Genomic DNA, 56,588 nt, shown 5'->3' on the forward strand with positions numbered 1-56,588 from the left:
TCTTGACAGATAAAAATATATATTTTAGTATATATATATGAATCGTGCTAAGATATTCAAAAACGGAGATAGCCAAGCCGTTCGGCTTCCCAAAGAATACAGATTTAAAGGAAAAGAAATCTATATTCGTAAGGAAGGGATAAACGTGATTTTAACCCCGGTCGAGGACGCCTTAGACGGACTCTGGAATACTTTGAGCGAATTCTCCGAAGATTTTAAAATGGGGAGAGACCAGCCGACCGAATATGACGGGCGCGATTCCATATGAGCAAGTATCTGCTGGATACGAACGTCTGTATCTATATCATAAACCAAAGGCCTGAATCCGTTTATAAAAAGTTTAAGAAAATAGAATTAGAAAATATTTATATATCCTCTATCACCGAATTCGAACTATATTTCGGAGTCCAAAAGAGTATTCAAAGAGAAAGGAACAAAAAGGTTCTATCGGATTTTATAGGCTATTTGAATGTATTGCCTTACGATAGCGACTCGGCGGAAATCGCCGCGAAAATTCGCTTCGATTTGGAAAAATCGGGTAAACCTATTGGGCCATTCGATCTTTTGATTGCTTCGCAAGCAGTCTCTAAGGGGTATACTCTGATAACTAATAACGAAAGAGAATTCAAACGAATCAAAGAACTAAAGCTAGATAATTGGATTTAACTGGCTAATTGGTCCAGCATGGAGAGCAAATTAGTATGATCCGTTTCCAAATATTCCAGAGTTCTTTCGACGGTATCGTCTAAGAAATAATTCGGATTGCGGTAATTCTCCAAAAAGGCTCGGACCTGTTCCTTCTTTTCTTCGGGAAGTCGGTTTTCCAGAACGATTTGCGCTAGTGCATAAACTCCGAACGCAGATTTAAAAGAGTCCGGTAGCGCTGCTATATTCAGAATTTCCTCTACATCTACTTCTGCGAATACCGGAATTAAATCACTGATAAGTTCTAAGGCTCCGATCGGAATAGTACGGTCCAAAGATTTCACATAATTTACGAGGAGCCGATAGGATTGGGAATCGCCGATTCTGGATAGAATGTGAAAGATCCCAGAGAGCAATTTTTTATGAAATCCCCAGGAAAGTCTTCCTGAGTCCGCTTCTCGTATGGCTTGGTAGAGAAAACTCCAAACCAATTTGTCTCCCGAGCTTGCTCTTTCCGCTAATTGATCCAGCCAGGAATCGAAACTAGGATGATCCGAGTCCTTTCTCAAAAAATCCAATAGTTCGCCGGGGGAAGAAAATGCAGGAAGAGCGGAAGCTTTTTTCGACATGGAGACACGATACTTGCTTTTCGGGCCTGTTTCCAGCCTTTTTCTGGAGCGTGAATTTTTCCTTTCCCTACTCCAGGAATAGTCGGTGGAATCGCGAATTATCCGTGCTCTACTTGACTCACGTCGCGGACGGCTCCGGTATGTGCCGAAGTCGTCATGGCGGCATAGGCCCTTAGAGCGGGCGAAACGGTTCTTTTGCGGGATTTGGGTTTCCAGGCCTCTTTGCCTTTGGCATCCATTGCATCTCTGCGATTTGCAAGTTCCGCATCCGTGATTTTCAGATGGATGGATCTATCGGGTATATCGATTTCTATGATGTCCCCTTCTTCTACCAGACCGATGGCTCCACCGGCTGCCGCTTCCGGAGAAACATGTCCGATGGAAAGTCCCGAAGTTCCGCCGGAGAATCTTCCGTCGGTAAGAAGAGCGCAGGCTTTTCCGAGCCCTTTGGATTTCAGATAGGAAGTCGGATACAGCATTTCCTGCATTCCGGGGCCGCCTTTGGGTCCTTCGTAACGGATGACTACGATGTCTCCTTCGACAATTTCGTTGCCTAGGATTTTAGCCACCGCTTCTTCTTGGCTTTCCATGACTCTGGCTCTTCCGGTGAATTTCCAAATGGATTCGTCCACCCCTGCCGTTTTTACGATACAACCTTCGGGTGCGATATTTCCGTATAGTACTGCGAGCCCGCCGTCTTGCGTATAAGCGTGCTCCACATCCCGGATGCAACCGTTAGTCCTGTCCAGATCCAATTCGGGCCAACGTCTTTCTTGCGAGAAGGCTTCGGTGGTAGGAATTCCTCCGGGGGCTGCGGAGAATAATGCGAACGCCTTTGAGCCCGTTTTTTGACGCACGATATCCCATTCTTCTAAAGCTTTTCCTAATGTACTTGAATGAACCGTGGGAACGTCTCTGTGAATCAGCCCGACTCTATCGAGTTCCGCTAGGATTCCGACCACTCCTCCCGCTCTATGCACGTCTTCCATATGGTACTTTTGAGTTGCAGGAGCGACTTTACAAATACAAGGAACTCTTCTGGATATCAAATCGATATCGTGCATCTTGAAATTGATTCCCGCTTCGTTCGCGGCCGCGAGAATATGAAGAACCGTATTCGTGGACCCTCCCATCGCGACATCCAAGCTCATCGCATTTTGGAAGGCCTCATAAGTGGCGATATTGCGCGGTAATACGGATTCGTCTTCCTGCTCGTAGTATCTTTTCGCTAGATCCACGACTAGTTTTCCGGCATTCAAGAAGAGTTGTCTTCTGTCGGCGTGAGTAGCGAGAGTGGATCCGTTACCCGGAAGAGAAAGCCCTAAAGCTTCCGTGAGGCAATTCATGGAATTCGCAGTGAACATACCGGAGCAGGAACCGCAAGTAGGACAAGCGGAGCGCTCTAAGGTTGCGACTTCCTCGTCGGAGACGTTAGGGTTCGCCGCTTCTATCATTGCGTCGATCAAATCCAATTTGCGTTCGTCTCCATGCCAATTGACTTTTCCGGCTTCCATCGGACCTCCGGAAACGAAGACTGTAGGAATATTCAAGCGGAGAGCGGCCATGAGCATTCCAGGAGTGATTTTATCGCAGTTAGAAATACAGAGTAACGCATCCGCGGTATGAGCGTTTACCATGTATTCCACCGAATCCGCAATTAGGTCCCTGCTAGGGAGAGAATATAACATTCCGCTATGTCCCATAGCGATCCCGTCGTCCACAGCGATGGTGTTGAATTCTTTGGCGACCCCTCCGGCTTTTTCGATCTCTCGAGCCACCATCTGGCCGAGATCTTTTAAGTGTACGTGTCCGGGAACGAATTGGGTAAATGAGTTCGCTATCGCGATGATGGGTTTACCAAAATCGCCGTCTTTCATACCGGTGGCTCGCCAAAGGGCTCTTGCTCCGGCCATATTTCTTCCGTGAGTCGAAGTGCGGGATCTATACTTGGGCATAATGAATGCTCCCTGGTACATTCTTAGACGTCGAGTTTTTTACTCTGTCAGTATAGAAGTTTGATCGACCAATCTCCACTCATAAATTGGGGATCTTTCCAATCCCAAGAACGTTCTTTTTCGTTTCCGACTTGATTCCAATACATGGGTCCGGGATCCACAGATGCTCGGATATGGATGATCGCGCTAAAAATGCATGCGATGACCCATGCGTTTCGGAGAAGCCTATCCTTCCATCCCCGGTCCGAAAGAGAAAGAAATCCTTGGATGGAAAACCAAAGGAAAAAGGGACTTAGTTCCGCCAATAGCCTAGGCCCGATAGAATGGCCTCCCCACCAAGTATGAAAACTCGCAATTACAAAGATATGCGTGATGATACAGTAGAGAAAAAGAATAGAGAGATTTTTTTCCCGATCTTGGCGAATTCGCAGTATTCCCAAGATTCCGAATAGAAAAAAGGGGGACCAAACGAAGATTCCCCTTCCTGGACTAAAGAGAATTCCTGCGAGTCCTTCCCCGAATCCGGAGAATTGGAAGATCTTTCGTATATGAGAATTGAAGTAAGAAGGGGTAAAGGTTCCGAAAAGAGTTAGATTATAAAGTATGTAAAGTCCTAAGGAGAATATCGCCGGAAGGATTACCCAAACGATTCCTTTTCGTAAGAGGAAAATCAAATATAGAAAAATGGGTCCGCTTACCACCACAGTGCTGGGTCGGACCCAAACCGAGAATCCCAATAAGAAACCTAGGAGAATGAGTTCATATTTTTTGAATGTATTTTTAGTAAGGAAAAATATAAAAACGCAGTTCAGTAGTAGACTTGCGCTTTGTTGCCACATTGCGCGACTTCCTGAGGAAAGAGCGGGGGTTGCGAATGAAAAAAGTAATGCCGCTAAGATTGCAGCCGAGTCTCCGAATTTTCTTCGAAATCCGAAAAAGATCAATAGTGCCGAGATTGCCATCCAACTGGATGCCACTAATTTACTCGCTTCGGAAGAATGACGAATTACCTCCTTAGTTCCGTTGATTTGGAGAAGTAGAAAAACTTGCGGCAAAGCGAGAAATGCTCCCCCTACCGGAAAATAATCGTAAGAATGCTCGCCTACCTTCAGGGTCATTTCAGGAAAGAATTGTCGGGTCTCGGGAAGCTGCATGTATTCGTCAAGATTCGTATTTCCTTCTCGAACGATACTGACTGCGGTAGGTAAAGCCCAGTTCGCATCGGCCTTAGGCATGACCGGAAATATTATGTGCGAGAAGAAAACGATGCAAAATAAAAGAAAACCCGTTCGTTTATGGTTTTCAAAAATGGAATTAAGGATCACAAAAGCTCGCTCTCAATTTTAGAAATCGTATTCGGTTCTAAGTAAAATCCGATTTTGATCCTTCTCGTCAAGAAATCTATATTGTAGGCCTTGCTGAAAAACGGGACGGATCCAGAAGAAAGGAATCGAATTTTAAAAGAATACGATTTTGAAATCATCCTACTTCGAGGCACGATACTTGCAAATCTCTAAGAGAATGGAACAGAAAGAAGAATTTAACAAGACTTTGGGCCCGTGGCTACTTTGGGGCCTAGGAGTGGGATACGTAATCTCAGGCATGTATTTCGGCTGGAATTTAGGACTTCCTGTGGGAGGAACTCTAGGGTTAGGACTTGCCACGATAGTAATCATTCTGCTGTATGTTTGCTTCTCTTTTAGTTACACCGAACTGGCCTGTATGATCCCGAAAGCGGGCGGTGCGTTCGATTACGGAAAAGAGGCCTTGGGAAATAAGTGGGCCTATCTCGTAGGAACGGCTCAGTTGATCGAATTCTTATTCGCACCTCCCGCTATTGCAGCCGCCATAGGAGCGTATTTTTCTCTTTTCATTCCGGCTTTGGATCCCTTATGGATCGCGATCTTTGCCTATTGCATCTTTACGATCTTGAATATTCTCGGAGTCAAATCCGCCGCCACTTTCGAGTTAGCGATCACCGTACTAGCCGTTTTCGAATTATTACTTTTTGCCGGATTGACTTTGCCTCATTTTTCTTGGGAAAAATTCTCCCACAATCCTTTACCTCAAGGATGGGTTGGAGCTTTGGGAGCTCTTCCCTTTGCGGTCTGGTTCTTTCTTGCTATCGAAGGAGTCGCGAATGTGGCGGAAGAAACTAGGAACCCTCAGAGAAATATTCTGATCGGATTCGGCTCTGCGCTGATCACGTTGGTTCTTCTTTGCGGGCTCGTATTTTTCTCTGCGATAGGAGTAGGCGGCTGGGAAATGATCGTATACCCGTCCGTTGGAGCTCCTGCATCGGACTATCCGCTCCCTCTTGCATTACGTAAGATTTACGGGGAAAGCGGTTGGGCATTTCATCTTTTGATTACGATAGGACTCTTTGGCTTGGTCGCTTCCTTTCATGGAATCATTCTCGCAGGCGGACGGGCGACCTTTGAATTCGGAAGAGCAGGATTCCTTCCTGAAATTTTGGGAAGAATCCAACCTAAGTTTAAAACACCGGCCAACGCGCTTTTCGCAAATACGATCTTCGGAATCGGGGCGCTTCTTACCGGGAAAACCGGAGAATTAATCACTCTATCCGCATTGGGAGCCTTGGTTTTGTATTTTTGTTCGATGATCAGCTTCTTTGTATTAAGGGTGCGAGAACCGGACCGGGAGCGTCCTTTTTCGACTCCGGGAGGTTTTTGGATGCCTTCCATAGCGATGATTTTATCCGCAATCGTGCTTGTCGTTACGGCTTGGCAGCATCCCCGAATGTTTCTCGTTTTTCTGCTGCTGATTTCGAGCGGACTTCTTTGGGCAAGGAAGATCTTCTTTTCTCGGTAAAGCCCGCTTTTCCAATCGATCGATTCGACAAAATTCTTGATCGGTTCGCTTTGGAACATATATTAAGGATGAGTTCGGGACTATCCCCGGGTTTGGTAGTGTCGGTTGGCATGATTACATTAGGAATATATAATGGGATATAGGACGATTCTTGGATCCAAAACTTATACGTTTTCGGATTTGAAAACATTGATGGCTAAGGCAAGTCCCTTGCGTTCCGGGGATGAGCTAGCTGGAATCGCAGCTTCCACGCAGGAGGAGAGAATCGCGGCCCAGATGGCACTTGCCGATTTACCGTTACGAGAATTCCTAAAGATAGAACTCGTTCCTGCGGAAACGGACGAGGTGAGTCGTTTGATTTTCGATTCGCATGAGGAAGAGAGTTTTTCCTCTATTTCCTCTCAAACCGTGGGGGAATTTAGGGATTTTCTTCTAAATGAAAACACGGACACTTCCGTGATCAATAGCATTCGAGACGGTATTACTCCCGAAATGGCTGCCGCTGTCTCCAAACTCATGTCCAACCAAGACCTTGTCTTAGTCGCAAAAAAGTCCCCTATAATATCCAAATTTCGTAATACGATCGGATTGCCTGGAAGACTTTCCACTCGGCTTCAACCGAATCATCCTACGGATGATCCGAAAGGAATCGCAGCTAGTATCTTGGACGGTTTGTATTTGGGAAGCGGGGACGCCGTGATAGGAATTAATCCGGCGACCGATAATGTTCCTACGGTAATTGCGCTTTTGGAGATGTTGGATTCGATCATTCAAAAGTATTCTATTCCCACTCAATCCTGCATTCTGAGTCATGTGACTACTTCGATAAAGGTAATGGAACAGGGCGCCCCGTTGGATCTGGTATTCCAATCCATAGGAGGCACCGAGGCATTAAATAGGAGTTTCGGTGTGGATCTATCCGTCTTAGCAGAATCCAGGCAGATGGCCTTGGAGCTCGGTAGAGGGACGGTAGGAAATAATGTTATGTATTTCGAAACCGGTCAGGGGAGCGCGCTTTCCGCGGGGGCTCACCACGGAGTGGATCAGCAGACTCTGGAAGCTCGGGCGTATGCGGTCGCAAAGAAGTTCGATCCTCTTCTTGTGAACACCGTCGTCGGTTTTATAGGACCGGAATATCTATATAATGGAAAACAAATATTGAGGGCCGGGTTGGAGGATCATTTCTGCGGTAAGCTATTGGGGCTTCCTATGGGAGTGGATATCTGCTATACCAATCATGCGGACGCGGACCAGGATGATATGGACGTTCTTTTAACGTTGCTTGGGGCCGCAGGCTGTAATTATATCATGGGAGTTCCGGGAGCCGACGATGTGATGCTTTCTTATCAGAGTACTTCTTTTCACGACGCATTGTATCTTAGGCAATTATTCGGCCTCAGGCCTTCTCCGGAATTCGAAGAATGGTTACTTTCAAAAGGAATCTTCAGCGAGGCTCGAGGGTTCTTACCGAACGAAGGAAAATCCTCTTTCCTATTGGAAGGTATCTTAGGAGAAAATTTTCGATGAAGTCCTGGGATTCTTGGAAGAAGTCGACTGCGGCTCGAATCGGTTTGGACCGATCCGGCGGTTCCGTATCCACCAAGGAAATACTCCGATTTCGTTTGGATCATGCGAGGGCAAGGGACGCGGTATTATTGGAGCCGAATTATGAAAGCTTAATGGTCGGATTGAACATATTTGCGGATAAGTCGAGCGACGGACCGATTCTTCTGGAAAGTTTGGCGAGAAATCGGGAAGAATATTTGCTTCGCCCCGATTTGGGTCGTCGCCTTTCCGGGCCTTCCCTAACGAAGCTCCGTTCTTATGCGAAAGAATTCGATTTGGCCTTGGTTGCGGTAGACGGTTTGTCCGCCAAGGCTCTCGACTCCAATCTATTGCCTTTTTTAGAAGTTCTTTTTCCTGCTCTGATCGGCGCGGGTTTGAAGTTGTCTCCTCCCATATTGGTAAAATTGGGAAGGGTCGCGATCGGAGATGAAATCGGAGAAATTCTAAAAAGCAAGGCTACAGTTCTACTTATAGGGGAGAGGCCGGGGCTCACTTCGGCGGATAGTTTGGGGATGTATCTGACCTTCGACCCAAGGCTGGGAAAGACAGACGAGTCCCGTAATTGCATTTCGAATATCAGGCCGGATGGGATGGATTTTAAAAGTGCGACGGAGAAGATCTTGTATCTGGTGAAAGAGTCTTTGCACAGAAAAATTTCCGGTGTTGATTTGAAAGACGAGATGCAGCCGTCCTTTTTGGAGAATCGAGTCGAAAAGAGGATAGAATGATATTGAACCCGTATTCTTCCCGTTCATTTTATAGCAAACAAACGGATGCCTAGCAGGAAACGAAAAGCCTGTTTCAAAAAAAGGATCTTTCCTTATTATTTTACTAAAATGGAGTTGAATCTTCTCTATAAATTTATTACTTTAGGAACATATAAAAAGCGTCCTTAGGGAAATGCGAAAACTGGAGATAGAATATGTACAAGTCCAATATAGAATTCATCATCAATTCTACGAACAAGGACGAGCCGATTTATGGGATCCTGGCTTTAGTCGGGGATACTTTGGAATCTATGAAAGCCGATGTCGCCTCTCATCGGATTGATGAGGAGCAGAGGAGAGCTTTTCGTTCCGCGATGAAGGATATGGTTTCCGGTTTGATTAAGTTGGATGGCCTTGTGGATCAGATTACTTCGAAGGTAAGATGAACTAAAATATTAGTATCAATTGCAATCATTCCCATCTCCAAAAAGAAAATCGTCGATTTCTTTCATACGATGGAAGTCGAAACCTTTTTGGAGTCCGTTGCCGCCCACGGATCGGTCTTTGAGTTTAAAAGTAGAATATTGCGTTTTTCGAAATTGCTTAGGATCACGTGGAACAGTTTGGGGCTTATCCGGAATTGCTATTTCCGTTTTCTTAATCTTTTCCTAAGAAAAGTCGGATGCCTTTAGCAATGGTTTGGAGTGTCCTTGCCATCAAACCTTCCAACTTGGTTTGTAAAAACAGTTCCATAATCAATTTTCGAAGCGCTAAATCGAAGGGAAGATTGAATTCGTTCCAATCCACTCCGAAGCGGAACGGATAAGTCTCCGAATCCGTTTCTTCTTCCGGATTGGTATGAACGAGTGTTCCTTCGAAATCGGTATGGTAGTCGTCGATATGGCGAAACTCTACGGTTAAATGCACTTGTTTCTTGAATAAGGGAAGGGGTATAATCTCTAATCCGGCTAATTCTCCCCAAGTGATTCCAGTAAGAGTCAAATAGCCTCTGTCTCCGGACTTCAAGGTTCCGGTGCGAAGTAAACCTTCTCTTCCTAAGCGACAGGAACCTAAACGACTTCTGAAAAGAATTTCCAAAGGGGATCCTGCGTCCAGAACGGACTGCTCCAGTCGAATATCACGTATTTGGATATTAAATACCGGAGTTAAGGTTCGATCTTCGATGTCTATGCTCGAATGCCCTACCTTATCCAATCGGAATTGGATTCTTCCTCGTTTGGGAAGAAACTCGATTTTCTTTCTAGATTCCACCCGATTGGTATAATCCATATGAAAGGACCGAATATTTACGTTTTTAAATATTAATCTTCCTTTGAATAGTTTAGAAAAAGAGATCCGAAAGTGGATGAAATTTCCTCTCGCGTGGACGATATCCGTTCCCAATTCTCCCGGAAAATGTAGGATGAAATGCTTGGTCCATACCCAGAGTCCGGGCAGAAGTATTCCGGGGGTAAGCCATCTGAATTTGAATAATCGGTAGGAAAATACGTTAACGATCAGTTGGATTGCAGGCCCGGAGAGTAAAAGCTGCAGGCCCAAATAGGCTATAAAGAAGAATACGATGAAAGAAGGCATGATTGGCCCGACGACCGAAGAGGTTTATTCCTCGGCGTCGGTATACTTATTATCTATATTCTTTTTATCCATCGGGGAGATATCCAATTCTCCCGCTAGGTCGTTCAAAAATTCCTTCTCTTTGTCCGTAAACCTTCCGTCGCTAGTGACGATACACACCGCGTCTTCGTAAAAGTTTACCGCAAGAACCGGATTACCTTCCGCAAAGTCGCTGATCATTTTGATGGGTAAGGGAGATTCGAAGACTTCGGAAAGTTCCTCGATGATTTCGGCCTTCCGATCTTGGTGGTGATCGAAGATGCAATCCGTATCGAACATGGCTTTTACCATTTGTCCGACCAAATTCCCTTCTTTCCGATGAAAAACACCGTCTGCATGACAAGAATAAGACCAAAGGCTTACGAGAACTTTGGCGTAGTTCATCTTGAGTTGGAAAATCTCGGTCTCCCTATCCAAACTCTTTTGGAACTTTTCGTAGAATTCGTGCCCAGGCAAAACCTTACTCGCCAAGGATGAAACCCTTTCCATTTTCTATGCCTTCCTTTCGTTCTCGTTCCGATTTTTCCGTTGTATTTTAACCCGACCTATCGTTTTGCAATGAAAATCCATGTTGCTTTTGCGGGAATTTTTCTCAATCTGACTCTGTGAGAAAAGAAACGAAACGTAGGATTCTCGTTACTTCGGCTTTGCCGTACGCGAATGGTCCCATCCATCTGGGACACGTTCTGGAAGCCATCCAAACGGATATTTATGTTCGTTACCAAAAATCCATCGGTAACGAATGCTATTTCTTTTGTGCCGACGATACTCACGGCACTCCCATTATGCTTGCCGCCAGAAAAGAAGGGATCAGTCCCGAGCAGCTAATCGATCGGGTAAGAACCGAACATTATAGGGACCTGTCCGGCTTTCTTGTCGAATACGATAATTATTATACTACTAATTCCGAGGAAAATCGAGTTCTTTCCGAGGAAATCTATCTTTCCTTAAAGGGAAAAGGACACATCGCAGAAAGGGAAATCGAACAGGCTTATTGCGATACCGATAAGATGTTCCTTCCCGATCGTTTTATTAAGGGAACCTGTCCTAATTGCGGCACTCCCGATCAGTACGGAGATAGCTGTGAAAATTGCGGCGCTACATATTCTCCCAAAGATCTGAAGGATTCCCATTGCGCATTATGTGGCACACCTCCCGTTAGTCGAAATTCAAAGCATATCTTCTTTAAACTGGGAGACTTCGAAAAATATCTTTCAGGCTGGGTGGAGTCCGACGGTCATGTGGCCGAAGGAGTCAAGAAGAAGCTGAAAGAATGGTTCCAATCCGGACTACAGGACTGGGACATATCCCGAGACGGGCCTTATTTCGGATTCAAGATCCCCGGAGAAGTCGAGAAATATTTCTATGTATGGTTGGACGCACCTATCGGATACATGGCTTCCAGTTTGAATTTCTTCCGAGGAGATCGGAAAAAATTCGATTCTTTCTGGAAGGATCCTTCTGCGGAGATTTCGCATTTTATCGGAAAGGATATCTTATATTTCCATACTCTATTCTGGCCTGCGACGCTGGAAGGAAGCGGGTATAGGTCTCCTTCCCAGGTACATGTCCACGGTTTCATTACCGTCAACGGGGAGAAGATGTCCAAGTCCCGAGGCACATTCATACGGGCCGAAGGCTATCTCAAGCATCTAGATCCGGAACATCTGCGCTTCTATCTATCCGGAAAACTAGGGGCCGGCATGGACGATCTGGATCTTTCCTTCGACGATTATACCGCCAAAGTGAACTCCGATCTGGTCGGAAATTTCGTGAATCTGGTTTCTAGAGTCTCCACTTCCATCCTGGACAAATTGGATCGTAAATTAGGAAAATTGAATCCGGAAGGAAAGAAGATTTTAGACGAATTGAGATCCGCCGAGCCTAAAATACGAGAATGGTACGAGGCGCGAAATTATACCCGCGTGATGAAGGAATGTTCCCGTTTAGGGGATATTGCCAATAAGTACGTAAACGATTTGGCTCCTTGGATCCAAATCAAGACGGACGCGGAGGCGGCTAGAGAAACCGTAACCGTCGCATTGAATGCGGCAAGGATTCTTGCCATTTATCTTTCTCCTGTGGTTCCCAAGGCCGCGGAAAAAATTTATCATCTATTAGGAAAGAAGAATAAACCTTCCTTCGAGGATCTAAGCGAGGATCTGGAGTCTATCTCCGTTTCTCCTTATGAAATGATCACCAAGCGAGTGGAAGAAAAGGCGATTCAAACCATGTTGGAAGAAAACGTAACGCAAGAAACCAAGCCCTCCGCTCCTCCGGCGACCAAGACCGAAGGTGTGGCCAATATATCCGAAATTTCCATCGAGGATCTCTCTAAGGTGGATCTGAGAGTAGGTAAAATCCTAGAGGCCGGCCCGGTCGAAGGTGCGGACAAGTTGGTTCAGGTAAAATTGGATCTGGGAGCTTTAGGAACCAAAAACGTATTCGCCGGCATAAAAGCAGCGTACAAACCCGAGGATTTGACCGGTCTAAAAATCGTAGCAGTAGCGAACCTGAAACCTAGAAAAATGAAGTTCGGACTTTCCGAGGCCATGCTGTTGGCTTCCGGTGAAGGAGACACTCTCAGCTTATTTGTTCCTCATCGCAATGCGGAGCCGGGGGATAAGCTGAAATAAGACAGGACCTCTTGTCGGATCGGACAGAATAGATTATGCCTCTAGAATTAGACATATCTTATAGCTTCCAAAGGCTTTTGGAAAAAAGCAGGTCCGTCTCCGGCAGATTGGTATCCAGACAACTTACGTTCATTGTGGATTCTTTTCTGAGAAGCCGATTCGAAAAGGCTTCCGGGATTTTAAAAAAAGGGGAAGAAGTGGCGCTCATCGCTCTCGGCGGCTATGGGCGGATGGAAATGGCTCCCCATTCCGACGTAGATATATTATATCTACATAATGGTGTTCCCGACGCCAAGCTTTCTCAGATTATCTCCTCGATAAACACCTACTTATACGACTCCGGGAAAGAAGTAGGCCATACTTGCCGAACGATCAAGGAGTCTTTCCGCTATCTGGACGATATGTCCAGTTATCACGCGATCCTGGATAGCAGGTTCCTGACAGGATCCAAAGAGCTTTTTCACAAATACCGGATCGAATTCTTGGAGAAGCTTCCGGTTAAATTTTCCGCCAGATACAACGAGGCCAAAGAAATCCAATTGTCCCAAAGATTCTTACGGGAAGATCGTCCGATTCTACTTTCCGAGCCGAATCTCAAAACGGATTTATGCGGCTTGAGGGATATCCAACATTTATATTGGAGAGAGAAATCCCTGAATCCCATTCTTTCTCTGAGCGGTCTCGCCTTATTGCCAGTATTTCAGAGAGGAGAGATCCAATTATTAGAAGAAGCTTACGATTTCCTTCTTAGAGTTCGGATCGCCTTGCATGTTTTGAGCGGGAGAAAAAACGATCGCTTGGATCTGAATCTACAACCGGAAGTTGCGGAGTATCTGGGCTTCGGAAGTAAGGATGAGCTCCAGACCGTGGAGAAGTTCATGAACATCCTCTACAGTCACCAAAAAAACGTTTTCTTTATCATTCGATTGTACCTGGATTCCGTATTGGAACGAGCCAAGTCAGGAGAGGCGCTGAGTTTTTCCTACGAAGGGCTGCCTTTTATGCGCGTAGGAAATTCGGTATTTCCTCCTGAAGAAGGGAATCTATTCGCGAATCCTCATACATTATATAAGGATATTTTACTCACTTTCCGGATGATACAGGAGACCGGGTTTCTGATCTCCGGAACTTTGCTCGGGGAGATTCGTTTCGCATCCCATTTCTTGGACGACGATTTCAGATACTCGGCAGAAGTGAACGGAGAGTTCCTGAATATTCTTAGAAACCCCAAGGATAGGGGAAGAATATTAAAAATAATGCATGAATGCCAGGTTTTGGGCGCATTGGTTCCGGAGTTCGGGGCCTGTACGAACTTTCCCCTATTCAGTTATCACCACGAATTTACGGTGGACGAGCATACTCTTCTCATTTTGCACGAGCTCGATCGTTTGGACCAAGGAGAATTCGAAGACAGGGAGATACTGGAAGTCTACCGAGAATGTTCCAAGACGGAGATACTCGCTTTGGCGATTCTTTTGCATGACGCGGGAAAAGTGAAAGAAGGCGATCATTCCGAGTACGGAGCGGAACTGGCAGTGTCCGTAGGAGATCGTCTCGGACTATCCGAGGAAGATACGGATCTATTCCGGTTTCTCGTGGAGAAGCATATTCTGATGTCGGAACTTTCCTCTAAGAGGGATATTTCGGATAAGATACTTATCCGAAATTTTGCAAGGACGGTCGCTTCTCCCGAGAGATTGAAGTTGCTTTATATTCTTACCGTAATCGATACCAAGTCCGTGGGAAGCAACGTTCTTACAAATTGGAAGAAGGCGATATTAAACGTTCTTTATAAGAATACGATAGATTTTTTCCGGAGCAAGCCGATAGAGGAATCGATAACGGTAGAAGAAGAGAGAATCGCCCTTTCCAAGGATCTGGTTTCTTATTTGACGGAAAAAGAAGGACAGGATCCTAAGATGGCCAAGACAATCGCGGCTTTCGCTTATTCCGCTATTCCGCAGAGTTTTCTTAAATCCGTCTCCAATCGAAAGATATTAAAATACTTTAAAGCTATTGCTTCTCTTAGTCAGAACGAATCCGAGGACCTCTTCTTCGATACTGAGCAGGATCCTGCGTTCTTTACTGTGGAGGCGGTAAGTAGGAACCTTCCCGAAATCCTATTGGATCTTTGTTGCTCCGTTTCTTCCGAGGGTTTGAATCTTGTGGGTATGCAAAGTTACGGATACGGAGATTTCCAAATTCATATACTCCAAGTGACTGATTCCCAAGGGAGCGGTAATATCTCTCCGGATAAACTTTCTCGAATGGAAGGTAAGTTGAGGCTGATGGCCAAAGGGAGATTGCAAAGGGATAGTATCGCCTTCGAAAGAACCGAATGGAATCCACGTAAGACGATACCCGAGAGCATCGTCAATCGCTCCGTAAAATTCACCAACGAGGACGGTCCGGATACTACGATTATGGAGGTCCGGATGCCGGATATGGTCGGGCTCGTTTATCGTATTTTAAGGAAAGTTTTCGAATACGGTTTAAAAGTTTCTTATTTAAAAGTTTCCACTTCGGCGGATTACGCCTATGATTCATTTTATTTACAGACTAAAGACGGAGAACAGGTCAAGGATCCCGAATTATTACGTAATTTAGAGACCAGGATCTTGGAAATCCAAGCCATGGAAAGGATGACAGGGGAACTCGTCTTTTAAAAATGGTCCAGGTATGGATTCAGATACCCGTTCCGTCGCCGTTTCCAGCCGGAAAAAAGATCTAAAATCTTCGGCGAGACCGATTCAGAAGCCAAGTCCAACCCGACGTACGAAAAAAATCGAGGCGGACTGGTGGAAAAACGCAGTCGTTTATCAGATTTATCCCAGAAGCTTTAGGGATGCCAACGGGGACGGGATCGGAGATCTGGAAGGAATCATCCAGAAGCTGGATTATCTGAACGACGGGACTCAGAATTCCCTGGGGATAGACGCGATTTGGTTATCTCCCATCTATCCTTCTCCGATGTTCGATTTCGGATACGATATTTCCGATTACGAGGATATCGATCCGGTATTCGGAAACATCGAAACTTTCAAACGTTTATTAAAAGAAGCTCATAAAAGAAAGATCCGTATCATTATGGATCTGGTAGCGAATCATACTTCCCATCTGCATCCTTGGTTCGTGGAGTCCCGGTCCTCCAAAGACAATCCTAAACGGGACTGGTATATCTGGAAGGATCCGGTTAACGGAGGTCCGCCCAATAATTGGATGGGTACTTTCGGGGGAAGAGCCTGGACCTACGATAAGGAAACCGAGCAATATTATTATCATTCCTTTCTTTCCGAACAGCCGGACCTGAATTGGAGAAATCCCGAGGTCAAGAAGGCTATTTTCCAAATGGTCAAGAATTGGCTGGATATGGGTGTGGACGGTTTCCGTTTGGACGTGGTAAATCTATTCGTTAAGGACGGAGAATTTAGAAGCAATCCTAGAAAGAGATGGTTGGCTCGTCCTTTCGACCGCCAGAATCACATCTACGATCGTAATCGTCCCGAACTTCATGATATTCTAAAGGACTTGAGAAAGCTTTTGGATTCCTACGGCGATCGAATGTCAGTGGGAGAAGTCATGATGGAACCTCCCGGCACGAGCGCGCTCCCTGCATCCTATTATGGTGCGAAAGGAGACGAACTGCATCTCGCTTTCAATTTCGCATTTTTCTATACTCCTTGGAGAGCGGAAAAATTCCGGGATGTTGTGAAAGAATGGGAGAAATGCCTGAGAGATAAGGGCTGGCCCAATTACACATTAAGCAATCACGATTTTCAAAGACATATCACCCGTTATTCTAAAGGTAGAGAAACGATCCATCGAGCGAAGATCGCCGCGATGATGCTCTTAACCCTGAGAGGAACTCCTTTCCTTTATTATGGAGAGGAAATCGGTATGATGGACGAAAGAGTCCCTAAGAATCGGATCCAGGATCCCGTCGGGAAACGTTATTGGCCCGTGTATCCTAGCCGAGATAATTGTAGACTTCCTATGTGCTGGTCGGCTCAGGCCAACGGCGGCTTTAGCTCTGCGGATCCTTGGTTGCCCGTATTTTCCCGTTTCGAGAATATCAACGTGGAAAGCGAATCCCGTTCCATAGATAGTCTTCTCAATTTTTATAAAAAGTTAATATGGATCCGAAAGGGAAACGACGTACTCAAGAAGGGAACCTTGGCTCTAGATTACGATTCTCCTCCGGGAGTGTTGCAATACACCCGCGAGTACGAGAAGAAGAAATGTCTGATTATTCTCAATTTCGAGAACGAACCTAAGAAGATTGTAGCGAATGCGAATCGTACCGCCCAGGTCCTGATTTCCACACATAGAAAGCCTGAAAAGATGGAAATCCCCGTAGTGTTCGAAATCGCTCCTTACGAGGGAATGGTTCTCGAATACTGATTCGGGACGATTCCTATTATCGAGCTTCGTTCGGTTCCTTGGGAAGCAAAACAAACGTCGTTCGATTCGAACGACTCCGTTCTTCGATCGGAAAAAATAGTCGCAGTTCGAATCCTTCGGCTTAATATAGTTTCATAAGAAGTATTCTTCTTTTAGGAACTGATATGAATCATCCATTACGATTGGCCGAGAATCCCGGTCTGGCCTCATACGACGTAAGCGATTATAAAGGGAATCGCGGTAAGAATTTCTACGATGAAGATAGAATCCTGCAGAGAATCGTGGATCGATACTCTGCGGATTACGATCCTTCCCATAAAAAAGCCATGGTCGAGCACCTTCAAGGCTACGGGCATCTAGTGGGAGGTACCTTGGACGAGTTGACCGAGGCCTGCCATAAGGAAGGCAAATACGGGGAAGTCGTAAAATACGACCGGACCGGAAATCGGATAGACGAGATCGTTTATTCCACCGAACAGAAACTCTCCAGAAAGATTTCCTACGATTACGGAATCGTAAATTTAGATTTTCATGATGAATGGAAGCATCCTTTTACCGATCTGCACAGACAGGCCTTGACTTATCTTGCCAACCAAAACGGAGAGGGCGGCGTTACCTGTCCTTTGGCGATGACCGAAGGAATGATCCGGGTTTTACAAGGAATCGGGACGGAAGAACAGAAGAAAAAATATCTCCCTCTCGTAGCAGGTAAGGGTTCCCATTCGCATTTTATGGCGGGCCAATATGTGACGGAAAGAGTGGGCGGAAGTAACGTTGGTGCCAATCGAACCGTAGCAAGAAAAGGCGAGGACGGGAAATGGATCCTAAACGGAGAAAAATGGTTTTGCTCCAATCCGGGGGATCTTTGGGTCACTACCGCTAAGGTGGAGGATACGGAGACCATAGGACTCTTTTTGGTTCCTAGAATCAAGGACGACGGTACTCTGAACGGCCATCATATATTAAGAAAAAAAGATATTATCGGTTCTAAGGGAAAACTTACCGTGGAAATCGTCTATGAGGACTTGGAAGCGGAGGCCTTGGGCAGACCCGCTCACGGGATCGCCAATTTGATTCGTTATGTGATCCGAACTTCTAGGGTTCACGTGGGACTAGCTGCAGCGGGTATGTCTCGCAGGGCCTTTATGGAAGCCAGGGAATATTCCCGGTTTAGAACCGCTTACGGAAAGAAGATCCAGGATTTTGCCGCTTACTCCAGAGAATTGGCCGAGATGCGGATCCTATACGCAGCTGTGGTCATGCCGATTTTCAGAGGCATCCATTGGGCGGAAAAGGGGATTCTTGCGGAACAGATTTCCACTCCTCTAATGAAGTATAAATCTTCCTCACTTTCTTCCCAGATCACTCATAGGGCGATCATGGCGTTAGGAGGTTCGGGAATCATCGGAGATTATACCTGCCTTCCTAGACTCCATAACGATTGTATCATCAATGAAACCTGGGAAGGAACCCATTTGATCATAACCGATCATGCCTTGGGCGCCATGAACCGTGCCAAGATTCGCGACTCTTATGTGAGCGAGTTGGGAAGAATTTTCCAAGCCGCATCGGAATACCGGGAACTCAAGGATTCCGCGAAATTAGGGGCGGATCTTCTCGCAGAATGGAATCGGAACATAGAAGAAAAGCCTAGGGAGTGGAAGGAAACTTACCGCGTGGATCTATCCGATCAGGCTTACGGCGCTTTGGCCCTTGCGGAATTTTTGGAGCAGTCCGTTCACGATCGTAAAGCCGGGAAGAAAAGATCCAAATTCGATTCCTTCGCCAAGGGTCTGGGAGCTTTTCTATTCCGTTCTTTGCCGAATGCTAAAGGGGATTACGAAGCCTTCCGTCTTTCTCAGGAAGAAGTGGACGAGATAGTAAATTGGTAAATCGATTTATAGGAATCGGATTCTAGGATTCGATTCCTATTTCCGCAATCGCGGCAGCGATATGTAGGGTGCGAAGCAGTCGGAACGACCGAAGCGTGAGCGGAGCCCGTAGTAGCGCGACCCGAGAGAATCTCGGGGGCCGCCCGAAAGAAAAAATTTCCGATAAAGAATATTTTCAAGTCCGGGATTCAGGATCCCGGACCGGAAGCTTTTTGGTTTAAGCTAATTTAGGAGCAAACACCTTTTCCATCTGAGCTTGCGGAATTGCGCCTACGACTTTCTCGGCGATCTGTCCGCCCTTGAAAAGCACAAGTGTAGGAATCGATTGGACTCCGTATTGTTGCGCCAATTCGGGTTTCTCGTCGATATTGACTTTTACGACGGTGACTTCGCCCTTATGAGCCTGTGCGAATTTTTCCAGCTCCGGGGCTACCATTTTGCAGGGACCGCACCATTCGGCCCAGAAATCCACTAGGATGGGTTTGTCATGAGTTTTGAGTAGGTCGTTAAAAGAACCAGGCATTGTGTTTTCCATACGAAGATTAGACTCGTTCTAAATCGACATGGACAATTCGTTTTCGATTTCAGTCCCTTTTTTTTGCCCCAATCCGAGGTGTTTTTGGCAGGAAATCGGATCAAGAATACGGGCGTTAGGAATCGGGCCCTTCGTAGGGTTAAAGTAATATATTCTTAATTTTGAATATACTTGCGATTATTACACGAAATGAGAAACCTGCGCCAACCATGGTATATAAAAAACTTATTTTCAGAGTTTGTCGATATTTAGGAATCCTACCGATCTTACTTTTGTCTGGACTTTCCGCCCAGGGACTTTCTCCAGACGCGACCGGGGTTTCCTCGGATCGGGACAGGACCCAAAACGCACCGATCCAAGAAGAGAAGAAGAAGTGGCCTTTCCACTCTTCGAACGATTCCTCGGGCTCAAAGAAGCCGGAGTATTTTTCCATTTATCCGGGAGTGAACGCGGAATTGGTTACCGTGGATATCACAGGTAACGGACATAACGCGACGATGACCAGAAAGGATCCGGCTAACGTTTCTTGGATGCTGGACCTTAAGTCCAAGGAGATCCAGCTCTCCCAATGGATGGGGATTCATTTTCTCATTCATAATTCCGAATTTTATCTGAACAATCAATTCGTCGAACCTCCTGTACAGTCCCAGAGCGGTTCCTCGGAAGGATCCGATTCCGGAAATAGCGGTGCATCCAAGCAGGACGTGGGAACCAGAATGAGGGGACAATATTCTATGTTTATTCCGATCCTATATTTCGGGAAGGATGAACCGGATTCTTTTCGCTTGGGAATCGGAGCGGGGCCTGCAAACGTAAGATTGACCGGGTCGGTGGATTTCATGGATCCTGGGCTAAGTCTTGCCTCCGTCGCCACCATGAGAACGGCTTCTAGGGCGGAATTTTTGGATAATATCTCGGCAATCCAATTCTTGAACGGAAACGTAAACTTCTCGAACGGGGATCCGATCATAAATTACCTTCTCGCGAATCTGAGCCAGGGAAACAATTTGGAACTCCTGGGGGCCTACTACGCCTACAAAGGATTATTGAGTGCGGATCCGTTATATTTATTGCTGGGAAATCAGGCCCAATACACTCCTTTAGAGCTTGCCACCATTAGCAGCCTGGCCCGGTCTCAGGTCAATGTCAGCGTTAAGAATGCGTTTTCGTTCATGATTTACTTCGAGACGGGTAAGATCGGACCTATGAAATTCCGATTGGCCTTCGGCGGGCCTTTGTTTAAGGAAAACGGATATACCTACGAATTTAGAACGTTTCAGTTATCCGCTTTTATGCCGATCGAATTTTAAAGAATTCGAATATTATCCCAAAAGGTTCTTTAAGGCAGTTTCCAGATTCGGGTAGCGAAATTTATAACCCATTTCCAGAAGTCTCTTGGGAACGACCCTTTGCCCGTGAGTGGCCACCATAGCTCCTTCTCCGAAGGCCAAGGAAAGAGCGAAGGAGGGAATTCTGGTGAATGCGGGACGGCCCAATACCTTGCCTAAAACTTTGCTGAATTGATCGTTGGATAACGGTTCGGGAGAAACTATATTATACGCTCCTCTAGACTCTTCTCTTTTGAGTAGGAAGAGTATGGAGGAAAGTTGGTCCTCAATATGCACCCAGGAGAGTATTTGGTTTCCGGAACCGATCGGTCCTCCCGCAAAAAGTCGAAACGCCGGAAGCATCGCCGCTAAGGCCCCGCCTTCCGTAGTCAGGACCACTCCGGTTCTGAGTAGAACGGTTCTGATCCCGGCTTTTTCGGCTTCGAGAGCTTCCTCTTCCCAGGATCTACAAAGTTCGCCTAACTCGTCTTCGGCGGCAGGGCTATCCTCGTCGAAGGGAGGAGTCGCAGTTTCGAAAGATCCGTAGATTCCGATTGCGGATGCGTTAAAAAGAGCCTTGGGACCGAATTCTCCCAGGGAGGAAAGTCTTCCTACAAGATCCCGGGTAAAATCGACCCTAGAACTTCTGATCCTTTGTTTGTATTCGGGAGTCCATCGCACTCCTGCAATGGGCTCTCCCGCTAGATTGATAAGAACGTCCACATTTTCGAGGTCGGCTCGGGTGGGTAGGGATCCGATACGCACATCCCATTCCGATATTCTTTGGAGTCTTTGAGGCAATTTTCCGCTACGACTGAAAAGTCTGACTTTATATCCTTCCGCTTTTAAACGAATGGCCAACATGGATCCTATGAGCCCGGTTCCGCCTGTGATTCCGATGAGCATTTATACTCGCTCCTTGCCGGTTGTTCCGAAAAGAATTAAAAACTTTTTGCCTAAGTCTCTTAGGGATCATGATCCAAGATCGGTTTCCATTCGACAAGAAGAAAGGAAATCAGAGTTGATTCTTCGCAAGGAAATCGGGACATTGAGTGGAGTGGAAATCCAAAAGTCTAACGCAGTTCCTAAAATTCTGGCCGTAATCTTCGTCGCCGGACTGATTCTTTCCAATTATTACCTAATCGTTACTTCGGATTCCAAATTGGAATTCTATCGATCCGAGCCTCCATTTTTACGTTTCGATTTCACGGACTCCTATCTGGAGGACAGATCCTCCCAGGCTCCTTATATCGCCGACGGAAACCTTTCCACGGAATGGAAAAAATTAAGACCGTCGTCGAGAGAATGGGATTTCGATGCCGAATTGAGACTTTCTCATCGATTGAAAGAGGGGGTTTATCAACCGACTCCTTGGAAAAGGATTCGAGTGATCGCATGCTCCCAATCCGCGCCTCCTTTATCTTTGCGAGTATTGGAGAGAGAAGCCATCAACGTGGATAAGGAGTCCCGCTTACCCGACGATACGGAATACCGAAGCGCCGTTCTGGATTTTTCCCGATCCGGCGAGGCGGAGATTCTTTTGCAGAAACAATTCTCACAGGTTCCTAAGTCGGAATATCCGAAAGGGATCGTGATTTGGGCGGTCCAAGGCAGTTTTTCCAAGATCGGAAAGGAATCCTGTATTAAGGATATAGAAATTTCGGAAGAATAAACTATTTGGAAAGAATATAAGAAATGGAATTTAAAGCAGAGAATCGAAAAGATCTCCCCGAGTATTCCTCCGGAAAATTGGAAAGCGTACTAATCCTAGTTTCCGTTTTCGTACTTTGTTTATCCGTACTGCCTTTTACTATTTCCCGTTTTCTTGCACCTACGATTCTATTCCCTTTCGTTTTTTTGGGGCTTTTCCTAAGATTTAAGGCCTTGCTTTATCTTACATTTCCTCTTCTGGTTCTGACTCTCTTATCCAGTTTTCCTTATGCGCAAAGATTATGGCCTTTAGGGGCCGGAGTCGCTTTAATCTTCTATTTTCTATCTTGGAAGTCCGTGAGAAAATCCGGATTGGCTAGATGGTTTCGACGAGGAAAGGTTTCCAAGTTCGAATGGCTTTCCGGATTCGGATTCATATTATCCGCATCCGTCGCGTTGCTTTTATGGTTCTATTTTTGGAACGATGATTTGGAGGATCTAAGAAGAAGATTTCCAGCAGGCGATTTATGGGTACTGCTGGGAGCGGCAATCGGCTTCTCCGTCATCAATGCGATCGTGGAAGAATTCCTGTTTCGAGGAATCATAATGGAAAGTCTGGAAACGATCTGGAAGAACGGGGCCTGGCCTCTTTGTATCCAAGCCATTGCGTTCGGCGCCATGCATCTAAACGGATTCCCTAGAGGTTGGTCCGGAATGGGATTGGCCGCAATCTACGGTCTCATGACGGGCCTCCTTAGGATTCGGACCGGAGGGATTTTATTTCCCGTATCCGTTCATTTCTTCGCCGATTTAACCATAGCGATGATCCTTCTTTTCTCGGTGCGTTAAATTTCTTCAGTCCCAAACGAATAGGAGTCGGATCCCTTTTCCTATCGCCCAGAAAACATATCCTAAGGGACCTAAGGTCTTTTTCTTTTCGATGCGGACTTGGACGGTCGAATATTTGGCCAAATGACTAAGACTTTCTATTTTACCCTTATAACTTTCGATTTCAGTATTCAATCTTTCTAATTCTCTTTCGACCTTCAATGTCGCTTCCACGTTCTCCGCTTTCTTTAAAAGCTCCAGATACCTGTCTCGCGCTTTGGTCTTGTTTTCCAAACGGATCTTGGTATCGGTGAATTCTTCGGTTACGTCCTTGCCGGATACTTCCTTGTCCGTTACTTCTCCCAGGGTTTCGATATCGGATATCGCCTTTTGGAAATACTTAGATAATACCCTGATTTTGGTATATCGATTGCCGGAAACCACCGTATAGCCTTCGTATTTTCCAGCTAAATCCGCGATCGCTTTGGACACCGTTTCCGGATCTTTGGTTTCCAATTCCAATCTGGCATCGTAGACGATGATTCTAGGTTCCGAATTTTTCCCGTCGTCGGTCGTCGACGCTTCTTTGAAAGAAGCGGCTCTATCATAGTTTGCCGTGGACGCGCAACCTAAGAAGAATAGGATAAATAAGGTAGAAATACGGAAATGCATATCGGAAAGAATTCTCTGTTTTCCGAATTTGTGCAAGAAATTTCAGGCTTCGCCCTGGGAAGAGGTATTGATTCGGAGCGGATAAGCGAGATCGAAATTCGTTTAGCTTTTCGTCGGAGGCAAAATATATGAGAACAATCATGCTGCTTTTTCTATTTCTTGTTAGGTTCCCGGATCTATTGCGTATACAATGCGTCCGAATATAGGACGGGAATATGACCAAATACGAAGATCTAGGCAAAGAAACCGTGCGAGAGTTGTTGAACGCGAATTGGATGACACATGACGCATTATGGTTCGCCAATTGCATTCAGGAATTCGGTATCGAGAAAGCGAATCTAGTCAATAAAGCGTCCGTTCGCATGATGGCGAAGGCGGAAGCGAAGCGTCTTCGTAGGGCGTTGCAAGTGCGTAAGGTACGGACATTCCAAGAATTGGAGGAATTTATCGATACAGGGTTTCGAGTCATTCGCGGGAATTTCATGGATTTCGAAATTCTCTTTGAACGTCCGTCCACGATAATATGGAAAGTTCCCAGATGCTTTGCCTACGAAGGAGTGAAAAGGCTCGGATATATCGAAAGCTATCACTGCGGTATTGTGGATCGCATGGCCGGTTGGCTAGACGAGTTAGGTATTTCCTATGAAATTGATCCCGTTTTCGGCGGGTGTTTGAAGCATACGGTAGGGCGTTGCGAGATGAGATTTTCTGTGAAATTTCCAAATGGTTAAAAAGTGGAAAAGTGGGGTGAACGACGGGGCTCGCCGTTACGCAGTCTCACTTCGTGTTCGACTGAGCTCCACGGCGTCTTTTGCACTCGCTTCGCCATCCTTGGCTCGCGGCGCATTTGCGACGCTCCCTATGGGTCGCTGCAAATGCTTACGTGCAAAAGCTTCGAGCCCCTCTGCTTTGTCGGGTTATTTGAATTGTTTTGTGATTTAAAGTGGAAAAGTGGGGTGAACGACGGGGCTCGAACCCGCGACAGCCAGAACCACAATCTGGAGCTCTACCAACTGAGCTACGCTCACCATGTTTGGTGACCCGAGAGGGATTCGAACCCCCGACCCACTGCTTAGAAGGCAGTTGCTCTATCCAACTGAGCTACCGAGTCTTTGAGAAAGAGGGATTCGGGATGACTGGATTTGAACCAGCGACCCTCTGTACCCAAAACAGATGCGCTACCACTGCGCTACATCCCGGATCGAAGTCCATAATTTCGCAGAAGGGCGAGGTGTCAAGTCGCTTGTGGATTGCTCGGAGAGAGATTTTTTAGGTGCTCTAAGATAATGTCCTCGGACGGGGCTTTCAGGAGAGCTTTTTCGAAGGCTTTTCTCGCTTCTTCTTTCTTGCCCAATTTGGATAAAAGGACTCCGAAAGAGTCCAGATAGGCGGCATTTTCCGGTTCCAATTGTAAGGCCAGCTTCAGGTTCTCCATTGCCGTCTTTAATTCTTCCGGTCCTGGCTCCTTGCCCTCCAGTAGAAGGTAAGCGACCGAATTTAGGCTGTTTTTATGCTCCGGACGAAGTCTCAGAATTCTCAAATGAGTTTCGATAGCTCCCTTTGTGTCCCCGGATTTTTCCAGAGCCGAGGCCTTGAGGGAAAGAAGCACTATATCGTCCAACGATAGCTTTAATCTTTCGTCCGCTTTTTGAATCGCTTCCTTGTGATTTCCGGTTTTAATCATGGAATAGATCATCATCCGAAACACATTATCTCTCTCCGAGAATTTTGGGAAGGTCTCCAGTAATTCCTGTAGTATGGAAACGCATTTTTTATGATTCCCGGTCCGGGAGCAGCATATCGCAAAATTATAAAGTAGCTCCGGATCCTTTCCCTTTTCGGTCATTTCCCTATCGATCAATGTGAGCGCGAAGGTATAATTTTCCTTTAGGATCTCGGTGAATATTCTTCTCTTTGGGGGAACTGTTCGGGAGGTCTTCTTATCCATTCTTATACTCTGATTTCGAGCGGATTTTTTTTCGGAAATTCTCCAATTCTGGCTCGTAAGTCTGGTTTAATCCCAAAGGAGTGAGCGCTACTTTTCCTCGGAAAAACGTATCGAAGTCCGTTCCGGGCTCTTCTACATGTCCTAATTCCGATCCTCCCAGATAGAAATCGGAGATCCCGCCTATGATCGGATTGGAATGATAGGTGTCGACATAGGTCCTTTTACCTAGGCTTACCGTTTCGATGGAAGATAGATCTCTTTCGAATCGAAGAGGAATATTTATATTATAAACGGTTCCCGACTGAAAATGGTCCGACCAGGCATCCAATATTTCGGATACGAGTTCGGCCTCGGAAAGAAAATCATAGGTCTTATCCACGTTGCCGGAACTGATCGCCAAACTGATCCTATTATGAATCGCTCCGTGTCTTGCGGCTCCTACAGTTCCGGAATAATGGACATCATGTCCCATATTGACTCCCCGATTGATTCCCGAAAGCACCACGTCTATTTTAGGAAAGATATTTCCGTGGAGACCTATGTTCACGCAATCCACAGGATACCCGTCTACGATATAATGGTTCTCGTTTACCTTCTCCACTCGGAGAGAATCGTAGATGCTCAATGCCATCGATGTGGCGGATCTTTCCTTCAAAGGTGCGATCAAGAACGTATTATGTTTTTTGCCTAAAACTTTTTCTAGAGCCAGGATTCCGTTCGAAGTGATTCCGTCGTCGTTGGTGATGAGTATGTTCATGCGAAGAAAGTCCGATTCTTCTCCTTATTGGGAACTTGCGGCGAAGGAAATTCCCAGGGTAAAATACATCGCAGGAGGAAAGAAGAAAGTGATCACGAAAGTGGTGATATTGAAGGATAAGGCGTCTCTGAATTTTAAATCGTAGAGATACATCGTCGCTCGTATTACGATTATGAAGAATAATCCGTAGTGGATCAGATATAAGAGTAAAACGCCGACCTTTCCGCCTAAGCCCAGTAAGGAAAGAAAAATCGCCCAAGCCCCGTAAGTGATGAATACGGAAATACCTATCCGGACCGTATGGAAAAGCGATTTAGCGTTCGCTTTTCTGTCCTTTTTCTGAGCGAGTCCGTCGATGATATATGCCAATGGATATGGTAGAAGAGAGAAGAACCCCAAGAATAGAATGAAGCTGGAGATGAGAAGTCCGATGCTGCGACTACTGAAAGGAGGGGAAATCAGAATATTTCCCGCCGCTACGCTCAGAGATGCCAATAGCAATACAAATATCTTAGCGATCTTTAGAGGAGAATCTCCCCAGGACGCGAACGTACTCTCCAAACGGAACGGCTCGAATAATACCGCGTCCAAAAGATCGATGAGTCGAAAGAATAAGTCCTTTAACACGGTACTCACCAAGCCATCGCGTGCGGATAAAGGACGAGAACCGGAGATCTCTTCAATTCTTGTAGGAGAATTTTTTCCCCTCCGAAGAAGGCTCCCGTTTTAGCCTGCAATAATTGTAAGAAGCGATCGAACGGATCCGTTTCTTCTTCATAAAGAGGAAGGATACCGTCGTAATTGCAAAGCTTGGATAATTCCGCGAGAGCTTCTCTTCTTCCCCCGATATCGTCCACTAACTTGTTACGAAACGCTTCTTGTCCGGAATACACTCTACCTTCCGCTAGGGACTGTACGAATTTAACGGTTTGGTTTCTGCCCTTGGCAACATCCTCGATGAATTCCTCGTAAGTATCCGAGAGCATTTTTTGTATCATCGCATCCTCTTCGGGAGTATTGTCCCGGAAAAGGGAAAGGGAATCCTTGTATTTGCCTTCCTTAAACGTGCGAACCTTGATCCCGTAACGATCCAGGAGTCCTTTGATATTCGGAGCGATTGCGATCACTCCTATGGAACCGGTCAAGGTTCCGCCTAATGCGAAGATCTTATCCGCTCCGGCGGCGATATAATAACCTCCCGAGGCGGCAATATCCTTCATGGAGACTACTACTTTCTTGTTCTTCTCTTTTCGGAGATACATGATCTCCTGGTAGATTTCCTGCGAAGCTCCGACGGAACCTCCCGGCGAATTGATCTCGATAAGAATTCCGACGATATTGGAATCGTCTTCCAAGGCGCGAAGTTGTTTGAGGATCGTATTTGCACCCGCCGTTTCGAAGCTGGAATTTCCCGAGTGGATTTCCCCTTCGATTTTGATGAGTGCCGCCCCTAATCTTTCGGTTCCGAAACCGCCGCCGCCTTCCACTTTGGCGAGTTTCGAAGGGGAAATAGTGGAGGCCAAATTGATAAGGCCTATGAATAGGGAGAGAATAGTTACTACAAATGTGACTGCTAAGGCGATGCGATTTCGATCCACAGATAGATGGGAACTCGGTACGGATCCGTTGTCAATGAAATAGCGGGCTTTCGCATTTTAATGCCATCTAAACTAGAGCCCTAGGTTTGTTGGTTGGAAGAATTTTCTCCGGTCCAAAAGCAATTTCTTGCATCGGAATATATTTCCCGAGAAATTTTGGCTCCATGAAAATCGATAGGTTTTGGAGAATCGGCGGTTTGGCCTTCGGTTCATTCTTCTTGTTTCTTGTTTGTAAACCCGGAGAACCGCTTCGCAGCAATCGAATCAAGGAGGATAAATTATATCTCTCTCCCCAGGAGTTAGGAGCCATGCTCGGGATCCAGGTCTCCGGAAACGGACTCTATTACGGATATCGTCATATTCTTTGGAAAGACGAGAAGGAGATGAAGGACGGGGTATTCGAATTCTATCTGGAACAACGAAAAATAAAAAAGACTGAAATAACGGGGGAACACTATCGTTATGCGGGAACGTTTCGATACGATCGTTTGCAAGGAGATCTACTGATCGAATTTTTTCGGAACATAGAACTACAGGATTTCGAAAATTACTCGATCCGATTGCATTATCGGAACGGCGCCTGCGTCGGTGCGGGCTTTGCCGGAAGAATCGGCAAAAAGATGACATCCGATTACAAATTGGAAACGGACGATACCGGCCTTTGCAATCCAAAACGTCTCGCGGAATATGCCTATAGGAAATGGGATCGGGAAAGAGTGGGGCGAGAGCCTTAGGTTTTCGAAATCGATGTATCTACGGAAAACTCATCCATTTTGCGAATGTCAAGGGAAAATCGTTAAGATCCGGGATTGATTTTTGCCCATCCTATCCGCATAACCCAATTGAGATATGCGGATTCGAAAAAGGTCTTTGCCGAGTTCCGTTGCCTTTCTTTTAAATAGGGTGCATTGAATCGTTTTACGTTGACGCATACATATGTCTTTTTTAATGTTCTAAATGTGTAAAGTACATCAGGAGTATTTCGGTGCTAAAAAAATCATTTTATTGGCTCGTTGTTTTGGGAATTATTGCTAACTGTTCCGGTCTGGGGGAAATTAAGATTTCCCATGATAGCTTTAGGAATGCGCATATCGTGACGGTCAAGCTGGGAAACCGGTCTCAGGAAAAAGTTGCGACTTCCTTTCAGGTCGCAAGTTTCCTTCTTCCTACCTACAACGGAACTTTCGAGTTTTCTAGAGAAATCAAAGCGGGAAAACCCAATGCTTCGGAAATACAATTGTCCATTATCGCTTCAAATGATAATCCTTTGCTGACTGCAAAAGGCGCGGTTCGTATCGGAGAGAAATCCTTCGACCTTGCGGTAACCGACATTTCCGGAGAAACGGTTACGAACATGAAGGCTGAAGCGAAGGAAAACTCGATAACCGGAAAAACCAGCGTTTCCACGAGCACACAAAGCTATAAGGTCTTACGCGGTAAGATAGTTCTAAACAAAGAAATAGAGGATTTGATACTGAAATCGAATGATTTTACTTTAAGACTCTATTCCGGAAATTATCCGATCACTTTCGTTATCGTAGGTGACGATTTCCTGAAATTAAAGGAATTCCTGACTACAAAACCCGACCCGAATCAGATCTGATTCGTTTAACAGAGGACTCGAAATCTCGGGTCCTCCACCTCTTACGAGGGAGTTCCTACCTTTGTCAGGAGTGGACCAACCCGATTGGTTTAGGGAGTTGATGCAAAACTATTGGGAATGAATTTATTTTACAAATGGAAAGAAGGACAGTTCGCATCCATTTTTAATTCCTATAGGAACGAGAAGAATCCGAAGAGGAAACAACCGGAAAACGAATTATATCAATACGTATATTAATTGACTCCCTCCGTTTCCGGCTTATATCTTTTGCCATGAAAGCTATCAATCGGGAAGAATTTTTAAAATTAGCCCTTTCCTCCGGTCTTATACTCACCGTTCCTGAATTGTTATGGGCCTCCTCCGATTCGGATCGGGAACCTTATGAAAGAGAGGATGCCCTCGGCGAGAAAGCGTTATCCGAATCCTTGGCTCCTATTTTGAAAGCGATTCGGATAGGTATCAGTGCTCCGAACCCTCATAATACCCAAGCCTGGAAGTTTAAAATCTTAAACGACACTTCCGCACTTCTATATGTGGATGCGAGTCGATTACTAAAGGATACGGATCCTCCTGCACGACAAATTCATATTGGGCAGGGAACCTTTCTGGAAACGCTTTCTATCGGAACTTCCCGTCTCGGGCATACAGCGGCGATTTCTCTTTTTCCGGAAGGCAAATATTCCGCTGCCGACTTCGGTAAGAAGCCGGTTGCCAAAATAATATTACAAAAATCAAATTCTACGACATTGGATCCGCTTGCTGATTTCATTTCCGAAAGGAGGACGGTTCGCTCCCTCTATTCCGGCGATGACCTTAGCCAGGAGGATTTTCATAAGATAGTAACGGACGCAGGAGCCCGTTACTCGGAATTTAAATTCTTACCTAAAGAAGGATCCGAAAAATTAAGAAAGCAATTGGTATCCGCAATGGCTGTGGAGACTTACGCATATAAACAATACGAAGAAAGCCGGATCTGGTTTCGTTATAGCGACAAGGAAATCGCAGAATTCAAAGACGGAATTTCCATGAGAGGATTCGGGCTATCCGGCATCAAATACTGGTTCGCAAGTAAATTTATTTTAACTCCAGGCAAGGAAGTTTGGCATTCCGAAGAAAATCAGAAATCGGGACTGGATATCTTTGCCGATCAGATCGAAAGTTCCAAGGGATTTATCTATCTCAAAACTAAGAAGAATGAGATCATAGACTGGATCCAAGCGGGACGGGATTATGCGCGTTTGCATTTGGCGGCGGTCAAGAACGGATTCGCTCTGCATCCTCTGAGCCAAATTCTACAGGAATTTCCTGAGATGGATTCGTTGAGAAAGGAATTGGATGCGGACCAAAAAGTTCTCCCCGGCGAGAAAATCCAAATGTTGGTTCGTTTGGGCCGTAGCGATTATCGTTATTTCAGTCCGAGAAGAAACCTGGATCGATTTATCTTAGCGGATAAAAAGTGAAGATCTCGACCAAAAGGGTTTATGATCCTCCCGATTCCCAGGATGGAAAAAGGATCTTGGTGGATAGACTTTGGCCAAGGGGAATCAGTAAGGAAGCGGGCAAGATCGATCTTTGGCTAAAGGAGATTTCCCCTAGCGATTCTCTTCGTAAATGGTACAATCACGATATCGAGCATTGGGAAGAATTTAAGACTCGGTATTTTCGGGAGTTGGACTCTAATCCGGACGGCGTCGCCAAATTGAAATCGGCCTTGGATCGGGCAAAGATCACTTTCCTCTATTCTTCCAAGAATACGACTCATAATAATGCGGTCGCTCTTTTGGAATATCTTTCTGTCTGAAAATCCTATTTTGGGAATATCTAACAGAGAATCCGGAAAATGTATCGTATCTTGAAATTCGTTCTACTCCTCGGCATTATCGTGAGCTGTTCTCCTAAAAAGGAGCCTCCGGCATATAATATTCCCACTTCTTTCGCCGTTTCCGGAGACAAGGTCCGTTTGAGAAAAATCCCTTCGGATAAAGGAGAAGTGATCGCTTTATTGCGTAAAGGCGAGCCTTTAGAAATATTAGAATATGATAATTCGTATCCAGTTACGGTGCCCGGCACGAACGGCAGCTACGCGTACGGAATCTGGGTAAAGGTTCGGGTGGAAGGAAAATCGGAAGGATATATTTTCAGTCCGTATATCGGAACCAATATGGGAAAGGAAAATTCTCCGTCTTACATAGCGGTTTCTTCCGGAGGAGCGCAGGATAATTTTGCCTTAATGGGAGTTTCTTCCGCGGGAGTATTGGAAAACCATTCCGCCTATTATAACGGTATCGCAACCTTTTCGGATTCCGACTTAAAAAAGGATCTTACTCTTTTCGATTCTACCGGAACGGAGATCGGAGCCTTAAAGAATCCTAGAAAAGCTAAAAATCAGGATGATTGCTGTTTTGAGATCCGCTTAGAGGGAACCTATATTCCGAAATCTCCTGAATTTTCAAAGTCGAAAGCGGTGATCGGAAGAACGGTAGGATCTTATTCTCCTTCCATACCTATCGTCATAGAAGAGGATGTCCCGGAATCTATTCGAAAGGAAATTTGGGAAGATACGAATCGTCGTATCAAGTCCAGCTCTTTCGATATCCCCCTCAATTTTAAAATCGCGACTTGCCAGACTGATTGCAAATACCGTAGATTTCGAACCGGAAGCGGATTCGAATATTTGATTACCGAAAAAGTCGGCAATTTAGGGTATCACCCCGAGCCGGATACTGTGGAACCTTCTCCCCATGTATATAGGATAGATAGGATCGAATCCGGCAAATTGATTCACTTGAGTTTAATGTTCCAGTTTTCTTACCAAGGCGATACCGGAAAAACTTTTGCGGTTACGGATCTAAACGGGGACGGTTTACCCGAAATTTGGACGTATTGGAGCGGATACGAGTGGTGGTATTATACGATCACGGTTTTGAAAAAAGATTGGGTGATCCGGACTTATTTTGGAGGAGGCGGAGGGGTATGATTCGGTTTTATCCGATTTTCCTTTTGGTTTTTCTTCCTTTCTTCGGGAACGCTTTCGGAGAAGAGAAAGATATGCGTAAAACATTCTACTCGAAGGCGTTCGAGGTTTTGGCGGATGGATTTGCGGACGATTCCAACTCGAATCTTCAGTTTGCCGGGATTCGATTCGAAACCCAAGAAAAAGAGACCAAGCGTTTAGGAGAATATACGTATTCTTTTTCCTATTTTAGGACCGCTTTCATCCATGCGATTTCCAAGATCGGCGGTCGGAACATCCCTAGTCTGGGCAAATGTGGGAATAATTTTTGTTATATTTATAACTCCCTGCATCTGGATCGCGAAGATATGAAGGTAATGGACTCCATTATTAAAGAGAAGTTTCAGATCGCTTTTATTCGGAAATTCGAAAAGACAAAGATGGATAATTCGTTTTTCACATATTACAACGTAGCAGGAATCCGATATTTATTCGATCGATTATATATCGGTCCGAAAGCGGAAATACTGGGATTCTCCGCAAAGGATTTATATCGCTTCTCTTTTCGAACTTATTTGAGAAACCGATTGGAGATACTACAAACGATGCTATCGGATCCGAAACGTTTGGACTCCTGGACAAAGGATTATAAGCTCCGGTCAAATTCGGATCCCATGTTTACCGGAACTCTATATACTCAAGACGTAGCGGTTTCCGTTTGCGGTTCGAAAAACTATTGCGATCATCGTTTTGTGGGAATGATCCTTCGTAGGAATATGGACGGGACCTTGCCTACGGTCAGAAATATATTAAGAAAAATTACTCTAGATTACGATCCGGAATTATTCGAGCAATTTTCGGGAGCTCTTTGATGCGTTTCTCGATATCGCTCATTATTTTCTTCCGAGTCTATTGATCCTTCTTTTCTCTTGCGATCTAGTTGCGGAAAGAAAAATGGATCTTTCCCGTTTGGAAACAGTTCTGGAAAATTAGGAAAAGGTTATCCGAATCGGAGCAGGAAAAATATTCTGGATCCAGACCGAATGTTATGAATATTCTAAAAAAAATCCTATTCTGGTTCGGAGCTTTTGTCTCCCTTTTGATTCCTATATCCATGATTCTCGCTGAATCAGGGACTTGCACCCAAGGGGATGATTCCGTCTTCTTTCTTTTTACCCAAGTCGCCTTCGCTGTTTCCCTTTTTTGTCTGGTATTGAGCTGGTACGGCGTTCCGTCGGGAGGTTCGGTAGGACTCGTTTTGATCAGTCTTCCTTTCTTTTTATCCCTATATTTTTATATCGCATTCGTCCCAGTGTACTTCGTATATTCCACGATTCATGGTCTCGAGCTCTGCGACGTAGTTCAGTTCGATTTGGTGATCGGTAGTCCGATTCCCCGAGACGACGGATACGGGCCTGGAACTTTCTTTGCGAGATCCTACGCGATTGCGTCTCTCATACCCGTGATAGCCACCTTCTACCCTGTATATCGGGTTTGGAAGAATAGCTCCTTCTCCAGGAGAAATAAGTCCTAAGGAATATTGCTTATTCTTGTCAAAATCCGCGTATTTTCGCGTAAAAATAGCGGCGGATTTCGGGATTTTTCTTCGTCAAACAACAATAATACTAATCCTCTATCGGAGAATAGAATGAATCGAATTCCCTTTTGGGTTCCGCTAGCGAGTCTGCTAGTCTCCAGCGCTATTTTAGCACAAACGCCGACTTCCACTCCGCCTAAAAGCGGTACGACCCAACCAAAGGCGGAGACCGCCAAGACCCAGCCTAGTGAAAGAGAAACGACTAGCGATAAACCGGATCTTTACATCAACTCTCAGTCCTCTTTCGAGTTCAATTCCAAGGACGAAGGTTCTAGTGTGGATTATATCGAATACAAGATAGGCTCCGGCGATTATACCAAATATGTTTCTTCCATCACTCTCGTAAAAGAGGGCCTGACTAAGATCACTTACCGCGCCGTGGATAAAGCGGGTAATAAGGAACCCGAAAAGCATCTCTCGGTACTCGTGGACAATACTCCTCCTACGACTAAGATCGCTCCGAATTCTCCTCTTGTGGTGAATGATAATACGAATTACGGAACCAAGGGAGTTACTTATTCCATTACCGCTCAGGATAACCTTGCGGGAATCCAAGAGATCCGAGTCTCCATCAACGGAGCGGAAGCGAAGGTATACGACGGAAAACCGATCCAATTGGAGAAGGCCGGAGTGAATACCATCAAATTTTCCGCCACCGACAAATCCGGAAACACTTCCACCGATTCCGTTCTCGCGGTAACCGTGGATCAGGAAAAACCGACTGTGGAACTTTTCGGCTCCGCTCTAGTTACCGTAAAAGATAAGATTTACGTAAAGAACGGAAACTCATTCACGATCAAGGCAGCGGACACTCTTTCCGGAGTGAAACAAATCCTTTATAAATTGGATGGGGCCGATTGGAAGAATTACTCCGAACCGGTTCCCGTAGAGGCGCAAGGAAATCATACCATAGAGGCTAAATCGATCGACTCGGTCGGAAACGAAAGCGAGATCAAGAAAATCGCATTTATCGTGGATACCACTCCTCCCGAAACCAAGATACAGAAAGTGGATAATAAGCCGGCTTCTCCTAGTAAGCCTACAGCTTCTCCCTCTCCCGCAGCTTCCGCGGAGAATTAAAAATCTATTAAGTTACGAACTTTAACCTGAGAGGGATCCGATCGGATCCCTTTTTTATTTTCCTTGGAGTTCGGATCCCGTTTTTTTCCAATCAGGTTTTAAGGCTGTGACCTTCAGCTTATATTCCGCACGGTTACCGACCAAATCCGAAACGGATACTGTCATGGTATGCGATCCGTTCGGAAATCCGACGGGGCCTGTGTAGGAACTTGCAGGTCCCGATCCGATTTTATATTGCAAGGAAGCGACTCCGGTTCCTGTGACAGGGTCTTCGCAGCGAATGGATATCTGTCCGTTTTCGCTCAGATAATAAATTCCGTCTTCTCTCAGCTTTCCTTCCGTAGGGGCGAACACACATTGAGGCGCTCTTGCATCCATTAGAATGGGGATTTCGGAGACGATCGTATTACCCGCCTTGTCGCTAGCTTCCCAGCGAAGTACGGAAAGACCGTCTATTCCTTCGGAAGAGATGCGTATCGGCTTCTTGGCTTCGTCTCCGATTTTGACTATGCTAGTTTCCTGTCCGCTTCCGTCCTTGGCGGTAAGATATACGGAGATTTCTTCCATGCCGGAGCCTTCTTCCGTTATTTCCAAGGTGAGTTCCTTGCCGGACTTGATTTCCAAGAGTCCGGACGGGCCCTTCTTCTCTCCGATCAAACGAACTTGGGGAGGAGTGGTGTCCTTTAGATAGCGGGTTTTTTTGGGAGTTTCCTTATTTCCTAATATATCTTCCGAGTAGAATTCCACCTCGTTCCAACCTTCGTTGATGAGAGAAATGGATCCTTCGTATTTCTGCCATTCTCCTCCGTTGACACGATAAAAGGTGGAAACGGGAACCTGTTTGCCTGTGGCGATTCCGGAAGATCCGGAAGAAGAGGCCGCCTTCGGATCGCCTAAGGAAATTCTCAATTCTTCGGAGGCCGCTACGACCGTGGACGGTCTTTCTGCCGCGACCTTGGGAGCAGCAGCGAATTTTTCCGCTAAGGAAAGAACGGGAGAGGATACTCCCCGAATTCCTTCCGCGGTGATTCCGACTACTCTAATGAAGAATTTGGAGTCCTGGGAGCCGAATTCGTAGCGGAAATTTTTGGTTTTGTAGAAATGATGCACGTGACTGAACTCTCTTTCTTCCGAGAGTTCTATCAGATATTCGGCGGCACCCGTGCTAGGTTTCCAACGGACGCTGACTCTTTGTTGAACGGACCAAAGGATGTTCGAACAGACAAAGAGAAGAATAAGCGGTAAAACGGTTTTGTATTTTCTAATATAAGAACGGCTAAGCGTCACTCTAACTCCACCTTTTCGGGTAGTTTTTCCGGTTTACTAGGGGCCTGGCCTTTCACAACCGTAGTTCCGAATCCTGCGGGAACGGCAACGGTCTTTCCTTGTGCGGAGACTTCCAATTCTCCTTTATAGCAACCTACGGAAGTATTTTCCTCGTCTGCCGAATTCACGTATAACTCGGTACCTCTGACTCCTACCACGGCTACAGGAGTCACGACCAGAAATTTACGGGTTTCGTCTCCGGCTTTCTTGGGAGGAACCTTGGCATCCAGGTATCCGGATTTCAATTCGATCACTCCGGAGTCCTTATTGATCTTATAATCGGAAAACGTTTCCAGATCCGCTTTACGGATTTTGGCTAAGGTCTTTTCCCTCAATTCCAAGATTGTTCCACTCTTTGCGAAAGTGATTTTTACGTAAGAATTGGCATCCGTTTTTACCCAGTCTTCCGCACTGAGCAACTGATCTTTCGCAAGTTTGGACCAGGACGCAGGCAGGCCGTTTGCGGCGAAGTCTTTGGAGAATTGTGTCTGTCCTTTTTGGAAATCAGTGATCGCTATGGGACCCGAGGCAGGTTCTATTCTTTCTCCGGTGGCGGAGATCGTATCTTTTCTGAGGAAGCCTGGGATGAGTAGGGTAGTACCTTCTCGGATCAGGGAGGGGTTCGGGATCTCATTATATTTTAATAATTCTTTCCAGTTTCTAGGGTCTTGTAGGAACTCTTTCGCGATTTTGGAGAGAGTATCGTTCTTCTTTACTTTGTATTCGAAAACGTCCTCTTTGACTCCCTTTTTAGGCTCGGCTCCCAAGTGGAAGGCCAGAAATCCCGCCAATAAGATCAGAAGAATCGAACTACGAAAACGAGAAAATACGGAATTCTGAGAATGCATGGAAAACCCCGGTCCTAACAAAATAGGAGTACCTACTATAAGATGAAATTTTCAAGGAAATTCCAACAGGAAAATGGAAAGGCGACTCGAATACGGAAATTAGGTGGAAAAGCGGAAAGAAATTCCTTCTATTAGAAGGAGGTCTATTCGAAAACGATTGCCTAATTTCGGCGATAGGCAAGAATTTGAGCCTCTTTTTGGATAGGGTATGCCGGGTAATCTTCCACCATTTGTCCCTTTGGTTTTCGGCTCTACGATCTTCGCGATCCTCGGGTATTTTTTCTCACTGATCATAAGCACACGCAAAAGCTGGACGAGTTCTCTGATCATCTTCCTTTTTTTGGCGGCTTGGTTGGTCTTCCAGGCTTTCTTGAGTGTAAACGGTTTTTATTTGATAACGGATTCGATTCCTCCTCGCTTCTTGGCGATGATTCTTCCTCCTTTACTTCTGATTCTTTTCCTATTCTTATCGCCAAGAGGGAGAAACTGGTTGGACCGAATTCCTTTGGAAGGATTGACCTATCTGCATTTGGTTCGGATCCCGATCGAATTGGTCCTCTATTGGCTTGCAATGTACGGATGGATTCCCGTGGGCATGACTTTTGCCGGATGGAATTTCGACATATTGGCCGGAATGACTTCCCCGATCGCCGCATATTTTCTGCTACGCAATTCCGGATCCGCCGATCTTAGGGTATTTGTCTGGAATTTACTGGGTTTGGCGCTTCTTCTGAATATCGTGACGATCGGATTTCTTTCCGCCCCCGGGCCGTTCCAAATTCTATCCTTCGAGAGACCGAATTTAGGAATATTCCAGTTTCCTTATGTTTGGTTGGTTTCGATCGCGGTACCTTCCGTTTTGTTCGCACATCTCGTATCCGTTCGCAGATACCTCGTCTCCCGGTGAAATTTTCGAATCTTATCCGAAAGATCCCTCTGATCATTCTCGCGATCTGCATCTGGAATTGCTTTCCGGACATGGAGCGCAGGAAGAAATTGGAAAACGATTGGTTCAAGATAGAAGAGTCCCGATATGAAGCGAAATCGAAACGTTTACGTTTCAATATGAAAGGTCTGGTCCGAAATCCGGATCTGAAAGAGATCCGAATATTCGAATCCGAAGAAGAAGGTTCCGAAAATCGAATTCTGGAAAAGAAAGGACCGTTTCCGGCCGGGAAATTTTTCGCCTGGGAAGATCGGGACCCTAAGAAGGATATAGGATGGATTCGTAAGATAGGCGTTTCGAAAAGATGGATTCGCATCGAACTTGTGAATCTGTCCGGTGCGGAAACCGAGCTAAGATCCGAGATGCTCGTTTCCGAAAACGAAAAGAAAATCCTTAGAAAAGAATTCTCTATCGAAGCGGAAGGCGAAATCATACGCTTGGACGGAAGAGAATGGAAGGTCTTCTCCGAATTGAATACCAAGGAGCAGGCCCTTCTACAGTATATTCCTAAAGAGGAGTTTCCTCTTTTCTGGACCGAGATGGTTTCGATTCATGTATACAAACTGAAAAATTCCCAACCGGATCGAATTTACTCCTTATTGGAATCCACGAAAAAGAAGGACTGCCCCTCGGTCGTTTGGACGAAAGAGTCCAAAGACGGAGATGCGATCCTGCGATATTATTGGGAACATTCCGGTTGTGGTAGGCAACCCGCCATGGGAGAAGTGGCCCGACTCTTCCAGGGAGAATATGGAATTTATAATATACGATACGATAAGAAGGGTAAGATATCCGAATCGGAACGAAGAGGTTGGACTTCGCTTTTGGAAAAGATTCCGGGGAATTGAACCCTATGTATCTTATCCGTTTTAGAAAAAAGATCCTGATCGATTTTTTTCTGTCTTAGTTGGATCGTTTTCGTGATTCTATACAATAAATTAATTCATTCTAGGGGTATTACATGCTCGGAAATCTTGGGTATGCGGAATTACTGATGTTATTCATCGTCGTTTGCCTTTTTTTCGGTTTTTATTTCTTACCAACCATCATCGGGTATTTTAGGGAAAAGAAGCTCTTACCTATATTTTTGATCAATTTATTTACGGGTTGGATCTGTATAGGTTGGTTTTTGGCGCTTTGGCTAGTTTTGCGCAAAGAATCCTAAGAAAGGGCGGGGTTTGCAATGAACTCATATACGCATTTGGAATCGATTTTTATTCGGTAAATCATTTCCACATAAATTTTCCGATATCTATACCATCTTTTTAGGCACCTCGGCGGGATGGTGTTTCGGAAAAGAAGCGATTATGAAAGGGATTTAGGATAAGGGTTTTTTATCTTTGTCGAAGAACTTCTTATGGATCAGGTCTTGGATCAGATCCTTATCTTCGTCCGAAAGATTGAGAAAGATGACGTTCGCCTTTTTACCGGAAACACGGATGACTTCGGATTCCAGATCCATATTCTTTCCGTTGATCGTTCCGAAAAGATGGATCCTATCCCCTTCGAAGACGGAAGTTCTGGTTTCTAGTCCCGCTCCGCCGGTCCCTATATCCACGATGAAGACCGGAAATCTCTGGGTCTTACCTTTGACAGCGAACTCTCCGTCGATCGTGATTTTGACGCGAGCATTCTTCCTCTTCTGTTGAGAAGGGTCCCGGTATTCGTATTTATCGTCGAAAAGGGAATTCGTGCCCGCCATAAGGCAATTATGCAGAAGTTCGAAATTCAGTCAAAGTGAAATTGTATTCTTCCTCCGGTCCCTCTTCACATGGTTGGGAATTCTTGTAGGAGAATCGAACTTTCTCTCCTTCCAATGAAATTACCGTCCTAGACACTGTGTGCGCGTCTCTACGGTGCATGCAAGCGGAGAGAGCGCCTTTTTCCGGTATATGAGAAGATAGAAAATTTTTGGCGATCGAGACGAATCCGTCCGAGTCCGGTAATTCCTTAGGAAGAAATTCGGCTTCGAAGACTTCTCTTCTTACTACCTGAGCTTTCGGGCCCTGAGTGAAGGAGCTTCCAAAGACGGTAAAGGTTTCCTGATTCTCTTCGATCTCGTAGGACTTACCATCCCATATGAAGGCACGAGTGGATTCCAAGGTAACATGAAAGAGTTTGAACGGATAATAATGCTCTAATTCGGATGCGGAATAGGATTCCGGCGTTCTTTCTCCTAGAAGAATGGAACGTACTAGTAGTCCTCGACTGACCGGGTTCCGTAACAATTTCAAAGTCGCCTCGTAATAATTTACTAGACAGAATATCTCTCCCGTTCCGGTGATCCCGATCCAGGTTCCTCCCGCGTCCGCATCCACGGGGGCTATGGCCTTTCCGGTGGGAGATTCTAGGAGTCTGGGAAGGAGCGCGGGTTTTCTCTTAACGGACTCGTCCCGATTGAATCCCACACCCAGAATTTTTCTCGTAGGGTTCCTGTAAAAAATCGCCGTACACATGTTATTTGCCTGAAGTAAAGAGGAAGTCGATTCTCTGGTTCCGATCCGCTTCGTAAGGACCGTTTCCTGGAATCAGAGGTTGGGTTTCTCCGTAGCCTCTGAATTTATATCTTCCGAATTCGTAATCCTTTCCGAATAAGGATTGGAAGATTTTACGGGACTTCTCTTCGGAGGAACGTAGATTGAATTCGTCGTCTCCTAAATGAGAGGTATGATACTGCAATTCTATCTTGTACCCAGGAAATTTGGATAAAACGGATTTGATAAGAGAAGGCAGTGTCCACCATCTATCCTCGTAAAGACGATTGGGAACGGAGAATCGAAAGCCTTCCTTTTCTCGGACTATCAGAGTTCCTGTTTTGATATCCCCAAGTTCCAGCTCCGCTTCTCCGTTGAACACATCCTTGTAGTAGAGTACGGCGCGTATCGGAGCCAAAGAGCCGATTCTTCTTCCCTGGTCGTCCAGACCGTACCAAAGCAATCTTTCCGGAACGTTTCCCAGTCCCGACCAACTTCGGATGATTCGTTCTTCGGCGGTTTCTCCGTCTCCGTAAGATTCCAATAGATTGATTTTCCAGGATGCCGTGGATAGGCCTTTGGATTTCAGTCGAATTTCCAAAACGTCTTTTTGCCAATCCCCGTCGGGAGTGAAACCGTTCGGGGAAACGTCGTAGGAGAATTTAGGACGATCTCCTGTCAGGGAGAATTTCTTGGCTAGACTCGTAAATTTATCGTACCGACTATGAATCGTTAGGCGATAGAAATACGTTCCGGTTCCTAAAGGCTTTCCTTCCTTGTTCTTAGGCTCCCAGGTCCATTCCGCCGTCGGTTCTCCCAATCCTTTTTGGGAATATACCAGATTGTCGTCTTTGACTTCTCCTTTGAAGATCTCCCATTCGTAGGAATCCGATTTGAGTTTCGAGGAAGTGAAGGAAAGGAATTTGATTCGATTCAAAGGATTGGAAGGGTCGACAGGAAAGTATTCTCCGTCCGTATTTAAATCCGCACCGACCGATTCGTTTCGTACGGAAATATTTTCGATCGTATCCGTTGCCTCGTTGTTTGCCGGGTCGCGTCCGGTCAATTTATACTTATACAATCCGGGGGCCACGGGTTTTCCGTTGGAGTCGGTTCCGTCCCAAACGAGTTGGAAAGGCAGATCTCTGGTTCTCCATGTATAAGCCTTGAGAGATCTTCCTTCTGAATCCAGGAATTCTCCCGTGAAAAGATCGGCGGATTCTCCCGAAACTTTTTGTTGGATGATTACCTTGGCGAGATTGCGGTCCTCGGTAAGAAGCAGTTTGGTTTTACAATTCGCTTCCACTTTGGGAGGTCTCGAATCCAAATAGAAGGTCGCTTCTTCGGATAGAATCTTTTCCTTGTTCACCGTAAGAAGAAGTAATTGGTAAGTATAATATCCGTCTCCGACCAGATCTCCGTTTTCGTTCTCTCCGTCCCATTCCAAAGTCGAAGGTAGATAGATCTCTTCGGGAGCGAATTCGTTCTCGTCCGAAAAGAGCGTGAATCCTTTTTTACGGAGTTTCCCCGCCTCGAATTTTCGGACGGTTTCTCCGGAAGCGCTTCGGATAGTAAGTTCCCAATCCTGGAGTTTGGGGAGAGAGGAAGTCTGGATATTGAATTTTAAATAATCCGAATTACCGTCCCAATTGGGAGAGAAGGTGGATGAGTCCGTGGTGATGAGGGAGTTTCCGAATAAGGAACCGGAGAGGAAGATTCCTAAAACGGGAAGGGCATAGCGGATTTTGCCGATCATGCTCCCAGAAAAAACGGGAGTGCAAAAAATGCACGGCATTTTCGGTTTTAGGATTTATCTTCCAGTTTTCTGGTCCGTATGGATCCTAGATGGATTCCAGTGTCCGGTATGTCCGCTTTTTCGGTGTACCTTTTCAAAGCGAATGTGACCGAAGCGAAAGCGATCTCGTCCCAGGGAATTTCATGCGGGTGAAAAAGTTTGACCTCTTCGGATTCCGGACTTGTAGAGAATGTTCCGTCGATCAGATTCGCAAGAAAGAACATATAGATCTGGCTGATATGAGGGATGCTATACACCGAATGCAGTCGCAGTATATCGATCTTAGCGTTCGCTTCCTCTTCCGTTTCTCTCGCCGCTCCTTCTTCTACAGTTTCCTTGTTTTCCAAAAACCCTGCCGGTAGAGTCCAATATCCCTTTCTGGGTTCTATGGCTCTCTTGCATAATAGGATCTTTCCTTCCCAAACAGGAATCGTTCCAACGATGACTTTAGGATTTTGGTAGTGAATCGTCCCGCAACTATCGCATACGTATCTGGGTAAACTGTCCCCTTCGGGGATTTTCAAAGATACGGAAGAGCCGCAGATGCTGCAGAATTTCATGATTTCGAAAACCTTCTCCAAGCCAATACCGCTTCCATTAATAACCAAACGGTGAGAATAATCAGGAAGCCTCCGACTCCGGCTAACAGATAGCTGGGCGAAGGAGAGAATAGGAAGTCGTAGAAGTTCACCACCATAGCCCAAAGGGTCGCCGACAAAACGAAGACCATGGGGATAAAGCTAATCCAGGTTTTCTTTTTAGAATATAAGAGATAAACGGTCACTACGAGTAAGGCAAGACCGGCTAGCAATTGGTTGGTCGTTCCGAATAATTTCCATAATGCAAGACCTGCGGTGGTCTTTTTACCTCCTTGGTCGATTTGCAAGAAGGCGAAGAATCCGATCGCCACGCAGGCGAGTATACTGGAAACGTATCTGTCTCCCATAACCTTTCGGATCCATTCGGATCGGAAGCTCTCCGCAATTTCTTCTATATTATATCTTAATAATCTGGTTGCGGAATCGAGGGAAGTGAGCGCAAAACTAACGACGATTAAGGCGATGAATCCTTGCGCGAAGGATTCGCCGAATCCTAGTTGGGAGATGAATCTTCCCGTTCCGTATATATAGGCGCCGACCGAGGGCGCGAGTCCCTGGATTCCCGCCCAGGATTTATAGAAGGCGGCCCATTCTCCTGCGGATGCGAATCCTATCGTACACGCCACCACGGAAGTGAGTCCTAGTAAGGATTCTCCGATCATTCCTCCGTAGCCTATCGCTCTTGCATCCACTTCTCTGTCCAATTGCTTGGCGGTGGTGCCCGAGCTGACTAACGCATGGAAACCCGAGACCGCTCCGCAGGCGATCGTGATGAACACGAAAGGAATGATGTCCATTCCGACACTTTCCGAACGGATAGCCTCTGCGTTGAAACTGGAAAATTCTCCGAAGATGCTTCCCTTGAAGAAACCCAGATAGATTGCGATGATTCCTATATACAATAAGAAAGAATTAATATAATCCCGGCTTTGTAATAGTAACCAAACAGGCGTAACGGAAGCTATGAAGGCGTAAGCTAAGAGTAGAATTTTCCATACGGGAATGCTAGGAGATCGGTTCGGATCGTTCAAACCGGTCCAAGTCAGAATCGAATCATCCATTCCCAGAACCATGACGACCAGCGTCAAAGCGACGGAGACGAAAGTCAGAGGTCCTAGGCTTGCTCCCTTTTTATAATGCAACCAACCTACGATCACTGCGAATAACATGATCCCGACTGTAGGAATCACAGCCTCCGGAAAATTACTTCTGAGTTTAATGGGAGAAGAAGGGGTTTCCACCCGGACTTCCGTTGGATGAGTATGATCTTTTAAATTCGGTGCGGATTCCTGAACCTGAGCGACGGGGGCGGTCGGAGCGGGTTTTGCCTTGGGAGCGGAAAACATATCCGCGAGAACGATCACAAATACTCCCATAGCAAGAGCCACTAAGAAGAATATGATCGCATGGAATAGACTTCTGGCCCTAGGTCCGAGTAGATCCTGCGCGACCTGTCCTATGGACTTTCCTTGGTTTCTTACGGAAACTACCAGGGCTCCGAAATCGTGAACGCAACCCACGAAGATTCCGCCCAAGACCACCCATGCCATTGCGGGTAGCCAACCCCAGATAACTGCGACCGCCGGTCCTAGAATGGGAGCGAGTCCCGCGATCGATGCATAATGGTGGCCGAAGAGAACCGCGGGTTTTGTAGGAAGATAATCGACTCCGTCGTTGAGTTTATGAGCCGGAGTATCCCCGCTCGTATTTTTTAATTCGAAGACCGATTTTGCTAAAAATCCGGAATAGAATTTATAACCTAGAAAATAGAGTAAGAAGCAAACAAGAACGGCGAGAAGGGGTAACATGGGGGAAAAGTCCTGTTTTAGCCGGTCCCGATCAAATCTTTTTTATCGGGAAAAGGAATGGACAAACTCGATCTAAGCGGGAGGGTCTAAAGAAAGGATCCACCTTTGAACGCTCGCAGTTACGACCAAGTCAGATCTTCTATCGAAGACGTAATTTTCGAAATACAATCCTCAAGTACGGATTGCGAGTGGTTTATCTCCGCGGAAAAGCTTATCGAAATTTTGCAGCTCCGAAGGGAGGATTATTTCAAGATTCTGTATTCTCTAAGAGGGGAAGCGGAATATAGTTCCAAGGGTTCCCACGGTTTCAGCCAAGACAGGGGTGATAAGCTCATCCTACTTTTGGAGAAAATCTTCAAAATCGAAGGAATAGAAGCGGAATTTGCGAGAGCGGGAGTTTATTTCGACGATATCTATCTGGACGAGTTACGTATTTTCTTACGAGAAATCATTCTCTCCAAGCTGGAAAAGCACGAGCTGGACAAGGATCTATTATTACTTCTCATTTCCTCCACGAAAAAATTCGAGGACGCGTTCGATTCCTATTTCGACGATAAATTCGATATCGCAAGACTGGCAGATAACGGTATCGCGGAATATCTGGAGTTAAAGTCCTTTTCTCCCGATTTCGGTGCGGACGTTTTCCTAAGAAACTATTTCTTCCAGATTCTGAATACGAAGCTTTTTCCTTTGCGGCAGATCACTTCCGAATACAGGGATCGGGCTTACTACGAGATTTTCGGAAAATTCCGCCAAGAAGAGAGGGAGAAATCGAAACGCAAGAAGGCCGGATTCGCCGGTAAGAAATTTCGATCCGGTGCGGTTTACTTCGAGGACCAGGAGACCAGGGAGCATCGGGAATTTCTGGGATTGTCGGAAGATTATAGCAAAGCTGACTTGAGGAACAAATACAAAGAACTTATCAAGAAATACCATCCCGACGTAAACAAGGAAGGCTTGGAGATGACCCAACGAATCATCGCTTCCTATAATTTTCTGGTCATGAAAGACGCTCGTTAAGACCTCTCGATCGGTCTATTCTTCTCAAGAAAAACTAACGCTGTATTTTGGGAAGATTCTTCCATTGTGCGTCCGCCTTGGAGATATTTCCCGGGATATCCCTTTCCCAAAAACCGTTTACTTTTTCGTTATAGTTTAGATAGAGTTTTCCGTTCACGATTTTCCAAGCCTTTGGATCGATTTCGTACGTTTCTCCGTCTCTCATCGCGTATGCGCAGTACCCTCCGTACTGCGGGGCAAATCCTTCGGGGTTCTTACGGAAAGCTTCCAGATTTTTCTTCGAGGAGAATTTCCAGTCCGCTCCTTTCCAATGCAGTTTGAAATCCTCTTTACCGGCTTTCGGCGCCGAATCCAAAAAATACGCCACCGGATCGTATCCTCGGATGGCGGTTCTACCGTCGTCTTTAAATACCGGATCCGCTAATTGTCGTCCGGAGCAATCGATTACGAATAAAACGAAAAGAAAGAAGAAAAAATACGACTTGTTCATGTATCCAAATTCGTATTCCATCGAAATTAGTTACAGGTTCGGGAAACGGAAATACATTGTCTAAGATCGGGATCGGACTACGAAGAGAACATTACGCCTATTTGAGAGAAGGCGGAAAAGTGCGCGCAGGCTGGTTCGAGGCGATCACCGAAAATTATATGGATAGCAAGGGAAAGCCTTTGGAGATGCTCGAATTTATTCGAGCCGACCATCCGATCGCATTGCACGGAGTTTCCCTTTCCGTATTGGGAGAAAAATTTCCCGACGACAAATACCTTAAAAACTGGAAAGAATTGATCGAAAGGATCCAGCCGTTTCTAGTTTCCGATCATCTGTGTTGGACGGAAAGCGGAGATGCGCATTTGCACGATCTACTCCCTTTTCCTTTTACCCGGGAATTTTTGGATTTTGCCTCGGATCGCGTAGACAGGATACAGAATATCCTGGGGCGACAGATACTATTGGAGAACGTATCCACATATTTGAGATTCAAGAACGATAGCATGTCAGAATGGGACTTTCTGGGAGAATTGTCCCGTAGGAGCGGATGCGGAATTCTATTAGATATAAATAATATATATGTAAATTCGGTAAATCACGGATTCCCTGCGGAAGTATATCTGGATTCCGTTCCTTGGGAAAACGTAAAACAGATCCATGTCGCAGGTTATACGGATACCGGAGATTTTTTATTCGATACTCACTCTCGTCCTGTTTCCGAGGGAGTCTGGAAATTGGCTGCACGCTTTTCTTCGAAACTACGGGATCTACCGATCCTTCTTGAGTGGGACGACGAGATTCCTAGTTTCAGAGAGGTAGAAGAGGAAGCGTTCAAGATGAATAAAATCCTTAATGCGGAAAATCGGTTATGAATCCGAACGAATTCCGCAAAGAATTTTCGGAATCGATTCGAGGAGATTCCTTCTCGCCGATCTTGGAATCTTTGATCCTGCCGGGAGGATCCCTGAATACGCTCCAAGCATTAAAAGTTTATAAAGAAGGTTATTTGGCTCGCCTCATCCAAGCTTTAGGAGAAAAATTTGAAACGGTGTGGAGAATTTTAGGAGACGATGGATTTTTCGAGGTATGCTCCGAATATATTCTAAGATTTCCTTCTCGAACCTATAATTTATCCGATTACGGCGAGCGTTTTCCTTTCTTTCTAAAAGAGAGATTCGAGGAGCATGCTTTTATATCGGAGATAGCGGATTTGGAACTCAAGCTCTCTGAAATCTTTCATTTGAGCAAGAATGAAAGATTCGAATTGCAAAACGCGTTCCATGAAGCTAACCCTGAAGATTTGCGCTTAGAGTTCCATGAGTCCTTGCAGTTTTTGAAGTATGCACATAAGATTCTTCCTCTCTGGAAAAACAGAAAGTCGGAAGAAAGCGGGGGACTTCCGGTTTACGAAACTCAATTTGTTCTGATCGGAAAAGAAGGGAACGATTTACTGGTCCGGGAAATAGGAGAATGGGATTGGAAATTCGGAAGGGAATTATCGAAAGGAAGTTCAGTTTTGGAAGCGGTCGAATCGTCCGGAAATCCTCCGAATGGAATACAATCCGTTTCCGAATTCCTTTCCGGACTGACTCGGGCTTCTCTTATAAGAGGGATTAAGATTTCTTAAAATTCCCTTTCTTAGAATCGCAGTCTTTTTTGGTCATCGAAATCCATCCTTGGCCCTTGCAGGAATTTTTTCCCGCGCAAGAATGGCCTTTTCCACCGCAGTCTCCGGTTCCTTTGCAGGAGTTAATGCCGTGACATTCTCCTTTGGAGGAGTCTTCGGATGGAGCGGTCTTGTTTTCGGCAATAGCTCCCGTTGCGAAAAGGCCCGTTAAAGCGGCTCCGATGATTAGGTTTTTGGTAACTTCGTTCATTGCGTCCCTCAAAATTCGTATCGATCCGGAAAGGATCCGAAACGAATTCGATAAACCTAAATCTAGGTTACGCTGGAAACAAACATTTTTTGGAAGATAAGATAAGTAAAATGGAAAAGCGAGCCCGAGGCCGAAAGACCTCGGGGTTTGAGAGAAGGGATTACTTCGCCGGAGCTGCGGGAACCGCTTGTCCTTCGATTTGGATCGTAACTTCTTCTCCTACTAGAACTCCGCCGGTTTCGAGGGTTTTGTTCCAGGTAAGTCCGAAATCGGTTCTTTTGATTTTGGTTTCTGCTTCGAAAGCTAGTTTTTGATTTCCCCACGGGTCTTTAGCGGATCCGAGGAATTTTACGTTAAGAACTACGGGCTTGGTCACGCCTTTGATCGTTAGGTCGCCTTTGACTTTGGAAACTCCGCCTTTCTTAATGTCCGCATTGGCCACTTTGAAAGTCAGTTCGGGGTATTTATCCACGTCGAAGAAGTCGCCTTTTTTCAAGTGAGCGTCTCTGTCGGAGTCGTTGGTATTGATGGAAGATGCTTTAATGGTCACATCCAGTCCGGTCAATGCGTTCGTTTTTTCGTCAAAGCCGAATTTACCGCTGAATTCTTTGAAATTTCCGTTCACATTCGCGATCGCCAAATGCTTTACTTTAAATCCAACGCCGGTGTGGGAAGAGTCGATTTTGTAATCTCCTGCTTGAAGACTTCCTAGAGCGAATAGCACTAGAAGGCCTGAAACGAGTAGGGTTTTATTTTTCACTGGGAAATTGCTCCTAAGTTATTATTCTTTTAGACAAGATTCCGGGTGTAATGTTAGTAATTACAAGTAAATTAACGGAAAAAATCGCAAAACCTCTCGGGTTCTTTCCGTTTGATTTTCCAGTAGGGCAATGGATTATGACAAGGCAAATCACCGAACGGATTTTAAAATGGATCCGATTCTCGCATTCGGAAGGCAGGAATGAAAATTTCGAAAAATCTGCGTAATCTATTCGGATGGATCGGAATTTTATTCTGCTTAATATTAGTTTTTATCCTAACGCGTCCTAAATATTCCACCTTCGAAGACGCCCAATTAAAATCCCTGCAGGCGTACGGTTTGCTTTCCTCCGCTCTCTCTTCGGAAGCTCTTCCTTATCCCGGAGAAAGTCTGGATCCGAAACTGGATTTCTTTCCTCTAGAAAATCATATTTTTATTCAAGGTAAGCCGATCGGAGTTTTTCCTATCGCTTTGGCTTATATAGCCGTTCCTATTCTTTATCTTTTCGGTTTCGGCGGGCTTCCTTATATCAGCTTAGCCGGACTGGTTTTTATTCTTTGGCAATTACGTAGATTTTGGAATTTTTCCAATTCCTTTCTGGTAATCGGCCTTTTGGGCACTTACTTGTTTTCTTTAGCAGTGGAATATTCGGAAATTACGATTTTCCTTTCCTTGCTTTCCTTGAGCATTCTATTCCTTTTCCGTAGGAAATATCTATATTCTGGACTCTTCGTGGGAGCTTCCGTATGGTTTAGGCACGAGGGGATTTTATACGCCGCGTCGACGCTTTTATCGATATGGATACTGGAGGGTTTTCCTCCTTTTCCTAAATCTAAAAGAAAGTTGGATTCGAACACATTCAAGTTCCTTTACGGATTTCTGATATTGTTCCTCGCCTTCTTATTATTCAATTGGATACGGTATTCCGAACCTATGGGGCCTAGATTTTCCGCGAATTTCGGCCAGGATGCGGTTATGCGATCCATGCCTAGATTCTATTTGGTAATAGGCTTCCTTTTTCTTAATTGGAAGAATAACCCTTTTTTGATCGGATTCTTCCTGTATATGCCATTCGCTCTTTACGTGCTCGGTTCCTATATTCGGTCTTTCGGAAGACTTTCGGAAAGGAGAAAGGCCTTAATACTAAGTACGATTCTATTTCTATTTATGGTTGTCTTTACGGCGCCTAATACGGGAGGAATCGATTTCGGTCCCCGTTATCTGTCGCCCGCGATCCTACCTGTACTCTTACTTTCCAGATGGTTATGGATCAGAAAATTCTCAAGGCTTAAGAAGAATGCGGTGAAATTCCTATATTCCCTGTCTTTTGCGATTCCGATTTTACTTACTGTTTTAGGCGTCGCTACCCTGATCGCAGGCAGAAAGGAAAACGAAACGATTTTGAATCATCTTCGGAATCTGAACGTAGACGTTTACGTCTTTCATAACCAATCGGTCGTCTTTTTTTTGGAAAGGGATTACGTTCTCAAAAAAGTATTTTGTTCTCCTACGGAGTCCGGAATTTACGAATTGTTGGATAGAATTCGTAAAGAAGGTAAGGAGACTACTAGGGTCGCATTCGTTCAATTTAAGGACGATCCCATTACCGCTTACAAGCTGGAGACTCCCAGAAAGGATCCTCTGACTGGATCTATGATCCGACCCAAGCCTTGGAATAAGGAGACGCTGGATCGGGGATTATCCGGGAGAATGAGCGATCTGAAATTCTCTCCTTATAAATTATTCGATATTTGGGTCGGTTCGATTTCGGAAAAATGAAAACTCTTACAATAGAAAAATCCTTCCTCCTTTTCTGTGTTCTTTATTTTGCCGCTTTGATTTTCATAAAGCCTTGGGAATCGATCTTTTCGGATCAATTATTAAAGTTCCACCAATCTTATTCCATGCTTAAATCTGGATTTTCTTCGGAGAATCTGATTTATCCTTCTTTGGATATCGATCCGAATTACGATTATTTTCTTTGGAAGGCTCCGATGGTTTTTCGAATCGGAGAGAGAATGATCGGACAATATCCGATATTCTTAACTCTATTGGTGGCTCCCGTTCTAGTCTTCGGTTGGATTCCCATCGTTTCCATTTATTTGGGAACGATGAATCTAATCTCCGCGTACATTCTGAAACGATTTTGGAATCTATCCTTCTTTTGGATCCTTTTCGCATTCTTCGGTACGTATATATTTCTCATGGGGCCGGAACTTTCCGAACATCCTCCTCTTCTTTTACTGGAATTGTCGGGTCTGACTTTCTTCTTCCGTTCCAGAGAGAATCGACTGAATGGAAGTATCGCGGGCTTACTCCTGGGAATAGGAGTTTGGCTAAGATTGGAGCTGATCGTTTTCTACGCTCTATTTTGGGGGGCAGGTTGGATCGTTTACGGAAAAGATTGGTGGAAGAAATCATTTTGGACTTCCGTAGCGTTTTCCTTAACGGTTCTCGCATTATTATTATTTCATACTCTCGATTATCAGCATCCTATAGGCCCTAGATATTTTCAAAACTTCAATACCGGCAAGAACGAAGGGACCGTTTGGGAGAGGGCTTTCAATATTCTCGTAGGCGAGTATTCGATGCCCGGACTTCTTCTTTGCTTACCGGTTTTAATTCCCCTCTTAATTCTATTATTGGATAAGGGACTTAGGCAAAGAATTCGAAAAGAATTTTTACATTTAGCGATCGTCGCCTATAGTTTTTGTCTTCTCATCGCATTCTTGGCCCCCAACGACGGAGTTTCCAACTGGGGACCTAGATACGTCGGGTTGGCATTATTCCCATTCGTATTGACTCTGCACGAGATCTGGACCGCTTCTGGATGGAAATGGAAGGAATCCAAAACCAATATTCTATTTTCAGTTTTGATAATATATTCTTTCGTTATGACGGTCGCGGGTGTCGTACAATACAAGAAAACGGCTAAGGAGATGCGTTCGATTCGCTCTTTGTATCATTCTAACGAATATAGGACTTCCGGCGTGTCCACATACTTGTTTCTGGACGAGATGCTTTGCGGCAGTTCCGGACAGATCTATTTTCGAAAACGGGTTCTTTGCGTTCAGGACGAAAGCGATGGGGTTAAGATGGATAGACTACTGGGGGAGATTTCGAAAGAAGAGAAGGGGACCAAGGTCGCTTTCATTTCTTACGGGGACGGAATTAAAGAATACGCCGCAAAATTACCGAAGACCGATCATAGAGCGATGAACGAATACAGAGAGAAAGTACTATCCGAAGCGGAAAGAAAGCCGCTATGGTTGGATCGTATGAATAGACTTTGGAAACAGGGTGAAATCGAAAAGAAAGGTCTTTGGGAATACCGCGAGTACGAAATTCCCGAAGAATCTAAGTAATTTAAACTTTCATCTAAACAGATTATATCTTAGGATACAATAGATCGCACGGAATCCGTCTTTCCATCCGATCTTTTTTCCTTCCGCGTAAGTGCGTCCGTAATAGGATATTCCCACCTCGAAGATGCGGATATCCGGAATTTTGGCTATCTTAGCCGTGATTTCCGGCTCGAAACCGAATCTATTTTCTTGGATATCGATGGATTGGATCACTTCTCTCCGGAAAGCCTTATAACAGGTCTCCATATCGGTGAGATTGATATTCGTGAACATATTGGATAAAGTAGTCAGGAATAGATTCCCTAGTCTGTGCCAATAGTATACGACTCTATGAGCTCTCCCGCCCATGAATCTACTTCCGAAAACCACGTCGGCTTTTCCTTTGTAGATGGGATCGATTACTTCGGGAATCTCGAAAGGGTCGTACTCTAAATCCGCGTCTTGGACGATCACGATATCGCCTTTTGCAGCTTTGAATCCGGTTCTAAGCGCCGCTCCCTTGCCTTGGTTTTGCTCATGGAATACAAGCTGGTCGACCAGTTTTTTAAAAGGCGCGGTCTGAAGGAGTTCTCTGGTTCCGTCCGTCGAGAAGTCGTCGACTAAAATGATCTCTTTATTTTTATAAGGAACCTTTTTAACGGTTTCTAATATGTTTTTAATCGTATGTTTTTCGTTATAGCAAGGGATTACGATCGATAGTTTCATTTAGCGTCCAGCCCGACTAATTCACTCATACGGAAATCCCGGATGATGCTTTCGGTCTTGACTATTATTTTTTCCAGTGCGATTCCGAAAAGCAAATTACGGTAAGCTTCAGCCGCTTTGGGATAGTCCCTATCGTTGACTTGCACTGTCATTCGGTCGCTAACTCTATTCTTCTCGATACATTCCTGAATCGTTTTACGCAGGGCGGCCAGAGCGATGCAGACTTCCTTTAGAATATTCTGGCTATCCCTTTCCATGGAGGATTGATTTCCGTTCGCATCTAATAAAGCCTTGATATGCTCGGCGATGCGAAGAGAAGGCATTCCTCTCTTTGTAACCCCGATTCTCTCGATTACTGAGATACTGTCCTGGAATGAGGAGTATTCGGGAGTTCCTCTGAAGATATGGATCAGAACAGGCAACTCCGTATCCGCGAAATTGGTCATGGCTCCGTAAAAAAAACGCATTTCCGTTCTTGCCAGGGGATGGAAATCGACTCTTTGGTATTTGGAGAGTTTCTCTTCCTGCTCGTCCAAAATCCGATTGATGGTTTCTCCTTTGGCGGCGTTCCTTTTTTCGACCAATTCCTGATGTTTGGCCTTTACTTTCTCCAAAAACGAAACTTCTTCCTTTAAGAAGGATTCGATATTGCCCCTGTGTTTCAGGGTCTGGATATATCTGTCTTCGAAGCCCTTTCCGTCGAAGAGCTTCGGACTTTGTTTGGCGCCGTCCCGGTATTCGGAACGGAGCTTTTCCACTAAGGATTTTATTTCTTGGTCGCTAAGAGGCATGCAAAGGGTTTAGCCTTCGCTATCGGCCCATTTTTGCAAGGAGATAAGTAGGGCTCCGATATCTTCCGAGCAATATAATAAGGCGCTGCGAGCGTCTTTGTACATCTGCTGCTGGTTGTAGGGGACCTGCTTCAGATGGTTATCGTTTTTGGTATTTAGGACGTTTAGGCAATTCAAAACCATTTTCTTGAGCTTTCTTGCCAAAGCTAACAGCATTTCCTGCATCTCCCAACGGATCACCAGCTTGAGCTTTTCCTGGTCGGAGGTTCTGGATTGCAGGGCCTGCTTTCTTCCGGATTCGTATTTGGCTATATAGTAAGTAATGGATCTGGGATAGGAGGTAAGCTCTTTATGATAGTTTAAAATCTTCTCCAGTTTTTGGAAGAATTCGATATCGAATTCTCTGGTGAGATTCCCCACGATATTCTTATTGTCCGAAGGATCTCCGGTAGCTTCGAAGATTTTGGAATTACGGATATTATTTAGGACCGACTCGATCCTTTCCTTAATCTTCTGGAATTGTTGAACGGAATCCTCGATGTATTTGGTTTCCCTAGAGGATCCTGCTTCGAGCGATTCTATAAATATGGGAACATCCGAACTTCCGGGAGGAGAAGAAGAAAACCCTGCGTCCGATATATTCAGGTCCACCTTGGAAAGGTCGAAGTTATCCGAAGAAGGGGTGGAAATTCTGGATTCCATACTCTCGGAAACCGTTTCCGGCTCTCTTGTCGGTAAGAATGCGCTTGCGCTTCTTTCGGAGTTCGTAGGTTCAGAGGCAGTTTTTTGTTTTGTCTTTTCCGCCAGGTTTTCGATCCAGTCGGCACTGGGGTGCTTTGTATTCTTGAGTAAATTCGAAAGTTTGTCCAGATCCAGGGGATTGGATTTGGTTCCAGAGCGAGAGGGTTTCGGCTTGGAGTGAGTGGCGATTTCCGAAACCTTTTGCAAGGTGATCCGGATGATTTCCGCCTTTCTACTTTCCTTATTGAAACGGACAGCGTAACGGTTTCCGTTCCGGTCCAAATATTTAGTCCCCAGTTGAGCCAAGGAAAGCTTGTTCGGATCGATTTCATCGATCGAATTCACTATGATGTAATCATTGGCCTGTCTAGAGAGCATATATCGTTGAACCGAAGGATTCTTAATACGACGGATAAAAAGAATCTTATTATTACGCGAATCCGATATTAAAGAAATATTTTTTAATATCGGCAATGCAAAAAAATATTTCCAAACGAAATGAAGATCGGCGTAGAACGGTTTTTCTCCCCTATTTGGGTGAAGTTTCGTCTGTCTCGTCCGGGACAAGTGCAAATAACGTGCATCGTTCGTCTTCGGTCGGGCCGGATTTTTCACTTCCGATTCGTTATCCGCCGAACCATGGGCGGGTCTTCATTTCCCGGAGTTTGGATTCTGTCGCTTCCCGAAAAAGCGATTAAACCGAGAAGAATAGGACCAAAACCGCATTGACAGGGGACTAAGGTACGAAAACCTGGGCGTATACCTCGATAGGAAGGTCGATCCTTGGCGAATATTAAATCTTCAGAAAAAGATATCCGTAGAACTAAACGCAGGAATGCGGCAAATTCTCAAAACCGGAACCGCCTTAGGACTCAGGCCAAAAAGATCCTAAAAGCGCTTCATGACGGAGAAAAGGATACTATCCCGACTTTGTACAAAGAATACGCTTCTCTTTTGGACAAAGCAGCTAAAACCAATCTCATCCACTCTAAAAATGCGGACCGCAAAAAGAGCCGGATGGCTTTGCGCATCAATAGCCAAGCAGCTGCTTCCGCGTAAGAACCGTTATCATAACGGGCGATTAGCTCAGCTGGGAGAGCGCCTCCCTTACAAGGAGGATGTCGGCAGTTCGATCCTGTCATCGCCCATGTTTTTTTCCCTCCCATACATATACCCCTTGGAAGCATGGCTCTGAATCCCCAAAAACCTGTTTTCCAGCACCCCGACCTTATGGTCTCCGTTTCCGGAATCCGAGGAATCATCCCCACGGGCTTAAGTTCCGATGTGATTTTTCAGGCGTTGCGGGCGTTCGGATCCTGGCTCCCCGGAAATACGGTCGTAATCGGTCGGGATTCTCGGCCAAGCGGAGAATATATCGAAAACATCGCCATAGGAATCATGTTGGGTATGGGCAAGAAGGTGATCCGACTCGGGATCGTTCCTACTCCCACTGTAAAAGCTGTGGTGAACCTATCCGGCGCGGCTGGTGGAATCATGATCTCTGCCTCTCATAATCCGGTGATTTGGAACGCTTTTAAATTCATCGGTCCCGGCGGATTCTTCACGAATGCGAAAGATCTGGAAAATCTCTTGCAT

Annotated in this window: 56 protein-coding genes, 4 tRNA genes and 1 pseudogene (1 of these 61 only partly in view); 33 read left to right on the plus strand and 28 right to left on the minus strand. The window is 45.4% G+C overall.

Annotated elements, in window-relative coordinates; genetic code table 11:
* Positions 1–37: 37 nt before the first annotated feature.
* Together LEP1GSC061_RS17255 and vapC are read left to right on the plus strand one after the other, a co-directional pair.
* Positions 38–268, plus strand: coding sequence for an antitoxin (locus tag LEP1GSC061_RS17255; protein WP_016546495.1), 231 nt, complete (start codon positions 38–40; stop codon positions 266–268).
* Positions 265–666 (plus strand): type II toxin-antitoxin system tRNA(fMet)-specific endonuclease VapC, encoded by a 402-nt coding sequence (gene vapC, locus LEP1GSC061_RS17260; protein WP_016546155.1) that lies wholly within the window; start codon positions 265–267, stop codon positions 664–666. The genes LEP1GSC061_RS17255 and vapC overlap by 4 nt, the downstream gene beginning before the upstream one ends.
* On the opposite strand, the gene LEP1GSC061_RS17265 is transcribed toward vapC, so the two are convergent.
* From LEP1GSC061_RS17265 to LEP1GSC061_RS17275, 3 genes are all read right to left on the minus strand, one after another.
* A complete protein-coding gene (locus LEP1GSC061_RS17265) occupies positions 663–1,274 on the minus strand; it encodes a hypothetical protein (RefSeq protein WP_016546468.1) in 612 nt (203 codons plus the stop codon). The two genes, vapC and LEP1GSC061_RS17265, sit on opposite strands and share 4 nt — an antisense overlap.
* A gap of 98 nt (positions 1,275–1,372) precedes the next feature.
* On the minus strand, positions 1,373–3,229 hold the full coding sequence (gene ilvD / locus LEP1GSC061_RS17270) for a dihydroxy-acid dehydratase (RefSeq protein ID WP_016546031.1): 1,857 nt from the start codon (positions 3,227–3,229) through the stop codon (positions 1,373–1,375).
* A 47-nt stretch (positions 3,230–3,276) separates the two neighbouring features.
* Positions 3,277–4,464, minus strand: coding sequence for a glycosyltransferase family 39 protein (locus tag LEP1GSC061_RS17275; protein WP_016546853.1), 1,188 nt, complete (start codon positions 4,462–4,464; stop codon positions 3,277–3,279).
* A 286-nt stretch (positions 4,465–4,750) separates the two neighbouring features.
* On the opposite strand from LEP1GSC061_RS17275, the gene eat reads away from it, so the two are divergent.
* From eat to LEP1GSC061_RS17295, 4 genes are all read left to right on the plus strand, one after another.
* A complete protein-coding gene (eat, locus tag LEP1GSC061_RS17280; protein WP_040509083.1) occupies positions 4,751–6,061 on the plus strand; it encodes an ethanolamine permease in 1,311 nt (436 codons plus the stop codon).
* Positions 6,062–6,193: 132 nt separating this feature from the next.
* Entirely contained in the window at positions 6,194–7,588 is a 1,395-nt protein-coding gene (locus LEP1GSC061_RS17285) for an ethanolamine ammonia-lyase subunit EutB (protein WP_016546387.1), read from the plus strand.
* Positions 7,585–8,355, plus strand: coding sequence for an ethanolamine ammonia-lyase subunit EutC (gene eutC, locus LEP1GSC061_RS17290; protein ID WP_016546538.1), 771 nt, complete (start codon positions 7,585–7,587; stop codon positions 8,353–8,355). The genes LEP1GSC061_RS17285 and eutC overlap by 4 nt, the downstream gene beginning before the upstream one ends.
* 194 nt (positions 8,356–8,549) lie before the next feature.
* Positions 8,550–8,780: a hypothetical protein gene (locus tag LEP1GSC061_RS17295; protein ID WP_016546331.1), complete on the plus strand. Its 231-nt coding sequence runs from the start codon at positions 8,550–8,552 to the stop codon at positions 8,778–8,780.
* Between the two features lie 211 nt (positions 8,781–8,991).
* Here LEP1GSC061_RS17295 and LEP1GSC061_RS17300 read toward each other — a convergent pair whose 3' ends face one another.
* A complete protein-coding gene (locus LEP1GSC061_RS17300; RefSeq protein WP_016546837.1) occupies positions 8,992–9,930 on the minus strand; it encodes a hypothetical protein in 939 nt (312 codons plus the stop codon).
* A 24-nt stretch (positions 9,931–9,954) separates the two neighbouring features.
* Positions 9,955–10,458, minus strand: coding sequence for a tellurite resistance TerB family protein (locus tag LEP1GSC061_RS17305; protein ID WP_016545982.1), 504 nt, complete (start codon positions 10,456–10,458; stop codon positions 9,955–9,957).
* Between the two features lie 110 nt (positions 10,459–10,568).
* Between LEP1GSC061_RS17305 and metG the strand changes: the two are divergent.
* The 4 genes and pseudogenes from metG to LEP1GSC061_RS17325 form a co-directional block, all read left to right on the plus strand.
* Positions 10,569–12,605 (plus strand): annotated as a pseudogene (gene metG / locus LEP1GSC061_RS17310) (methionine--tRNA ligase); the annotation flags it as partial.
* A gap of 35 nt (positions 12,606–12,640) precedes the next feature.
* Complete coding sequence (locus tag LEP1GSC061_RS17315; protein WP_016546669.1) at positions 12,641–15,271, plus strand: [protein-PII] uridylyltransferase family protein; 2,631 nt, start codon at positions 12,641–12,643, stop codon at positions 15,269–15,271.
* Between the two features lie 13 nt (positions 15,272–15,284).
* Complete coding sequence (locus LEP1GSC061_RS17320) at positions 15,285–17,006, plus strand: glycoside hydrolase family 13 protein (protein ID WP_016546050.1); 1,722 nt, start codon at positions 15,285–15,287, stop codon at positions 17,004–17,006.
* Positions 17,007–17,170: 164 nt separating this feature from the next.
* Complete coding sequence (locus tag LEP1GSC061_RS17325; protein ID WP_016546154.1) at positions 17,171–18,898, plus strand: acyl-CoA dehydrogenase family protein; 1,728 nt, start codon at positions 17,171–17,173, stop codon at positions 18,896–18,898.
* A gap of 217 nt (positions 18,899–19,115) precedes the next feature.
* On the opposite strand, the gene trxA is transcribed toward LEP1GSC061_RS17325, so the two are convergent.
* On the minus strand, positions 19,116–19,421 hold the full coding sequence (trxA, locus tag LEP1GSC061_RS17330) for a thioredoxin (RefSeq protein WP_016546540.1): 306 nt from the start codon (positions 19,419–19,421) through the stop codon (positions 19,116–19,118).
* A gap of 284 nt (positions 19,422–19,705) precedes the next feature.
* Here trxA and LEP1GSC061_RS17335 point away from each other — a divergent pair, with 284 nt between their 5' ends.
* A complete protein-coding gene (locus LEP1GSC061_RS17335) occupies positions 19,706–20,743 on the plus strand; it encodes a hypothetical protein (protein ID WP_156844575.1) in 1,038 nt (345 codons plus the stop codon).
* Between the two features lie 12 nt (positions 20,744–20,755).
* Here LEP1GSC061_RS17335 and LEP1GSC061_RS17340 read toward each other — a convergent pair whose 3' ends face one another.
* Positions 20,756–21,667: a TIGR01777 family oxidoreductase gene (locus tag LEP1GSC061_RS17340; RefSeq protein WP_016546054.1), complete on the minus strand. Its 912-nt coding sequence runs from the start codon at positions 21,665–21,667 to the stop codon at positions 20,756–20,758.
* A gap of 115 nt (positions 21,668–21,782) precedes the next feature.
* On the opposite strand from LEP1GSC061_RS17340, the gene LEP1GSC061_RS17345 reads away from it, so the two are divergent.
* Both LEP1GSC061_RS17345 and LEP1GSC061_RS17350 read left to right on the plus strand, forming a co-directional pair.
* Positions 21,783–22,433, plus strand: a complete 651-nt coding sequence (locus LEP1GSC061_RS17345) for a hypothetical protein (protein WP_016546562.1) — start codon at positions 21,783–21,785, stop codon at positions 22,431–22,433.
* Positions 22,434–22,456: 23 nt separating this feature from the next.
* The gene (locus LEP1GSC061_RS17350; protein ID WP_016546485.1) at positions 22,457–23,260 is read left to right on the plus strand and encodes a CPBP family intramembrane glutamic endopeptidase; all 804 of its coding nucleotides are present in this window, start codon (positions 22,457–22,459) and stop codon (positions 23,258–23,260) included.
* 6 nt (positions 23,261–23,266) lie between these two features.
* Here LEP1GSC061_RS17350 and LEP1GSC061_RS17355 read toward each other — a convergent pair whose 3' ends face one another.
* Positions 23,267–23,911 carry a DUF4349 domain-containing protein gene (locus LEP1GSC061_RS17355; RefSeq protein WP_016546842.1) on the minus strand — a complete coding sequence of 215 codons (645 nt, stop codon included), beginning with the start codon at positions 23,909–23,911 and terminating at the stop codon, positions 23,267–23,269.
* A 215-nt stretch (positions 23,912–24,126) separates the two neighbouring features.
* On the opposite strand from LEP1GSC061_RS17355, the gene LEP1GSC061_RS17360 reads away from it, so the two are divergent.
* Entirely contained in the window at positions 24,127–24,642 is a 516-nt protein-coding gene (locus LEP1GSC061_RS17360) for a DUF6125 family protein (protein WP_016546167.1), read from the plus strand.
* Between the two features lie 221 nt (positions 24,643–24,863).
* Here the strand turns inward: LEP1GSC061_RS17360 and LEP1GSC061_RS17365 are convergent.
* The 7 genes from LEP1GSC061_RS17365 to sppA all read right to left on the minus strand — a co-directional run bounded on the left by LEP1GSC061_RS17365 (position 24,864) and on the right by sppA (position 28,214).
* Positions 24,864–24,939 (minus strand) — tRNA-His (locus tag LEP1GSC061_RS17365).
* A gap of 6 nt (positions 24,940–24,945) precedes the next feature.
* Positions 24,946–25,022 (minus strand) — tRNA-Arg (locus LEP1GSC061_RS17370).
* Between the two features lie 16 nt (positions 25,023–25,038).
* Positions 25,039–25,110, minus strand: a tRNA-Pro gene (locus tag LEP1GSC061_RS17375).
* Positions 25,111–25,145: 35 nt separating this feature from the next.
* Positions 25,146–25,859 (minus strand): tetratricopeptide repeat protein, encoded by a 714-nt coding sequence (locus tag LEP1GSC061_RS17380; RefSeq protein WP_016546356.1) that lies wholly within the window; start codon positions 25,857–25,859, stop codon positions 25,146–25,148.
* Positions 25,852–26,616 carry a 5'/3'-nucleotidase SurE gene (gene surE / locus LEP1GSC061_RS17385; protein ID WP_016546201.1) on the minus strand — a complete coding sequence of 255 codons (765 nt, stop codon included), beginning with the start codon at positions 26,614–26,616 and terminating at the stop codon, positions 25,852–25,854. The genes LEP1GSC061_RS17380 and surE overlap by 8 nt, the downstream gene beginning before the upstream one ends.
* 24 nt (positions 26,617–26,640) lie before the next feature.
* A complete protein-coding gene (locus LEP1GSC061_RS17390; protein WP_232218501.1) occupies positions 26,641–27,252 on the minus strand; it encodes a hypothetical protein in 612 nt (203 codons plus the stop codon).
* Positions 27,249–28,214, minus strand: a complete 966-nt coding sequence (sppA, locus tag LEP1GSC061_RS17395; protein WP_016546527.1) for a signal peptide peptidase SppA — start codon at positions 28,212–28,214, stop codon at positions 27,249–27,251. The genes LEP1GSC061_RS17390 and sppA overlap by 4 nt, the downstream gene beginning before the upstream one ends.
* Positions 28,215–28,378: 164 nt before the next feature.
* On the opposite strand from sppA, the gene LEP1GSC061_RS17400 reads away from it, so the two are divergent.
* The 8 genes from LEP1GSC061_RS17400 (at position 28,379) to ompL47 (ending at position 35,447) form a co-directional block, all read left to right on the plus strand.
* Entirely contained in the window at positions 28,379–28,948 is a 570-nt protein-coding gene (locus LEP1GSC061_RS17400) for a hypothetical protein (RefSeq protein ID WP_016546833.1), read from the plus strand.
* Positions 28,949–29,199: 251 nt separating this feature from the next.
* Positions 29,200–29,817 (plus strand): hypothetical protein, encoded by a 618-nt coding sequence (locus tag LEP1GSC061_RS17405; RefSeq protein ID WP_016546376.1) that lies wholly within the window; start codon positions 29,200–29,202, stop codon positions 29,815–29,817.
* A 272-nt stretch (positions 29,818–30,089) separates the two neighbouring features.
* Entirely contained in the window at positions 30,090–31,277 is a 1,188-nt protein-coding gene (locus LEP1GSC061_RS17410; RefSeq protein ID WP_016546576.1) for an Acg family FMN-binding oxidoreductase, read from the plus strand.
* The gene (locus LEP1GSC061_RS17415; RefSeq protein ID WP_016546483.1) at positions 31,274–31,618 is read left to right on the plus strand and encodes a DUF488 domain-containing protein; all 345 of its coding nucleotides are present in this window, start codon (positions 31,274–31,276) and stop codon (positions 31,616–31,618) included. The genes LEP1GSC061_RS17410 and LEP1GSC061_RS17415 overlap by 4 nt, the downstream gene beginning before the upstream one ends.
* A 39-nt stretch (positions 31,619–31,657) precedes the next feature.
* The gene (locus LEP1GSC061_RS17420) at positions 31,658–32,794 is read left to right on the plus strand and encodes an SH3 domain-containing protein (protein WP_040509091.1); all 1,137 of its coding nucleotides are present in this window, start codon (positions 31,658–31,660) and stop codon (positions 32,792–32,794) included.
* Complete coding sequence (locus tag LEP1GSC061_RS17425; RefSeq protein ID WP_016546220.1) at positions 32,791–33,642, plus strand: hypothetical protein; 852 nt, start codon at positions 32,791–32,793, stop codon at positions 33,640–33,642. Before LEP1GSC061_RS17420 ends, LEP1GSC061_RS17425 begins: the two co-directional genes overlap by 4 nt.
* Positions 33,643–33,818: 176 nt before the next feature.
* Positions 33,819–34,304, plus strand: coding sequence for a hypothetical protein (locus tag LEP1GSC061_RS17430; RefSeq protein WP_040509883.1), 486 nt, complete (start codon positions 33,819–33,821; stop codon positions 34,302–34,304).
* A gap of 114 nt (positions 34,305–34,418) precedes the next feature.
* Entirely contained in the window at positions 34,419–35,447 is a 1,029-nt protein-coding gene (gene ompL47 / locus LEP1GSC061_RS17435) for a multi-beta-barrel domain surface protein OmpL47 (RefSeq protein WP_016546010.1), read from the plus strand.
* Positions 35,448–35,501: 54 nt separating this feature from the next.
* Here the strand turns inward: ompL47 and LEP1GSC061_RS17440 are convergent, their stop codons facing one another.
* Both LEP1GSC061_RS17440 and LEP1GSC061_RS17445 read right to left on the minus strand, forming a co-directional pair.
* Complete coding sequence (locus LEP1GSC061_RS17440) at positions 35,502–36,734, minus strand: hypothetical protein (protein ID WP_016546141.1); 1,233 nt, start codon at positions 36,732–36,734, stop codon at positions 35,502–35,504.
* Positions 36,731–37,621 (minus strand): LysM peptidoglycan-binding domain-containing protein, encoded by an 891-nt coding sequence (locus LEP1GSC061_RS17445; RefSeq protein WP_016546078.1) that lies wholly within the window; start codon positions 37,619–37,621, stop codon positions 36,731–36,733. The genes LEP1GSC061_RS17440 and LEP1GSC061_RS17445 overlap by 4 nt, the downstream gene beginning before the upstream one ends.
* Before the next feature lie 208 nt (positions 37,622–37,829).
* Here LEP1GSC061_RS17445 and LEP1GSC061_RS17450 point away from each other — a divergent pair, with 208 nt between their 5' ends.
* The 3 genes from LEP1GSC061_RS17450 (at position 37,830) to LEP1GSC061_RS17460 (ending at position 39,732) form a co-directional block, all read left to right on the plus strand.
* A complete protein-coding gene (locus LEP1GSC061_RS17450; protein ID WP_016546890.1) occupies positions 37,830–38,528 on the plus strand; it encodes a hypothetical protein in 699 nt (232 codons plus the stop codon).
* Positions 38,525–39,415, plus strand: a complete 891-nt coding sequence (locus tag LEP1GSC061_RS17455; protein WP_016546764.1) for a hypothetical protein — start codon at positions 38,525–38,527, stop codon at positions 39,413–39,415. The genes LEP1GSC061_RS17450 and LEP1GSC061_RS17455 overlap by 4 nt, the downstream gene beginning before the upstream one ends.
* Positions 39,416–39,528: 113 nt before the next feature.
* A complete protein-coding gene (locus LEP1GSC061_RS17460; RefSeq protein WP_040509094.1) occupies positions 39,529–39,732 on the plus strand; it encodes a superinfection immunity protein in 204 nt (67 codons plus the stop codon).
* Positions 39,733–39,885: 153 nt separating this feature from the next.
* Here the strand turns inward: LEP1GSC061_RS17460 and LEP1GSC061_RS17465 are convergent, their stop codons facing one another.
* From LEP1GSC061_RS17465 to LEP1GSC061_RS17485, 5 genes are read right to left on the minus strand one after another with little or no spacing between them, the layout of a single operon-like run.
* Entirely contained in the window at positions 39,886–40,269 is a 384-nt protein-coding gene (locus tag LEP1GSC061_RS17465) for a PilZ domain-containing protein (protein WP_016546503.1), read from the minus strand.
* Between the two features lie 7 nt (positions 40,270–40,276).
* Entirely contained in the window at positions 40,277–41,023 is a 747-nt protein-coding gene (locus LEP1GSC061_RS17470) for an NRDE family protein (RefSeq protein ID WP_016546382.1), read from the minus strand.
* 1 nt (position 41,024) lies between these two features.
* A complete protein-coding gene (locus LEP1GSC061_RS17475; RefSeq protein ID WP_016546292.1) occupies positions 41,025–42,797 on the minus strand; it encodes a hypothetical protein in 1,773 nt (590 codons plus the stop codon).
* 47 nt (positions 42,798–42,844) lie between these two features.
* Positions 42,845–43,396, minus strand: a complete 552-nt coding sequence (locus LEP1GSC061_RS17480; RefSeq protein ID WP_016546157.1) for an NUDIX hydrolase — start codon at positions 43,394–43,396, stop codon at positions 42,845–42,847.
* Complete coding sequence (locus LEP1GSC061_RS17485) at positions 43,393–45,243, minus strand: carbon starvation CstA family protein (RefSeq protein ID WP_016546222.1); 1,851 nt, start codon at positions 45,241–45,243, stop codon at positions 43,393–43,395. The genes LEP1GSC061_RS17480 and LEP1GSC061_RS17485 overlap by 4 nt, the downstream gene beginning before the upstream one ends.
* A gap of 105 nt (positions 45,244–45,348) precedes the next feature.
* On the opposite strand from LEP1GSC061_RS17485, the gene LEP1GSC061_RS17490 reads away from it, so the two are divergent.
* Positions 45,349–46,263, plus strand: a complete 915-nt coding sequence (locus LEP1GSC061_RS17490; RefSeq protein WP_016546182.1) for a DnaJ domain-containing protein — start codon at positions 45,349–45,351, stop codon at positions 46,261–46,263.
* A 34-nt stretch (positions 46,264–46,297) separates the two neighbouring features.
* On the opposite strand, the gene LEP1GSC061_RS17495 is transcribed toward LEP1GSC061_RS17490, so the two are convergent.
* Positions 46,298–46,753, minus strand: a complete 456-nt coding sequence (locus LEP1GSC061_RS17495; protein WP_040509884.1) for a YHS domain-containing (seleno)protein — start codon at positions 46,751–46,753, stop codon at positions 46,298–46,300.
* A gap of 56 nt (positions 46,754–46,809) precedes the next feature.
* Here LEP1GSC061_RS17495 and bufB point away from each other — a divergent pair, with 56 nt between their 5' ends.
* Together bufB and LEP1GSC061_RS17505 are read left to right on the plus strand one after the other, a co-directional pair.
* Positions 46,810–47,625: an MNIO family bufferin maturase gene (gene bufB, locus LEP1GSC061_RS17500; protein WP_016546121.1), complete on the plus strand. Its 816-nt coding sequence runs from the start codon at positions 46,810–46,812 to the stop codon at positions 47,623–47,625.
* Entirely contained in the window at positions 47,622–48,380 is a 759-nt protein-coding gene (locus LEP1GSC061_RS17505; RefSeq protein WP_016546308.1) for an HvfC/BufC N-terminal domain-containing protein, read from the plus strand. The genes bufB and LEP1GSC061_RS17505 overlap by 4 nt, the downstream gene beginning before the upstream one ends.
* Here the strand turns inward: LEP1GSC061_RS17505 and bufA2 are convergent.
* Together bufA2 and LEP1GSC061_RS17515 are read right to left on the minus strand one after the other, a co-directional pair.
* Positions 48,367–48,630, minus strand: coding sequence for a BufA2 family periplasmic bufferin-type metallophore (gene bufA2 / locus LEP1GSC061_RS17510; protein WP_016546637.1), 264 nt, complete (start codon positions 48,628–48,630; stop codon positions 48,367–48,369). The genes LEP1GSC061_RS17505 and bufA2 overlap by 14 nt on opposite strands.
* A gap of 160 nt (positions 48,631–48,790) precedes the next feature.
* Positions 48,791–49,390 carry a YceI family protein gene (locus LEP1GSC061_RS17515; protein WP_016546856.1) on the minus strand — a complete coding sequence of 200 codons (600 nt, stop codon included), beginning with the start codon at positions 49,388–49,390 and terminating at the stop codon, positions 48,791–48,793.
* A gap of 201 nt (positions 49,391–49,591) precedes the next feature.
* On the opposite strand from LEP1GSC061_RS17515, the gene LEP1GSC061_RS17520 reads away from it, so the two are divergent.
* Both LEP1GSC061_RS17520 and LEP1GSC061_RS17525 read left to right on the plus strand, forming a co-directional pair.
* Positions 49,592–51,169, plus strand: coding sequence for an LA_3751/LA_3752 family putative glycosyltransferase (locus LEP1GSC061_RS17520; RefSeq protein WP_016546195.1), 1,578 nt, complete (start codon positions 49,592–49,594; stop codon positions 51,167–51,169).
* Positions 51,166–52,755 (plus strand): LA_3751/LA_3752 family putative glycosyltransferase, encoded by a 1,590-nt coding sequence (locus LEP1GSC061_RS17525; RefSeq protein ID WP_016546418.1) that lies wholly within the window; start codon positions 51,166–51,168, stop codon positions 52,753–52,755. The genes LEP1GSC061_RS17520 and LEP1GSC061_RS17525 overlap by 4 nt, the downstream gene beginning before the upstream one ends.
* 9 nt (positions 52,756–52,764) lie before the next feature.
* Here the strand turns inward: LEP1GSC061_RS17525 and LEP1GSC061_RS17530 are convergent, their stop codons facing one another.
* The 3 genes from LEP1GSC061_RS17530 to LEP1GSC061_RS17540 are packed head-to-tail and all read right to left on the minus strand — an operon-like array spanning position 52,765 to position 55,370.
* Positions 52,765–53,460, minus strand: a complete 696-nt coding sequence (locus LEP1GSC061_RS17530; protein ID WP_016545985.1) for a glycosyltransferase family 2 protein — start codon at positions 53,458–53,460, stop codon at positions 52,765–52,767.
* Complete coding sequence (locus tag LEP1GSC061_RS17535) at positions 53,457–54,251, minus strand: hypothetical protein (protein ID WP_016546474.1); 795 nt, start codon at positions 54,249–54,251, stop codon at positions 53,457–53,459. The genes LEP1GSC061_RS17530 and LEP1GSC061_RS17535 overlap by 4 nt, the downstream gene beginning before the upstream one ends.
* Before the next feature lie 9 nt (positions 54,252–54,260).
* On the minus strand, positions 54,261–55,370 hold the full coding sequence (locus LEP1GSC061_RS17540) for an LIC_10450 family protein (protein WP_040509885.1): 1,110 nt from the start codon (positions 55,368–55,370) through the stop codon (positions 54,261–54,263).
* A 405-nt stretch (positions 55,371–55,775) separates the two neighbouring features.
* Here LEP1GSC061_RS17540 and rpsT point away from each other — a divergent pair, with 405 nt between their 5' ends.
* From rpsT to glmM, 3 genes are all read left to right on the plus strand, one after another.
* Complete coding sequence (gene rpsT, locus LEP1GSC061_RS17545) at positions 55,776–56,051, plus strand: 30S ribosomal protein S20 (RefSeq protein WP_016546744.1); 276 nt, start codon at positions 55,776–55,778, stop codon at positions 56,049–56,051.
* Between the two features lie 16 nt (positions 56,052–56,067).
* Positions 56,068–56,140, plus strand: a tRNA-Val gene (locus LEP1GSC061_RS17550).
* Positions 56,141–56,177: 37 nt separating this feature from the next.
* On the plus strand, positions 56,178–56,588 hold the 5' end (the start) of the coding sequence (gene glmM, locus LEP1GSC061_RS17555; RefSeq protein ID WP_016546878.1) for a phosphoglucosamine mutase. Its footprint extends 981 nt past the window's final position; only the first 411 of its 1,392 coding nucleotides appear in the window; the start codon lies at positions 56,178–56,180; its stop codon lies off the right edge, out of view.

The organism is Leptospira wolffii serovar Khorat str. Khorat-H2 (genome assembly GCF_000306115.2).
Classification (GTDB): domain Bacteria; phylum Spirochaetota; class Leptospiria; order Leptospirales; family Leptospiraceae; genus Leptospira_B; species Leptospira_B wolffii.

Bases quoted from the DNA above. Each gene is read 5' to 3' on its own strand.
- LEP1GSC061_RS17255 (WP_016546495.1), top strand. From the start codon at position 38: ATGAATCGTGCTAAGATATTCAAAAACGGAGATAGCCAAGCCGTTCGG.
- vapC (WP_016546155.1), top strand. From the start codon at position 265: ATGAGCAAGTATCTGCTGGATACGAACGTCTGTATCTATATCATAAAC.
- LEP1GSC061_RS17265 (WP_016546468.1), bottom strand. From the start codon at position 1,274: ATGTCGAAAAAAGCTTCCGCTCTTCCTGCATTTTCTTCCCCCGGCGAA.
- ilvD (WP_016546031.1), bottom strand. From the start codon at position 3,229: ATGCCCAAGTATAGATCCCGCACTTCGACTCACGGAAGAAATATGGCC.
- LEP1GSC061_RS17275 (WP_016546853.1), bottom strand. From the start codon at position 4,464: ATGCCTAAGGCCGATGCGAACTGGGCTTTACCTACCGCAGTCAGTATC.
- eat (WP_040509083.1), top strand. From the start codon at position 4,751: ATGGAACAGAAAGAAGAATTTAACAAGACTTTGGGCCCGTGGCTACTT.
- LEP1GSC061_RS17285 (WP_016546387.1), top strand. From the start codon at position 6,194: ATGGGATATAGGACGATTCTTGGATCCAAAACTTATACGTTTTCGGAT.
- eutC (WP_016546538.1), top strand. From the start codon at position 7,585: ATGAAGTCCTGGGATTCTTGGAAGAAGTCGACTGCGGCTCGAATCGGT.
- LEP1GSC061_RS17295 (WP_016546331.1), top strand. From the start codon at position 8,550: ATGTACAAGTCCAATATAGAATTCATCATCAATTCTACGAACAAGGAC.
- LEP1GSC061_RS17300 (WP_016546837.1), bottom strand. From the start codon at position 9,930: ATGCCTTCTTTCATCGTATTCTTCTTTATAGCCTATTTGGGCCTGCAG.
- LEP1GSC061_RS17305 (WP_016545982.1), bottom strand. From the start codon at position 10,458: ATGGAAAGGGTTTCATCCTTGGCGAGTAAGGTTTTGCCTGGGCACGAA.
- LEP1GSC061_RS17315 (WP_016546669.1), top strand. From the start codon at position 12,641: ATGCCTCTAGAATTAGACATATCTTATAGCTTCCAAAGGCTTTTGGAA.
- LEP1GSC061_RS17320 (WP_016546050.1), top strand. From the start codon at position 15,285: ATGGATTCAGATACCCGTTCCGTCGCCGTTTCCAGCCGGAAAAAAGAT.
- LEP1GSC061_RS17325 (WP_016546154.1), top strand. From the start codon at position 17,171: ATGAATCATCCATTACGATTGGCCGAGAATCCCGGTCTGGCCTCATAC.
- trxA (WP_016546540.1), bottom strand. From the start codon at position 19,421: ATGCCTGGTTCTTTTAACGACCTACTCAAAACTCATGACAAACCCATC.
- LEP1GSC061_RS17340 (WP_016546054.1), bottom strand. From the start codon at position 21,667: ATGCTCATCGGAATCACAGGCGGAACCGGGCTCATAGGATCCATGTTG.
- LEP1GSC061_RS17350 (WP_016546485.1), top strand. From the start codon at position 22,457: ATGGAATTTAAAGCAGAGAATCGAAAAGATCTCCCCGAGTATTCCTCC.
- LEP1GSC061_RS17355 (WP_016546842.1), bottom strand. From the start codon at position 23,911: ATGCATTTCCGTATTTCTACCTTATTTATCCTATTCTTCTTAGGTTGC.
- LEP1GSC061_RS17360 (WP_016546167.1), top strand. From the start codon at position 24,127: ATGACCAAATACGAAGATCTAGGCAAAGAAACCGTGCGAGAGTTGTTG.
- LEP1GSC061_RS17380 (WP_016546356.1), bottom strand. From the start codon at position 25,859: ATGGATAAGAAGACCTCCCGAACAGTTCCCCCAAAGAGAAGAATATTC.
- surE (WP_016546201.1), bottom strand. From the start codon at position 26,616: ATGAACATACTCATCACCAACGACGACGGAATCACTTCGAACGGAATC.
- LEP1GSC061_RS17400 (WP_016546833.1), top strand. From the start codon at position 28,379: ATGAAAATCGATAGGTTTTGGAGAATCGGCGGTTTGGCCTTCGGTTCA.
- LEP1GSC061_RS17410 (WP_016546576.1), top strand. From the start codon at position 30,090: ATGAAAGCTATCAATCGGGAAGAATTTTTAAAATTAGCCCTTTCCTCC.
- LEP1GSC061_RS17420 (WP_040509091.1), top strand. From the start codon at position 31,658: ATGTATCGTATCTTGAAATTCGTTCTACTCCTCGGCATTATCGTGAGC.
- LEP1GSC061_RS17425 (WP_016546220.1), top strand. From the start codon at position 32,791: ATGATTCGGTTTTATCCGATTTTCCTTTTGGTTTTTCTTCCTTTCTTC.
- LEP1GSC061_RS17430 (WP_040509883.1), top strand. From the start codon at position 33,819: ATGAATATTCTAAAAAAAATCCTATTCTGGTTCGGAGCTTTTGTCTCC.
- ompL47 (WP_016546010.1), top strand. From the start codon at position 34,419: ATGAATCGAATTCCCTTTTGGGTTCCGCTAGCGAGTCTGCTAGTCTCC.
- LEP1GSC061_RS17445 (WP_016546078.1), bottom strand. From the start codon at position 37,621: ATGCATTCTCAGAATTCCGTATTTTCTCGTTTTCGTAGTTCGATTCTT.
- LEP1GSC061_RS17450 (WP_016546890.1), top strand. From the start codon at position 37,830: ATGCCGGGTAATCTTCCACCATTTGTCCCTTTGGTTTTCGGCTCTACG.
- LEP1GSC061_RS17460 (WP_040509094.1), top strand. From the start codon at position 39,529: ATGCTCGGAAATCTTGGGTATGCGGAATTACTGATGTTATTCATCGTC.
- LEP1GSC061_RS17465 (WP_016546503.1), bottom strand. From the start codon at position 40,269: ATGGCGGGCACGAATTCCCTTTTCGACGATAAATACGAATACCGGGAC.
- LEP1GSC061_RS17470 (WP_016546382.1), bottom strand. From the start codon at position 41,023: ATGTGTACGGCGATTTTTTACAGGAACCCTACGAGAAAAATTCTGGGT.
- LEP1GSC061_RS17475 (WP_016546292.1), bottom strand. From the start codon at position 42,797: ATGATCGGCAAAATCCGCTATGCCCTTCCCGTTTTAGGAATCTTCCTC.
- LEP1GSC061_RS17480 (WP_016546157.1), bottom strand. From the start codon at position 43,396: ATGAAATTCTGCAGCATCTGCGGCTCTTCCGTATCTTTGAAAATCCCC.
- LEP1GSC061_RS17485 (WP_016546222.1), bottom strand. From the start codon at position 45,243: ATGTTACCCCTTCTCGCCGTTCTTGTTTGCTTCTTACTCTATTTTCTA.
- LEP1GSC061_RS17495 (WP_040509884.1), bottom strand. From the start codon at position 46,753: ATGAACAAGTCGTATTTTTTCTTCTTTCTTTTCGTTTTATTCGTAATC.
- LEP1GSC061_RS17505 (WP_016546308.1), top strand. From the start codon at position 47,622: ATGAATCCGAACGAATTCCGCAAAGAATTTTCGGAATCGATTCGAGGA.
- bufA2 (WP_016546637.1), bottom strand. From the start codon at position 48,630: ATGAACGAAGTTACCAAAAACCTAATCATCGGAGCCGCTTTAACGGGC.
- LEP1GSC061_RS17520 (WP_016546195.1), top strand. From the start codon at position 49,592: ATGAAAATTTCGAAAAATCTGCGTAATCTATTCGGATGGATCGGAATT.
- LEP1GSC061_RS17525 (WP_016546418.1), top strand. From the start codon at position 51,166: ATGAAAACTCTTACAATAGAAAAATCCTTCCTCCTTTTCTGTGTTCTT.
- LEP1GSC061_RS17530 (WP_016545985.1), bottom strand. From the start codon at position 53,460: ATGAAACTATCGATCGTAATCCCTTGCTATAACGAAAAACATACGATT.
- LEP1GSC061_RS17535 (WP_016546474.1), bottom strand. From the start codon at position 54,251: ATGCCTCTTAGCGACCAAGAAATAAAATCCTTAGTGGAAAAGCTCCGT.
- LEP1GSC061_RS17540 (WP_040509885.1), bottom strand. From the start codon at position 55,370: ATGCTCTCTAGACAGGCCAATGATTACATCATAGTGAATTCGATCGAT.